This window comes from Propionispira raffinosivorans DSM 20765 (genome assembly GCF_000381065.1).
Classification (GTDB): Bacteria; Bacillota; Negativicutes; order Selenomonadales; family Selenomonadaceae; genus Propionispira; species Propionispira raffinosivorans.
Map to the genome: position 1 here is coordinate 1 of NZ_KB905863.1, position 57671 is coordinate 57671.

Consider the following 57671-nt stretch of genomic DNA (forward strand, 5'->3'; position numbering starts at 1 on the left):
TTCTTTACGGAGTTTGATCATTTCAGCTTCATCGGGAGAACGGTTATCTTTTTCTTTGAAGGAACCTGATGTTTGATTTTGTTTCACCCATTTATCAAAGGTAGAAGGTGTCAATTCGTACTCGCGAATGATGTCCTGTCGGGGTTTATTATTTAAATATAACTGGACAATTTGGTTTTTGAATTCTTCTGTATAAGTTCTGCGTTCACGTTTGCTCATTGTAAATCTCCTCATCTTATATTGAGTTTAAGTGTACTTGACCTTATTTTATCTGTCCAGTTTAGTGTAACCTATCCAAATACTTATCAGCCGTAGCGGTAAGAGACAAGCAAATGGCAAAGAAGTTTGTCCTAAAAGAATGCTATGAAACGGCCAATGGGGCCGGCTGTGGTGATAATACACCACCCATTGCGGCTTCGGGGCTGGATGTGTTAGATGAACCTCAAATGCTTAATGAGGTATTCGATGAATTCCTCAAGCATTGTGAAAGTATGTTTGATCAATTACCTAAAAAAGAAGACTATGATTGGCTGAAAGCTTATATAGAAACGGAAGTCGATACTAATCAGATCATTCTTAATTTTGTCGTGGATGAGTTGGAGACCTCTGAGATTGATTATGGTGAAAGGCTAATTAGAGCAATGGTAAGGTTGGCAATTGCTAGGCCTGATGAAGTAATACCTGAGTTTATTACCAGGCTGGTATCCGCTTCAGGAAGGCTGCTGCATCGTCTAATGACAGTATTTTACTGTCTTGCTATTGTATCTCCCAAACAACTGGCACCACAACAGCTGGTATTTGTCCAATTTCTTGAGAGGGAGAACTTTTTCTGCCGCCAAACCGTTTTGCGAATTCTGCACTGTGTAGGGAAAGTTTCTCCTCTTGAGGCTTCCGTTGTCAATTCAGTCCAGCGTCTTGAGCAGAATTACTCTGCTGATATGTGTTCATTGTTTTCCCTTCCAGCTTGCCCTACCCCGATATTCAGACAATTTTTAAAACGGAATACTCTATTCGATTTCTCTAAGAAATTAGAGGCGTTAGAAAAAATTCTTGGAATATTTCCAGGGAATCTTGTAGCTGCGATTGAAGAACGACTAACTGCTCAGGGGTGGTCTATAGATGATGAACGAGTTCGAGTTAAAGATGATTGGTATGGTCATGTCCATCCGCAGGGATGGCCTGTTGTCTGGATTACAACTGAATTTCAGGAACTTGCTACAGAAGCTCTTTGGAGTATACTTGATGAATTTGCTATAAAGCAGAAGTTGAGTAAAGAACAGATTAATTGGCTTTGGTGGACAATTCAACCTACTGATCCGGAATACATACTTCATGCTGTATTACCGCGTCCACTAGACATTAAGCCGATAAATGTTCATGACAAAGAAAGGTGGTTCAACGAACTTGGGACTGACAAAGATTTGGAAATTAGAAATACAAGAAAGCAAGGTGGAAGTGACGAGTGGATAACTGTATTTGAGAGGCGGATAATGGCCCAGGACGAAGTATATAACGTACCCTATAAACAGGAAATCTCTTTGAAAGGATTTTTAGTGCCACAGCAGGTATATGGTGGTTATCATCGGTTGAATGAACTTGAATTATGGACCGAGCGAATTCTGCCTGACTCAATGGCTATTACCATTAAGCAGGCACAGACGGAACTAACTGGTAGAGGGCGAAGCGTGTTAAACAATCTTGACGAGCCTATTCCGCTTATCGCTGAGCACGAAAATCCTTTGGCTTTTTTTGGATACTGGAGTGTATGCACTTTGGCATCTTTCATCATAAAGGATTTCAATCTGACATTTGAAGGGTTAGACCTTATCAGAAATGGTGAAGTTGTTGCCAGATATGAAGTTTGGCAAGAAGGTTACCAGGATGAGTGCTATACACGAGATAAATTGTCATTTGGCCTTAGATTGCAAGTACGTCAAGACTTCCTAATTGAGATCTGTCGTCGTTATCACAAATTATTGTGTATTAGTATTAATGAAAAGCGAGAGTATTTCAAGTCTATTCACCGTAGAGAGCCTGATGAAAGACGTTATTCAAGGCGCTACGTACTGTATCATTTGAACTAGGTGTCACTGAAGATCATAAAGTCCATCCTTGATATATCTTATCTTCAGCATTTTTTGCCTTGTCTTTGACTTCAGATTCGTCGTTCCAATGTGCGTCCAAATGGATGTCCTTTTCTTTTGAAATAAGCTTTTTAGCAAGGGTGGAAATATGAGATGAAATTATTTGCTTTTGGTGACTGTGGGCAACCTGCAAAATAGGATGAGAATGTCTTGCTAAATTCTTCTGTGAAGCTGCATTTTTTTGCCTTGATTCATGGGGAGTATAGAGTCGTATAATTTCAGGTGTAGAATCATTCTTGATTGGAATAGGAGCACTTTGGATTTTCCAATTATTGTTGTTCATCATCACCTGAATTTCATGTTTTGGAACGGTTCCACGGCTTATATTGTCGCCAAGCTTTACGGCAGTCACTGTATAGCTATTATCTATATTTTTGGCTGGATTTACCGGGGGCGGAAATTGTTTTAAAAGGGCGTAGGAATTACCCTTATAAACCAAAATTTTTAGCTTAGAAATAGGCTGGATGCCGTCGATTTTACATTTGCAACTTAATGTTGCAGGGAGCTTATCCGTGAAAAGTATGGTATCCATATTTTTTGCGCTAAGTTTTTGAGTTGCTTCAGTGTATTTATCAGCCTGTTTCTTGAGTGAAAGATATTCTACATAAAGCTGGTTGCTCTGGCGCTGATTTTCATCATTTTTCTGCTGTAACGTTTTAAAAATATCATCAATCTTTTCTTTGGCGTCGCCAGCAATAGCGCGGTGATAATCATTGAGCTGTTTACCAAGAAGATTTCTTTCTTCGGTAAGCAGCTTTATTTTTTTGCTGCATTCGGCCAGTTCATGCGTTTTATCAGGAACGCCATAAAGGGAAGTTGCCAGTTCTTTTATACGCTGCAATTCCTTGGCAGATTTTGCATAGGCTTTGCGAGTTTTGTCATACTGGTTGTTGAAGGCTTTATCTTGTGCAGCAAGTCGTAATTGTTGGTCGTTAAGAACCTGTGGTTTTAAGGCTTTGTAGGCAGCTAATTTATCATTTGCTAGTTTTTGGTAATCAGAGGCTGTTTCTTCGAGAGAAGAATATACATCAGCAATGGTAATAATGAACGGTTCTTCCATGATTTCTGCTGCTTCAATTTTAGCTCTTTCTACATCCTGTTCTTTTTGTAGACGCAGATGTTCCTGCTGTATTTGACGGGCAACTTGGCGGAGCAAAGCATCATTGGCAAAAATCATAATGCTTTGCTCTTGGGGAGAAAGCGATGTAATATCTATTTCTTCGGTAGTTTCCGGAAAATCTGATTCGTGATCTGTTTGCTTGATTCGATCCATAATTTTTTGCATAGCAACGGGATTTCGGTAAGCACTGCCAAGGTGTGGAGCAGGGGTTCGGTTGAGAAGTTCTGCTTCCTCATTTTCTTCGGATAAAGCCAGTTCTTCACGCTGGGCATTTAAGGTCTTTTCACTGATACAAGTGGAAAGGCCTTTTTCTTGAAATTTTTCATTGACCATCTCAGCCCAGTGTTTACGCAAATGAAGGGTCATTTCTTTCGTGATGAATTCCCTGGATGAGCGATACCCCTGTGTTGGTTCACCGGTCCGATTTGTCGCATAGTGATTGAAAAATTTATCTGAAGAAAGTGGTCGGTCATTTTCGATGATTTTTTCATTGAACATCAAATGACAGTGAATGTTTCTATGGTCTTTATCAAACGTGGCTGCTTTATCATGAATGGCATAGGAATAGGCATGGTGGTCCTTAATGTCGGTTTCTTTTAAAAGCTGTTCAACAAGCTCCATATTTTCAGCAAGTGTGAATTCTTCCTGCAGGGCAAAACGAAGTTCCCGGTAAGCGCGCCCATCGGGTTTATCACGGTGGGCTTCGGCTTCTTCCCAAAACATTCCTGGATTATCGGCCCAGCTTGGCATATTTCCGTAAGCAGTAAAAGCCAGATCCTCTGCGCGATTTTCCATATGGGTGTATTCGCCTTCACGGAAGATATAGTCGTAATGTGTTTTGGTATTTAACTTGGTACCGTTTTTTCGTGTGCCGTGCGGTGTATTTTCAAAATAGTAATGTGCCATATTGTTCACCATTGACAGCTCCGAATCTTTCGGGGCTGTTTTTTCTTTTTAAAATTTGTAAAATTTTTTCGGTTCGTTTATCCGAAGGAAAACGAAGCACGGCAAAGCCGTCTGCCAGAGGCAGTAATCCGGTCCAGCTGGAGGGTGGCGCAACAAAGCTCGTTAGAGTTTTGTGTAAATGCGCATTATGGGTTTTAGTTCTCATCGTTGATTCAGTTTTCTGCTTATATTATACAATTATTATTTATGTTTGTAAAACAAATATTACCTGTATTAAGGTTATTATAATAGTAAAATACCTTTAATATCGATGTATTTATAAAAATATTATTATTTACTTTTTATTAAAATAGTGATAATATTTATCGTAAAGGAGGTGGAATATATATGGAACCGCAAACCAAATTTTTTCCTAAGGGAGAGCCAACCGAGGTTTTTGATCGAAAGGCTGCAGGACCGTTTCAAACTGATTTGTATAATCTGGCATTAGATAAAGATGTAGCGAAAAAAAGAAATTTACTGTATATCGTTCTTTTGATTATCTGTGTGCTTTCTATTATCTTTATTGCGACAACAGCAAATTATAAAACATATGTCGTTCGTGTGGATAATGCCACGGGTCAGGTGGAAACCGGTGGGCAGTTAAAGGCTACAAACTATAAACCACAGGAGGCAGAAATCAAAACCTTTCTGGCACAATTTGTCGCCGATACGCGAACGATTCCCCTCGATCCGGTTCAATATAAAAACAACTGGAATCGGTCCAAACATTTCATGACGCAGGAAGCAGCACAGAAATTAAATGCAATTGTGTTGAAGGAAAACCCCATTGCCCGCCTTGGGCATATGACCGTACAGCCGCAGATCCGTTCGATTCAGCTACAGCCGGGAACAAATTCAACATATCAGGTTCGCTGGGTAGAAGAGGAATATGCCATCAGTGGCAATATGACGGGGAAAAAAGTCAGTTATGTGGCGCTCTTTTCTATTGTTATCGAACCGCAGAGTAAAGAAGAAGAATTGCTCATCAATCCATTGGGTCTTAAAATTAAGGATTTGACCTTTAGCAAAGAAAATGAAAGCAAGGAGTGACAGCTTTGAACCATCGCAAAATTTTTATCGCATTCATGGTAGCGCTTTCGATGTATTCATCTAGTTTGATTGCCCTTGCTGAGCAGAAAGCCTTTTATGCAACAGAGGATGCCTATGTTTCTGCATCGAAACTGCTGTATGACTATAACGAAGGCAGTGTGTATCAAGTGTATTCAGAGCTTGGGCATGTGACGGATATCGTTTTGCATCAAAATGAAAAATTGGTTGGCGTTTTAGCAGGCGACACGGAACGCTGGAGCATTGAGACGGCGGAAGTCGCTAATATCGTACATGTTTATGTAAAACCAAAATTTGCTGATATCAGCACGAATTTTATCATCAATACGGATAAGCGCTCGTATCGGTTATTGGTGTCATCCACGGATACATACAATCCAGTTATTGCATGGGATTATCCGGAGGAGATGTATCGGAAAGTGGCAAGTGCTGCAGTTTATAAAAATCGTGAAGAAAAAACTTTTCTGGATATTTTCACAGAGAAGATCGGGGATCGTTATGTAGCAAAAACAATGAACTATTTCTATGAAACCAAGGGCAGCAAAAAAGCGAACATGGCGCTGTTTCCTTTGAAGGTTTTTGATGATGGAACCCGGACTTACATTCAGATGCCAAAGTCCAATAAATACGATCTTCCGGTACTTTACAATGTTGAGGATATCGACAAAGAAAAATTGACGCTTGTCAATTATCGGATACATGGAGCCTATTTTATTGCAGATCGCGTGTTTATGCATGCCAGACTTCATTACTCCGCTAACGTATATGTAGATATTTATCCGAAAAAAGTAGAATCTGGTCTACCAAAACTTTTTAGAGGTGGTGATGCATAGTGATTTTCGACAAAATAAAAGGGTTGTTTCATAGAAAACAAGATGAGGGTCTTGAGAAAGACGAAAGAGAAGATGCTCATGAACTTGATGCGAACGATGAAACGAATACAGGAGATGGTGGAGAAATCAATTTTTCGGATGATGACGATGATCCGGAAAGCAGGGCAAAGACCTTAAAGAAAAAAGCAATTATGGTCACAGTCGGCGCAGTACTTCTTTTTGCGATTACAGCGGCAGTCAGTAATACGCTTTTTGGAACAAAAGAGAAAGCAGATAAGCCGCTTTCCAATCAAAGTATTTCAAGTGTGGCTACACCGGCAGAGCAATTGCCAGATAAATATTCGGAGATCGGCAAATATGAGAAGAATGCCGGAATGAATAAAAATGGTTCCTCAGCGGGACAAGTGACAACAACTTCGTCAAATGTAGCGCAGACTTCGTATCCTCCATCGAGTACAACAAACAGCCGACCAGCTTCAGTAACGTATATTCCACAAACACCGGCTGTATCTTTAAATAGCGGTTATCGGGATAATGCAACAGCGGAGGCGGAAACGGCAGTAAAAGTACAACAGGCCATTCATAGCAGTGCATTGGCTTTTAAAATTGCAGCGGCTGTTTCGCAGGGACAATCACCAGAGATTACGCCTCTTTCTACTGTAACAGCAACCATACCCAAAGCGACAATGACGCAAACAGCTTACTATTTCGCGGATAGTGGAACTGAAGATACTAATAACTACGTTCTAAATGCCGGTGCGGTTATTCAGGCAACGCTACTTACCGGCGTAACCAGTGATGTTCCAAGTGGTGATGTTGTGGCACAGGTTCGGCAGAATATTTATGACAGCCTTACCGGTACGCATTTGTTGATTCCGCAGGGCAGTCGAATTATTGGTACAACGGGGGCTGCTGGCGGTCTTGGCAATCAGCGACTTAGCGTGATCTTCAAACGTATTATTTTGCCAAATGGTGCTTCACTTACGCTGCCGAATCAACAGGCGATTGACGGTACCGGTTATCCGGGGCTCATGGATAAGTACAATGAGCATCGTGGCAGATTATATCAAACAGCCTTTTTGAGTGCGCTCTTTAGTGCAGCAGCGCAAAGCGCAACAGGCAATACATCTGGCAGTGATAGTCGCAGCCCAGGACAGGAAGCTGTTTCGGGAGCTGCTGCATCGATCCTGCAGACGGGGCAGAAACTCGTCGAAAAAGATGCCAATATTAATCCAACCATTGAGATTGAGCAGGGTTTTCAATTCAGCATTTTCGTCAATCAGGATTTATCTATAGGCGCATACAGTGATTAGGCTGCTATTTTTTATCATGCCAGTATTTACCGGTCTGTGGGTAGCAACACAAAAACTGGCTGTTTTAGTGCAATATGATCCCCTTTTAGGAGTACCGTTTTTAATGAAGGGGCAACCATACTATTATCCATGGAAGTATTTCACATGGTACATGAATTTTCATCCGTATATCCCGGATTTATTCAAACAGACTTATATCTATATTTATGCGGGTTTTGTTGCAGGGTTATTGTTCGTGCTGTTTTTGCAGCCACCACGTCGTTTAGATTCGCATGGCAGTGCGCATTGGGGTGAATATAAAGACATCTTAAGTATGGATTTGATTTCAGCCAGCGGCGTAGTCGTGGGGCTTTATGATAATACACTTACGCGAAGGTTTACGTCACTTCTTCGTTTCGTGGAGCAAATTAAACAGGAAAAAGTTTCTTTTGCTGAGATGAGTTTTGATAAGCATTTGGATAAAAAAATGGAGCGCTTAAACAATCAGTTGAGCCTGGTGCAAAATCAATTAGAGGAACTACCGGAAAATGAAACTGCATCGCGGCAGAAATTAGAAAAACAAATACAGATCTTGCAAAATAAAGTGGAACATCCGGCGAAATATGAACCGCAAAGATATGATTTCTACACCGTTTATCCTTGGGTATGCTTTTACAAAAAACTGTTGTATTTCTACATTGCTTGCCCGCATTTTTATTTGCGGGATAATTCCAATAAGCATTTGGCAGTTATTGCCCCAACGCGTTCAGGGAAAGGTATAGGGTTGATTATCCCGACGCTGCTCGGCAGCTGGAAGTCGAGCGTTATCGTCAATGATATTAAGAGTGAAAATTGGGGAATTACAGCAGGCTACCGAAAAAGGATGGGGCATAAAGTTATCAAATTTGAGCCGACCGCGCTGGATGGCAGTTCTGCCCGGTGGAATCCGCTAGAAGAAATTCCGATTGGAACAGCAGCTGAGGTCCCGGCTGCACAGAATTTAGCGTATATTTTGGCAAATTATGAAGGGAAAGCAAGCCTTGATCATTGGGGCGCGAATGCAGCAACGGTTATTACTGTCGTCATTTTGCACCTTATGTATGCGCATTATAGTGATCCGGAGCATTATCCCAATGTACCGAATCTCTATACGGTGGCAGCCTTTATGAAGGCAAATATCGTTCCGGAATTTGATAAAGATGGCAATCCGGTTATGGAAGATCTGGATGGAGAGTTGGTGCAAAAGGTAAATGCGAAAGGTTTCTTAGATACATTGAAAGCTTTGCAGACTTTTGAGCATGTTCCGGATGAAGGCATTGAACTTGTGGAATGGGACAAAATCAGTGAGGCTTATGTGACAAGAAGGCTTACACCGGAAGATTTGAAGGAAATTTATCCGGATGCCCTGTCACTGGATTATATGCCAAATGTACATCCCATTATTTATCAAAATTTTGTGGAGATCCTGTCAAAACCAGATAACGAGTGCGGCAGTATTGTTTCAACGGCGAATACAGCACTAAAGGAATATCTTGATCCAACACTTGCGAAGAACACGTCTGTCAGTGATTTTTGCATCGATGACCTCATGAACTACAAAAAGCCAGTATCACTTTACCTGGTAACGCCGCCATCCGATCTTTTGCGGCTGGCACCGATCTTTCGTTTATTTTTTGAAATGATGGTAAAGCATCATGCCAAGAGAATCGGTACCTACGAGAATGGACAAGCAAAAACCGTATACAAGCATAAATGCCTGTTTTTGCTAGATGAGTTTTCGTCTTTAGGAAATCTGCAGTCTTTCGCAGCGACACTTTCTTATATCGCTGGTTATGGCATGAAGGCATTTTTGATCAATCAGGGATTGCCGCAAATCAATGGTATTTATGGCAAGGACAATCAGATCCTCATGAACTGCCATTTGCAGATTTTTTATGCGCCAAATGACAACGATACCGGAAAATACACGGAATCACTGCTCGGCAATAAGACGATTACAGTGGAAAGTGTTTCGAGCAGCGGCTGGTTTTCCAACAAGAATTATTCGAAATCGGAAACGGCTAGAGCCCTTATGACGGCAGATGAAATCAAGCGATTAGGAGATCGAGAAATCATTGTGGCGAGCGGCAGTCCGCCAGTGTTAACCGATAAGGTCAAGTATTATGAAAATGGCTTTTTTCTGAAAAAATTGATGGATGCCCCGTCAGCCAGTGATCTTATCCGCAACAATCCGTATCCAGATCGGGATCGTTTATTGGCAGAGGCAGCCGAAGCGAAACGACAAAAGGATAAAGCCAAGGAATTTTCCTATCAGTATCAAGAGCCATGAGCAGGAAGGAGTGAATGTGAAAAATGGCTGGAAGAAAAACAATTCATCGATTAGAGCAAAAATTCAGTGTTCTGCAGCAAAAGCAGGAGCAGACCATGGCGAAGATCAGGCAGGAAATGAAGCGGACCAAAAAGGAAATTGAGGCTCAAAGACTGGATTTCCTTGCCCAAACCATCAAGAAAACAGGGTTTCCTATCGATAAGACCGTGCTTTTGATTGGTGCTGTTTTGGATGGCAAAGGAAAAATAGAGGGTAGTGAAAGTACAGATGCAATCAATCGCTATATTGAGCTGTATAACGATTTTGCAGCAAAGCAGGGAATTCAAGAGTTTGAGGAAGCAGCAGAAGAAAATCCAGAGGCTATAGATAAACAACTTGTGGAAGTGAACAGCTATGGCGGAGAATAAAAATCTTGATGTGATGCTTGGTGCTGCTGTTGTGGATCTGATGAACCGAGCAGATATTACGGAAATTTATAATAACGACGATGGCTTTATCCGCTATCAGTCGCATGAAGAAGGGAAGGTAAAGTCCAAGATCTTTATGGAGCCGGAAAAAATTCAGGCCATTATTGAATTGGTAGCTGGTCAGGTCGGAAAAATCGTCAATGAAGACATTCCGTCGCTTTCTGCAGAGATTGCAGGTTATGGAGCCCGCTTTCAGGGTGAGCTTCCGCCAATCGTGCGCAACCCGCAAATGAATATCCGGAAAAAGGCACTAAAAATATTTTATCTGGAAAATTATGTTGCCCATCAGGAACTATGTCCTAGCTATAAAAGCTATATCGAAAAGGCCATAGCGGCACGAAAAAATATCCTGATTGTTGGTGGTACCGGCACAGGGAAAACGACTTTTCTCAATGCTATCTTAGCGACCATTGCGAAAATATCACCCTATCACCGGATTATCAGTCTGGAAGATTTACCGGAGCTGCAATGCCCGGCAGACGATTATAGTCCGATGTTTACCAAACAAGACCTTGGGCAAGGAGGAGTCAAATACAATATGACACGTCTTTTGGCAGACTGTATGCGCCGATCGCCGGATCGCATTGTTGTCGGAGAGGTTCGCGATGGAGCCGCTTACACCATGCTCAAAGCATGGAATACCGGGCATGAAGGTGGTGTTTGTACAGTGCATGCCAATGGATCGGAGGAAGGGCTCACACGTATAAAATCACTGGCACAGGAAAATCCGGATGCGGCGGGTGATTTAAAAGAGCTTATCGGGGCAGCTATTGATGTGGTTATTTTTATTGCTCATGTGGAGCTTGGGGATGGCAAGAAAAGCCGGGTGGTAAATGACATCATTGAAGTCAATGCCTATGACAGTTTAAAGGGTCAATATATTCTGCATCATGTAGAGAAAAATTGAGAAGGTGATTTCCTATGAAAAATTGTGTGTTTGAAAGAATTCGGAAAAAGACGTTGGAAAAGTCTATCGCATTTACGCTGCTTTTAAGCAGTGCAGCTACAAAGGCTTTTGCCAGCACGGTCAGCGGTGATCGGGTGGACGGCATTACTTGGCCGTGGATGAAATTTTTTAATTCGCTGGCGGATCAATTGACTGGACCGTTGCCGATGACTTTGGGAGCCATGGGGATTGCGGGGGCTGCTATGGCACTCTTTTCCGGCCATGCCGGAGGAGGTACCCAAAAGTTTATTGTGCTCATTTTGGCTGTTTCGATTTGTCTGTTCGCACCGAATTTCATGACCTATATTCAGACTTCTGCGGGTGGACTTACGATTGAGGGGATGGTGCCATGAACCAAACAGAAGAATTGCCGGAAGGTTATGAAGTTCCGATACATCGCTCCTTGGTAAAGCCTTTGTATTGGATGGGGGTGCCGCGTAATCTGTTCATTTCAGAAATAGTATTCGCTATATTAGGCGGTATTTTCATGAAAACATGGACCGTTATTTTTGTGGCAATCGCAGCTCATTACTTGTTCCGCTATTTTGGTCAGCAGGACCCGCAGTTTCATCTGGTGTTTTGGCGGGAAAAAGGGCACAAATCTTATTATTATCGTTAAAGGTGGTGAATTTTATTGTTCTTTTTTAAGAAACGAGTAGCAGCTAAATTTTCACAGCAAGTGGGCGTTTTTCATGAAAAAGCTAGGCTGCCATATCTTTTGCCTTGGGCTTTTGTCGATGAAAATACAGGAATTGTTCATGGAAAAGATCATTCGATGCTGGCGGTTTATGAATTTCGCGGACCGGATATGGACAGCTCTACGCCCATGGAACTCATGCAGTATAACGCTGCCGTAAATAATGTCATCAAAACTTTGCCTACTGGCTATGTCTTGTATTTTGAGGCGCAGCGTCATATTGCAAGCAAATACGATGCAGAAAAGATTTCTATCCCCATCGTTCAGAAAATGGAGGATGAAAGAGCAGGCTATTATGCCGGGCAGAAGCATTTTGAAACCAGTTATTATTTCATTGTCTATTGTGAACCACCACAGCTTTTGAAGTCGCGAATTACGGATGCCTTTATTGCAGATTCCTATAATAAAGGGCAGAGTAAGGCCGATATGCGAGTGTATTGTGAAACCGTCGAAAAGTTCATCAACAACGTAAATCTCATTGGGAATATGCTGCAAAACTGGTTTCCAGAGATAAAACCACTCGATGCCCAAGGTGCGTTGAGCTATCTGCATACCAATATTTCTACAACACGCTTTCCGGTGAAAGTAAATCCCGATAAGTACATTACAGATTACATCTGTGATTCGGATATCCTTGGCGGTCGGGAAATGAAGCTGGGAGAGAAATACATCAAGTTTATTACCATATTGGATTTTCCGCCAGTATCCACGCCGGGCGTTTTTGACGTATTCAACAATATGGATATTGAATATCGCTGGGTATCGCGGTTTATCTGCTTATCCAAAATGGATGCCATGGAAGAACTGAAGAACTTTTTAATGCGCTGGAACCAGCAGATTAAGAGCTTTTGGACGCAGGTTCGCGAGGCGGTTTTAAAGGAAAAACTTGATGATGCCATTGATGAAACCGCCGTACTCAATAAAGATGATGTCAGTGTTGCAATGCAAGAACTTGGACAAGATGCCGTAAGCTATGGCTATTACACCATGACGATGATGGTTTTTGATGAAAATAAGGATCGATGCACGGATAAAGCTAACCGAATCCTCGAAGCCGTTAATTCCTTGGGATATTGTGGCTATATTGAAACGGACAATAGCATGGAAGCGTGGTGGGGGTCGATTCCGGGCTGCTATCGGGCTAATATTCGCCGTCCCATCGTTAACAGCCTAAATTTTTGTCACCTTGCCCCGGTCACATCCATATGGCCTGGAGACAGAAGGAATGAATACTTAAAGGGGCCTGTGCTGCTCTACACGGATACGAATGGATTTACCCCGTTTCGGTTATCCCTGCATGTAGGCGATGTAGGGCACACGATGATTTGTGGACCTTCCGGCAGTGGGAAGTCCGTGCTGCTCAATACATTGGAAGCGCATTTTTTGAAATATCCAGACAGTAATGTTTTTATATTTGATAAAGCGGCTTCCAGTAGAGCTCTAACGCTGGCAGTTGGCGGTAATTTCTATAACATTGCCGCAGAAGGAGCCGGAGAATTATCCTTTCAACCTTTGGCAAGAATCGATGATGAGCAGGAAATTAAATGGGCAAAAGAATGGATTTTGGCATATTTAAAGCAAAAAAATATAGAAATTACCCCGGCCAAGGATAATTTTGTTTGGAAGGCACTTCGCTCGCTGAAAGAATTTCCCGAAGAGCAGCGCTCTATCTCGACGTTCTGTGAAATGGTACAAGATCAGGTAATTCGTCAGGCATTGGTTCCACTTACCGTAAAGGGCAGTTACGGTAAACTTTTTGATAACACGAAGGATGTATCTGGTAGTGGGCGCTGGCAGGTATATGAAATGGAAACGCTCATGAATACACCGGCGATTGTGCCAGCGACACTGGATTATTTGTTTCACCGAATTGAATCGCAGTTAAAAGATGCAGTGGGACCTTCCATGCTTTTATTGGATGAATCCTGGCTATTTTTTGATAATGAAGCTTTTAAGCAAAAGCTTCGAGAGTATTTTAAGGATATGCGCAAAAAAAATACATCCATCATTTTTGCCACGCAAAATCTTTCGGATTTAGCTAATAAACCGGAGCTTTTAAATACGGTTATGGATAACTGCCCGAACCGGATCTATCTACCGAATAAGAATGCCCGAACAGCCCAAAATAAAGAGCTTTATAAGACATTTAATTGCAATGAAAAGCAGATTGACATCATTGCGGGGATGACACCAAAACGAGATTATTACTATTCTTCGGAAAAAGGAAACCGTGTTTTTCAATTAGCACTGCAGCCTGCTGAAATTCCGTTTGTTACAGCTACGGCTAAGCAGGATCAACAGGCAATGAACCGGATTTTAGCAGAGCATGGTCGTGAAAACTTTATCAAAAGATGGTTTGAACATAAAGGATATGCAGAAGAATGGAAGGATTACAAGGAACATTATTTGCAAAACACTTAAAAAGGTGTCCATTATGGACCCCTTGCAAAGGAGAGGCGTGATTTGAATGGTTGATGTTCGAAAACCGTTTACAGTTGGCATTATTGGGATTTTTTTGTTGACTTTATCAATGACGGCGCAAGCATCGATCCCGGTAATTGATACGGAAAATATTCTGCAGCAGATTAAAACTTATACAGAAACGCTTCAGGTTGTGACGAATACAGCCCAGCAAATTACCTTGCAACTGAAAGAATTAGAGGCATTGCCGGAAACGGTTCTGAATAGCTATAAAAATGCTTTGGATAATAGCATGACGGCTGTAACTGGTGCGATGAAAAAATCTAGCTTCTATACGGAGAATACCGAATGGAATAGTTATTGGCAGAGCACATTTCCTAAGATCGCTGTCAATACATATCCGGAAACATTTTTGGCGGAGCAGAATGTGAATACGACGCTGCAAGAAGTCTTATCCATGAGAAATCGCGATGATGTGACGACGTACCATCAGCTCATAACGGAGCTCGATACATCACGGAAGCGCCTGATGGATCTTTTAGAGTTAAATAAATCACCGGAAGGCAGCAAGCAGGCACAACAACTTGCCAATGAGATTGCGGCAGAAAAGACCCATATCGATAGCATTAATACGGCAATTCAGGCACTGACCGCACAGAATCAGGTCATGAAGAATCAAGCTGAGGTGCTGAAAAAACAGAATCATCAAACGGTTGTGGAAGCTGCAATACAAGCGGAAGATGACGCGCTTACGAAAATGCAGCAGGAAGTGACCAAGACGGTGCCTGTCCTTGATGATCCATGGCAAACATATGGCAATGTAAGGTGGTGAGTGTGTGGATTTTGCGAGTAGTGATTTTCTAACAGAATTACTGAAATTTTTTGAGATGCACAGCATTGCAGGGTTTTTGGCTTTGCAACCCTATGCGTGGCAGCTAGTTTCCGTTCTGGCGGTTATTGATGTTTGTACAACATGGACGCTTTATACGGCGGAACTTCGGATGACCGCCGTGATCAGCCGGGTGATGAAGGTGGGGTTTTTTCTTTTTTTGATTTTGCAGTGGGATAAAATCAATTCGGCGATTCTGGTGTCTTTTCAATATGCCGGATTAACGGCTGCCGGAGTTACACCATCCGGCGATTGGATTGCACCGAGTAAGATTTTGGAACAGGGATTTGAAGTAGTTGGCGGTCTTTTAAAAGCATTTAATGAAACTAGCATTATGAGCAATGGCGGGCTTGGAAAATGTTTTATGTATCTACTGTCTACGATAATTACATTAGGTGCCTTTTTCTTTATTACCCTGCAGATTCTTTTAACGAAGATTGAATTCAATGTGTTCGCTTCTATTGGCGTCATTTTGCTGCCGTTTGGAGCCATTCGATATACCGCTTTTTTATTTCAACGAGTGGTATCTGCCGTTTTCAGTTTTGGCATAAAATTGATGGTCTTATATTTTCTGCTTGGATTATTTAATTCTTTAGCGGGGGAGGTAAAGGTAATTCCGACAACGGAATCGTTTGCAACCATGCTTCGAATATCCTTATCCTATGCGGCGATGGCTTTTCTTACGTGGCAACTGCCGAATCTGGCAGCCAGTATGATGAATGGACAACCTTCCGTGGATGCCGGAGCTGCAATCGGCGGGGCGAGAAGCGCGGGTGTGGCAGCAGCAACTGTTGTAAGTGGCGGGGTCGGTGGTGCGGTAGCGAAAGCAGCATCAACCTATGGAAATGCAAAGGCAACGATGAATGCTGCCCGTACCAGTCAGGCAAGTAGTGGTGGCTCTATTGCCAGCAATTTTGCCCAAACGATGATGCGGCAAAAATTTGCCAATAGCACGATTGGTCGATCTTTGATGCATGGTGCCAATAATGCGATTAACCACCATGAGGATTACAAAAACCTTCGATCGGGCAAAGCTTTTGAACAAGCACAGAAAAATCGCAACGACTATGATAATAAATAAGGTGTACTTATGAGGATAAAACAAATTTGTATAGCGGTAGTCATCTTTATATGTTTAAGTATGCCTGCAACTTTTGCAGAGGCACCGTTTTCCGGAGGCGAAGTGACGGCTCCATTTGGCGAAGAAAATCATATGGGGCATATGCATAAAGGAATTGATATTGGAACAGCCTCGGGAACACCAATTCTTGCTCCGTTTGGTGGCAATGTAGAACGTGGAGCTGGAAATGGCTTTATTTATTGGGTGCTTATTACTGGGGAAAACGGCGAATCACTTCTTTTTGGAGATTGTAATCCGGATACCTTGATTTGTCCGGATGGAACAGTAGTAGAAGGTTCTGTGATTGGCTATACCGGTGGAGATGCTTATGATGGAGAGCTAGGAACATCAACAGGCGCGCATTGTCATGTAGAATATTGGCCTTCTGGTTATTATACGGGGTCAGTGATAGATCCATATTCCAGATTAGTAGCGCTGGGGGTTAATCTTAGCGGAGATGGAATCATAAATCCGGGATCTGGACAACGAGGAAGTGACAATATTTCGTTGCCTTGGGGTGTTGAAACGATGTATCAGATGGGAGATTCCTTAAATCAGCTGATGGAACAAATGGTGACGGCTTTATCGAAGGGCTATAGTGGACTGCAGCGGGCAGGACTTGCCTTGTTGTTTGTGTTGGCAATACTTGATCTTACGCTGCCAATTCTTGTTGCCGGGCTGGAGACTTCGTTGAATCAGGTGATTACAAAAATTTTCAAATATGGCTTTTTGTTTCTGATTTTTACGAATTGGCAGCGGATCATCAATGATTTTTTTCTGAGTTTTGTGAGCTCAGTGTCGGGTACCTTTATTCAAGATTCAACGGTGATTGCGGATAATGTATCACAGCCGCAGCTTTTGATGCAAAAATGCGTGTATATGATCACACCAGGACTCAATAAAATCGCGTCATTTGGTTCAATGGATTTTGTCCGAAATTTTAGTATGATCCTGCCGATTTATCTCATTACCTTTTTGACTATGGGCATCTTTTTCTTCTTATCCTGTTACATCATGCTTGTATATATTGAATTTTATCTTTCGTCTTCTGTGGTGCTTTGTACTGGACCGTTTGCCGCCTTGGGCTTTACGAAATTCGTGGCAGAAGGTAGTCTGGGACACCTGGTATCTACGACAATAAAACTCATGATTTTGTCCGTGATGGTTGGGCTTTGCATTTTTTGCATCAAGGACGCCAAGCCGCAGGATGTTTTTACGATGAAAATACCAGCGGTAACACAGACTGGGACCGGTAGTGTTTCCGGACCAGCAAATTTAGTGGATATAGCTACCGGAAAAGCACAAAAATACAACATTCCGGTTACGCTTTTCTTGGCTCAAATTCAAGCAGAAAGCAGTTGGAATTCGCAAGCAGTGAGTGAGGCTGGAGCGGAAGGCTTAGGACAACTTATGCCAGCTACCGCTGTCGGGCTTGGCTGTTACGATCCCTTTAATCCAGAGCAGAATTTGGAAGCTTCGGCAAAATATATGGAAGGATTGTATGAACAATTCGGGGATTGGAACTATGCGTTGGCAGCCTATAACGGCGGACCGAATAGCATTTCCAAGAATGAGCCGCTTCCGGGCTGGGCACAGGCTTATGTGAATCAGGTCAATGCAAATCTGTCGGGATCTTATACCGTAAATAACGGGATTACGGCAGAGGCGATGTCAAAATATATTTTACTATGTTTATCCCTGATTGGTTTAGCGATCCTAACCTTCCGTGTGCCTAAGTCCATTATGAATGCTTTGGGAGGTCGTTATGAACTTTCTTAAAGGTGGGCAGAGAAAGCTCAAGATCTTCATGATGGGAATGTTTTTGGTGATAGGTTTTTTGATTTTTGTAAATATGCTTGTTGGAAAACTCTTTTATGTCAATTCTACAGATTCTGCGCCAAAGGGACTTTATATGGTTTCACTTAACCAGAAATTGCACTATGGAGATTATGTCATTGTGTCACTTCCGGTAGATGTGCCAAAGCTTCATGTGGAAAAAGGCTTTTTGCTGTTAAAACAGGTGCGAGGATTTCCGGGCGATATATATAATGTGTCAGCTGATGCTTTAGAGATTCACGGGGAAAGATATAAGATTTTTCATCAGGATGGTTTGCCAGAGATTAAAGTAGGTGAAAAACAGGTGATAAAGAATGAAATGCTGTTGTTAAACGATAGGGAGCGTTCTTTTGATTCCCGGTATTTAGGACCAATTCCAAAGAATTTGATTGTAAAAAAAGTAGATTTGCTGCTAGTGTATGAACCATTTACAATGCTTAATAAAGAAGGTGATGATGAATGAAAATCCGTAAAACAGCAGGTATTATTTCTATTATCGCAATATTAAGCGGATCTTCTATGATCGCGCAGGCATGGTGGGGCGATTTGTTATATCCGGGAGCACAGGTTTTTGATGCCAAGCGATTTGCCGACAGCGTAAAAGAAACAGAACAGACGATTGCTGCGGTGCAGAATACCTTAGAAAATTTGCACAACAGGATTTTGCTGATTACAGGTATAAATTCTGAGATGAAAAATGTTTTGAAGGTGGTGCAGGGAAGTGGCGATATGTCAAAAGGAAAAAGTGCGGCAGATCTGGATGCAGTTTTTCGAGAAGTGAAAGAAAAAGCGGATAATGATGAAGCGTATGAGATGGTTCTCTATAGCAGCTTTGAAAGTGCAAATCAAGATGCGGTTGATACAACGCAAAAGGTTTTTCAAAATCAGCAGCTTCGTAATGATGCACAGAATGAAATCATGAATACTGAAATAGAAGGTCTTTTGGGCGAGCAGCAAAAAAAGAATGCAATCGCGGTTTTGGTGGCGTTGGAAAACATCGATCAGACACAGATTGAGGGTTCGCATCTTATGAATCAAATAACCCTACAGGAAGCAGAGTATACGGCAAATCGGATAGAACGGGAAAAAGCCAGAAATGGGGAATTTTACGGCTATGATCCCTACAATCCCAACGCATACGATACGCAAAATCGGGTAGTGAAAACGAAAAATCTTGGCTTCATGCAGTATGGGGAATGAAAAAGAGCAGGGCGTTTGCCCTGCTCTAAGCTATAAAATTCATTTTTCTTGGGTAAAGGAAGCTACAAAGAGCTCCAAACATTGGCGGCAAAGTTTAAGCTTATCATGGGAAAATGCATTTAGTAGCTTATTGATGCGAGTCCTTTCCCAATCCGCAGCAGTATCTTCCAAAACTTGCTTTGGGGAAGACGGTTGGTTGTTTTCTCCATAAAGTAGCCATTCAAGGGAAAAGCCCAGTTTACCAAGTTTTTGAATGACTTCCGCAGAAGGGATGGTACCATGCTCAATCGAGGAGAGTGCCGATTGACTAATGGATAAGTCTTTGGCAAATTCTTCTTGCGACTTGTTGTAGTACACACGAATGACCTTGATGCGCTGTGCCAAGGTATCTGCTTCTTTATCCACGGAGGCATCTTTCGCAGGCGTTTTTCCAGTAAGATAATCGGTTGTCACATCAAAAATATCCGCGATTTTTTCAAGCATCTCTGGTGATGGGTCATCCTTGCCCGTTTCATATAAAGAAATTTGTACCTGGGTTGTATTTAAAAGATCAGCTAGTTCTCCTTGCGTCATCTTACCTTTTCGTATGTCCTTCAGCCGATTTGCAAATTCATTCAATAAAATCACCCACTTATATATTTACCATTAAACGAATATTATATATTATATTTTACCACAACGAAAATAAAAAGGAAGTGTTTGTTTTGAGCAAAGTTACTTATATAGCAGAAAAACCGGATATAGGCAAGGCTTTGGCTGCCTATCTATGGCCAGCTGGAAATTGTCATAAAGAAAAAGGATTTATTTGGCTGGGAGATACGACTGTGACTTGGGCATTTGGACATATTCTGGGACTTGCTTCACCAGAAGAATACGGCGAAGAATATAAGGCTTGGGCCAATTACCCGGTTCTTCCGAACGTATGGAAAGTAAAACCGGCAGCAGCTGCTGTCGCACAATTAACTATAATTAAAAAGATTCTAATGGAGACTGATCTTGTTGTTCATGCTGGAGATCCAGATAAGGAGGGGCAGCTGATTATTGATGAGATTTTGAACTATTTGCATTTTAAAGGAAAAGTACAGCGGATTCTCATTCATGCGAAAGACGATGAAAGTTTGAAACGGGCTTTTTCCCAGATTACAGATAATGAAAGATATAAAAATCTATATTATGCAGGATTGGGCAGAGAGCAAGCCGATTGGCTTATAGGGATGAATCTTACACGAGCCTATACCGTAAATGCAAGAAAATATGGTTATGAGAATACTTTTCGCATTGGGCGAGTGAAGGTGCCCACCTTGGCATTGGTCGTTAAACGGGAAAAAGAGATCAAGGGTTTTCAGCCGACGAAATATTATGAACTAAAAGGAATTTTTGATAAAGATGGTATTCCATTTAAGGCAACACTTAAACCATCGGAAAAACTGCCACTCGATGAAGAAAACCGTATTAAGGATAAAAGCATTCTACAGGCTTTTAAGATGAAGGTCGAAAAAGCATTGGTTATCGTCAAGAATGTGCAGGAAAAGGATATGGTGCAGTATCCGCCATTGCCATACTCTTTGGACACTTTGCAGGTAGAAGCAAATCAAAAATATGACTTTTCACCAAAGGAAGTATTGGCTATAGTGCAGGATCTGTATGAAAAGAAATATGTTTCCTATCCGCGCAGTGACTGTAATTATATTCCTGTATCGCAAAAAGAAGATGCTGCAAGAATTTTACCTGCACTTGCGGCACTTAGAATTACTGGTGCGGATGCCGCCGACACGAAACTTATGAGTAAGGCTTTCAACGATCAGAAAATAACAGCGCACCATGCTCTTATTCCAACGGGTGTTCAGCCGGAAAACTTAACGAAAACTGGGCAAAAAATTTATGCACTTATAGCGAAACGTTATGTGCTGCAGTTCTTTCCGGCACATGAGTATAAAAAGATCACGTTCACTTTGGCTATTGCCGACGAGATCTTTGTGGGTAGTGGTAGAGTTATTCTAAAGCAAGGATATAAGTCTTGTGAACCGGAAGAGAAGGAAACGAAATTGGTAGATGAATCCAATTTAAAACTTCCGACGCTTGTTATAGGGGGGGGAATAGAAAAAGCCAATTACTCCATTGTCGATAAGGTAACAACGCCGCCAAAACGTTTCACAGAAGGTACGCTATTGGCAGCAATGGCAAATATTTGGCGCTTTGTGGATGGGGAAAATCCTAATCGGGAAAAACTGAAAGAGGTTAAGGGAATCGGCACTCCGGCAACGCGGGATACGATTATTGCGGAACTTCAAGCAAATGTAATGAATGGAAAACCAGTAGAACCGTGTATGACAAAAATAAAAAAAGAACTGGTGCCTACAGAATTCGGCACCAGCCTGATAGAAAACGTGGATCAATCGCTTACCTTACCGGATGCAACGGCGGAAATGGAATATGCTTTATCTGAAATTTCGGCAGGAAAGAAAAGTTTGTCTGAATATATGGATGAAATGATTACTATGGTACATCAGAACATCCAGTTTGCTGAGAGTCGGAAGTTTTCGTTGCAAAAAGGTAAAGTGCTTGAATCGTGCCCGATTTGCAGTAAAGGTGACCTCCTTCGGCGCTATTCACCAAAAGTTAAAAAGTATTTTCATATTTGCAGTAATCCAGAGTGTGTTTCACCAGTAACCGGCAGAAAACTTTTTTATGAGGATAATCATGGGAAACCTGTTGTTGTAAAATGTCCGGACTGTGGAACAATTCTTGTTCGTATTTTGCAAAATGGGGTGTTTTGGCTCTGCAGCAAATGCAATAAAATTTTTAATGATAAAGCTGGTAAGCCGGATTTTTCATTAAAGAAGAAATAATGGGAGGTCATTATGAGTACGGAAATAGATGAATTACTAGAAGATGAATATGCGGCGCAACAGGAGGGCGCGTCGCATATTCAAACGGTAGAAATAAGTGGAGAAAATGAAAAAAAGCCAGATATAGAAGTATCTACTTTATTAATCGATATTAGTGAAACTCTGCGGCTTTTAAGTGAGCAGATGATGCGCTTAAATGAAGTAACAAAAACTTTGCCGGAAACAGTAGCGGTGTTAAGAACAACAACAGAAACAGTGCAGTGTATTTCTAATGAGTTGCCTGATATGGTGCGGGAACAGTGTTTGGAAGAATACAAAAAAATTTTTGCAAATGCTGTAAAAAACTATAATAGTATGCAAAAAGCAACTGCTAAGTGGCAGAAATCTATAGATAAAAATCGAGGGGTTGTTTTTAAAATGAGCAGGGCTTCTGCGATCTTAACATCTATACTATTACTTTTGAATCTGTTATTTAGGTGACACAAAACTAGGTGCAGTCTCGTGTTGCATCATAATGTTTAAATCGGAGTAGGGGTGCAACAATGCGGGAAATGATGAAAAATTATTTAAAAGATACGGATCTTAGAATTCAGGATGGATCCGATGTCAAAAACATCATGCGCGACATGATGTCCGTTCTTCTGGAAGGTGCTATTGATGGTGAACTCGATGACTCTTTTGGTTATAATAAATATGACTATAAAAATAAGGATACTGGCAATAGTCGTAATGGGTATTCAAATAAAATAATGCATACGAGTTATGGCGACATGGAAATGGAAATACCGCGGGATCGCAAAGGCGAATACGAACTGCAGATTATAAAAAACATCAAAATCCCCTTACTCAGGATATGGAAGAAAAAATTATTTCTATGTATGCAAAAGGAATGACCATGGGTGATATAGAAAATCATATGCAAGAATTATATGGAATAGATATTTCGGACAGTACCATCAGCCGAATTACAGATAAGATAATGCCGTTAGTTAAAGAATGGCAGGAACGACCACTAGCAGAAGTATATGCGGTCGTTTTCATGGATGCCATACATTATCATGTCCGTTGTGAAGGACGTGTTGTAAAACGTGCAGTTTATATTGATATTGGTATAAATATATGGATGGGCACAAGGATGTTTTAGGTATGTATGTAGGGGAAAACAAAAGTGTCAATTACTGATTATCGATCATGAATGGCTTGAAAAACCGTGGTATCTAGGATATTTTAATTGCTTGTGTTTATGGACTCAGCGTTTTTCCACAAACAGAAATTTCAAATCCGCAATTCAATAAAATTTCTATTCTATATAAAAGCATTGGTAGCTGATTTGAAGATGGTATACGCAGCACCAATCGAAGAAATAGCATTGTTTGAGCTTGAGGGATTTAGAGAACCTTGGGATTGTAAATATCCTAAAATCTACAAATACTAGCATGAAAAATGGGCTTTTTAATCGACCTATTTCAAATATTCATTATAAAAATGCTGTATTTAGCGATGATGGATATTACTAAAAAATAAACAGGGTGCCGGCAAGACTGGAGCCAAATAAGAGCTCCGTTAGAAATTTATTTTGAAGAGCGCCTTTCTGACCAGAATATTTAAAAAGCACATCTTAAGAATTTTAAACTGTGCCTCTAGATATTATATGAAATTAAACTGTTACATTAGACTTTGTGATTTACACAAAACTTGCAAATCTCCCTGTCGTAATTTTAGTTTATTGCTTTTTGACTTTTTAATCGTTTCCAAGGTTTTAATACAGAGATGATTACTAAAAAAATATTTATGACAATTGGAATCATCCCCCATGTCATATGCATTTTCTCAGCGTATAAGTAGTTAGGGTTCATCAAAGCCACCGCATGCTCTTTAACTGAAATTTGCGCCATTTCAGAAAGCCATGGGCCTAGAAAAAAGGTTCCAAATAAGATTAGCGTGACAGTGCAAATCCATTTGACAGTAATCCAACGGAACTTAAAAAATCCCCATGGGGTCATCAGCGAGTACACTAGCCCCGTTAACAGACAACCAACAGCTCCGCCTATTACAACATAATCGTCAATTGTATTGATAGACGCTAGTATTCCGTATGTATGTTCAGGTAAAGCCAATTTATATTTTGTAATTTGGAGTAAAGCAAGCGACATTTGTCCACCAATCCAGGCAGCGACAAATAATAGGTGGAATATTTTTAACCAGGCTGTTTCTTTAATTGCTAACTTTCTCACTATTTTACATCCTTTCATTAAAAATAGTTATTATGACAACTATTTTTACAAAAATTCATACTAAATTATTATAAATTTGAGTTAATAATATTTTCAATTCCTTTATTTTGCATTCGTCAATTGATCTCGTTGCTTTTTCGAGTAACGAGATCGCTTTTGGTATCAATCTTACTCTCAAATCCTTGCCTGCACCAGTCAAAAATATCTGGTATGCTCTTCTGTCAGTAGAGTGATGGCTCCGTGTTATCAACCTTTTTTTTTGTAAATTTCCAAGAATTCGGTTGGTATTTGGCTTATCTTTAAACGTAAGATCCGCTAACTCTTTAGGAGTGACACCATCTTCCTCCCATAAAAAATTAAGTATCGCCCATTCCTCTGGTGTTATATTATCTTCTTTTAACTTTTGAAGAAACTCATTCTTTAGCTTCCTATTTGTTTTATTTAAAATAAATCCTAGAGAATCATCTATTTTGAAATCTTTCATTGTCACCTACACATTCTACAATTTAGTTGTCATTATAACTAAATTGTAACTTTTTCATTACCCATTGTCAACTTATTATAAAGTGTGATATAAATCCATGCCATGCTTTGTAAGGTACGGATTTATTAAATCTTTTAATGCATTATGCAATTCTATTCTGGGGATGTTTTTATCGTAATATTGTGTTGTGCTTTGCGTCCATATATGCTCCATGTATACTATGATATAAGCAAGTGTTTCATATTGTTTTATCGAAATATCCGAACGCATTATTTCATGTTCTCTAAGGTTTAAAAAAGATGACAGATAGTAATGATAAACCGTATACAACGATACTAACACCTCATCGTTTTCACACAGTCTGATGTGGCTGAAAAAATAAAAAAACAGATAGAGAATTATATTAGGAATCAGCTAGAACAAGATCAAATAACAGAATAAATGAGCTTAAAGGAGTTTGTAGGCCCGTTTACGGGTAGCAAAAAGCAAAAGGGATAAATAAAAATCCCCTAGGGGTCGCCCAAAAAAGTAAAACGTTGGTTAGACCATTCGGACTCCCCTTAAGGAGCTTATGTTAGCGATATGTCCTCCAATGGTTTGAGCAAGCCTCCAGTTTAACGTAGGTTATGATTATTTTATCCATAAGCTTTCATTATGAAAATGCTGATCAAATTGTTTACTGAACCATCGTCCGTTCAGTATGTTTTTGATGAGTATGGTTTTCTCTTCAGGCAAAAGGGTTTGATCTGCCTCGATTTCTTGGAGAATTTCATCATAGGAAGTGCGATCATAAGACATGAATATTTCTGCATTGTCTTTATTGGCGTCGAAAATCAGTTGGCTGGGACCTTTTTTCGCCGATTTCCAAGCGTTCCAATTTGTGAGTCCTTTGCCGTTCGGATTTCCTGTCCAGAGGAAATTTGCGATATAAGATTGGAATTTTTTTGTGAGTTCGCGGGCTCCGTTATTGTCGAAGGCTTGTGGATAGGTTGAACGGGGACTGATTGGTTCATCTGTCAGGAACGGCAGGAAAATTCCATGTGTTGCACCGACGAGTTCAGCCATTTCATTGCCGACTATGGATTTATTATTTCCCCATTTAATCATACAGGTATAGATGGGGGCATGATAATTTTCGATCATCTTGACGGCCGATTCTTCAGCATTGAAAAGTCCGTAGAATTTGCTGCCATATTTGATGGAAAATACAAGTTCTTTATGCGTCTGCGAATCAGAAAGTAAGGTGTGATTTTTTGGGGCAAGTTTAAAATAGGGATCACTGACAGTAAAGGCGGAAAATTCATTTGAACCGGTAAGCATAATGACGGGAACCTCGTTATAGGAAGTTCCGTCAAAACCTTGTTTCGGCAAGACGGTTCCGTCTTTATAGAGATGGGGGAACCCACTCATGCGTATGCGGGCATTACCGAAGGTGGTAGCCAGGCGGTCTGCGGAAAGTCCGTAGAGGTAATTACGGACATCTGCATTATCCTGCAAGAGCCAGTGGTAACCTTCTTCTTCTGATGGGACGATGCCGTCCTCTACAACTAAGAAAGATAGGGCTTTGGCGATAATTTTACTGCTGTCCTGCGGGTCAGACATAGTCATGCCGCCGCTGAAGGAAATGGCTTTTTGGTATTTTCCTTTGAAGATTGGAGAGGTCAGCATTGCCATGACATCACGCCCGCCAGCGGAAAATCCAGAAATAGTGATATTCTGAGGATTACCGCCGAAGAATGCGGCATTTTCTTTGATCCAGTCCAGTGCTTGGGAAAAGTCAAGTAAGGTGTAATTGCCTGAGTCCTCTAACGGATTTCCGGTTTTTAATGCAGGAAGGCTGTTGAAGCCCAGAAGACCTAATCGATAATTCAGTGTAATGACAATGCTGTTTGTGTTGATTGCTAGTTTCTGAGGCGCAAGTTCTTCACTTGTACCGGTTTGATTGTTTCCACCATGAATATAGAAAAGAATTGGTAGATTAGTTACAGTTGAATCAGGACGAAAAATATTTAGGTTCAGGCAATCTTCACTGCCTTTGATTGCGTCTTTTGTTCCTTGTATGCCGATATTTCCGGTCTTTACTGCAGAGAAGACACCTGACCAGGCATCAGGCTTTTGCGGAGCTTTCCAGCGTAGTTCTCTAACGGGCGGCTTGGCATAAGGGAGTCCTTGCCAGCTGAGGATGCCTTCGGAACGAAGACCGCTGACCATACCATAGGTGGTGTGCTGAAGTACACCTTGATGATAGGCGGTGGAAGCAGCAGTTTCTTGTTGAATTTGTGCTGCAACTGCCTGTGGCGGCATGACAAACGGCAAGAATAGAGCAAACGCCAAACTTGCTGAAAGTAACGCGCGGGATAATTTTTGGTAATTTTGCATAAGAAAACACCTCGATTTTTATTTTACCTGGCAATATCCATATATTACGAATAATCATAATATTTCGTATACCGTGTGAATTTATGATATACTAAAAAAGATAAATTATAAAGAAATTGGTAATTGATGCAGATTTGGCTATTTAATATTGATATTGCTAACAGGTTGCCTATAGTATAGCATGGCGACGGGGAGTCATATTTTGCTATTTGAGCAGAAAAATCGACTTTTTTTAAGTTTTCTTATCGAGGTGAAAATATTGGAAGGCAGATGCAATCAGGAAGATTCTCTTATGGAGTATACAGAGAGGGAATTTCTTTATCGTGAGTACCATCGCTTAGCACAGCAAAATGATAAATACAAAATAAGGCAACTGTTGAACGCATTACCTCCGCAGTATATTGAACGGAATCGTATAATCTTGCCGGAAATTTCTTCGCCGCGCTTTCGGATAGAAGGCGGCACGATCATTCAGAATGAATTGCTGCACTGGGCAGGCTCTCAGCCGGATATCCTCATGGAAAAGCATCCGCGCTATCTGCCGGAGTTCATCCATGGACATGCTTATGTTGAACTCATGTATCTTTATCGAGGGCAGTGCAGGAACAGGTTTTCTCATACGGTAATGTCAATGAAGGAGGGAGATGTCTGTATTATCGCACCACGGGTAAAGCATGGGGTAAGCATTTTTGATGATAGTATTCTAATCAATATACAAATCAAACCGCAGGCAATTGCTGGGCTTTTAACCGATATTTCTGAGGACCAAAATCCATTGCTGCTATTTTTTCAGCGGAGTTTGCAGGGCGAAAAGCAATTCCCGTATTTGTTCGTACGCACGGGAACCGCTCCTGATTTGCGGGAAAAAATTAGCGATGCATTTGGTGAATACTGTAGTGAACAGCCTTATGGGAGAAAGATAGCGGTGATGTATCTGCAGTTGTTTTTTGCGTTGATGATACGAAAGTATAGCAGCGTCATGGTGGTTGCGGCGGAAGAAAAAAGCAATGCGCATAAAATCGGCTTGATTCTCGACTATATCCAAAAACATTTCCGTGAAATTGATCTGCAGAGTTTAGCAGAAAATTTTCATTATACACCGCAGTATATGAGTAAAATTATCCGCGAGTACACGGGGGTGCCGTTTAGCTGCCTAGTTAGGCGTCTGCGCTTGGAACAGGCAACATATCTTTTGCGCTGTAGCGAAAAAGCAATTCCAGTGGTTGCCAGAGAGGTTGGATACAGAGATACGGATCATTTTATTCGCTTATTTAAGGTACAATATCAGTATACACCGCTGAAATACCGGCAGAGTCATCAATAAGGTCGAGCGGGTATGATAATCTGGACATAAAGTTAAGATTTTTGACAATTTCCTAATTCAGTATGAATGAAAATGTTTGGCATCTAAAAAAGAAGAACATAGAACAGCACTTAGGTTTGCCGTCGGCTTGCTTTTTTAAAATGAATTAGTAAACGTAATTTTGAGTCGGTTTAACAATTTTGAACGCGAGAATGACTTTTTTCTGAATTCGTCATCGTTGCCAAAGATGCTGCAGCCCGAGACCAATTACAGGTCAAGCTAAGTAAGTTAATAAATGATGAATTCCCGAATGTACAAGCTCATTGTAAGGTTATTTTCAAGGGGCCGAGCGCAGACTATCCGGTGATGTTGCGGGTGAGAGGTTACGATCATGAAAAAGTCCAGAAAATTGCAAAACAAGTGGAAACAATTATGATGTCTAATCCCAATGTAAAAAATACACGCTTAAACTGGAATGAAAAAAGTAAAGTAGTTCATTTAGAAATCGACCAAGATAAGGCCAGAAAGTTAGGGATCGCTTCTCAATCACTGGCTATGTCGCTTCAAGCCCAATTATCTGGTTCAACTATTTCTGAATTTAGGGAAGAAGACAAAACTGTTAGTATGGTATTTCGTTTTGACGCTGATGACCGTAATGATTCTTCACGTCTAAAAGACCTTAATATCCATATTGGTAATGGCAAATATGTGCCTCTTGATCAAATTGCTAAAATCAGTTTTGGTACAGAAGAAGGGTTAATTTATCGCTATAATCTAAAACCAATGATTAATGTACAGGCAGAAATTAATCATGGTCTAAGCGGTGACGATGTGGCAGAACAAATATATAATAATCTTGCCGATTTGCGTGCTTCTTTACCGTTGGGCTACAGCATTGACTACGATGGTTCTAAGGAATCCAGCATAAAGGCCTCCAATTTTATTTCTGAACCTGTACCGATGATGATTATTGCGATTATGATTCTACTTATGGCTCAACTGCAGAATATACCGAAGATGGTGTTAACGTTGTTGACGGCTCCGCTTGGTATCATTGGGGTAACGATTGGACTGTTATTAACAGGTAAGCCAATGGGGTTTGTTGTCCAATTGGGGATTTTGGCCTTGGCCGGAATTATTATGCGGAACACGGTCATTTTGATGGATCAGATTGATCAACAGTTGGAAGCTGGGGAATCGCTGTGGGATGCCATTATTAATGCCACAGTTATCCGGTTTCGCCCGATCCTGCTAACAGCGGCGGCAGCAATCTTAGGAATGCTTCCTTTAGTGTCCAGCGTTTTCTGGGGCCCGATGGCTGTGGCGATTGCAGCGGGCCTGTTGGGAGCTACAGTTTTAACACTTCTGGTATTGCCAGTTATGTATGCGACATGGTATAAAGTGCAACAGGGTGCTTCTGAACAGGACGATTCAAAAACTACGAATAGTAGTTCTGTTTGATCCGTATTTTGAAATATACAATTCAAAAGATACTTGATTAATCATTTATATTATAAATTAAGTATTGATGGTGCATATGTGTCTGATGAGTTCATTTCTGTAATGAGAAAGATGTAAGTCTACAGTTGGTATATAACCACCTACAGCAAATTCACCTTATAATTATCTAATCTTTCGATAACATGTAGTGTCCCTATTGATAAAAATAGCACCGCAGGCATCAATCTGTCTGCGGTGCTATTTTTGAAATGGCAAATTGAGAACTTGAGCAAAGTTACAAGGAAATTACTTTTTCCTCATTCTCGCTACTACTTTATGCCACAAGCGTTTTTCCAAGAAACTTCCCATTACACTTTCGTTCATGTCTAAGAACATTTTATACGGCACAGAAAACGACAACATATCAGGATCGACCATGGGACGTACTGTAATATCCGTTAAACCTACTACAGCTCTTGGATTTTCCTTTTGAGCTTCAGCGTAGGGAATCAAAAAGACAGATTGACACCCTGAGCTGAATGGTATCATCACATTTTCATTTCCTGGTCTATAACAGTTTGCAAGTACCGTAAGTGCTGATAACTGGTCAGTGTTAACATAAAATACCACTAACTCGGGTATTTCCTTAGTGGTATCAATTTGTGATAAAGGCTTAAATATGACGTACTGATAGGGGATATCAGTTATTGGTAAGCACTCAACATATTCTACTCCTAGCTCTGGATTTTTTATATATCCTTCCCCTTCAAATAGGCCGTTTTTACCAACTGACAAAAAATATTCAATTCCACCTGGATAATTGGGAAATTGACCAAATCCTAATCCTGTTTTACCGCCAGGACATACTGTTGTTTTACGTTCAAAAACTGATGTTTTCCCCTTTGCTGCCGCAATAAATAACGGAATTGTACAACTCCAATGACCTTCTTTACTCTGAAGTGCTCCTTCAGGTTTTTCATTGCTAAGTAAAATAGCTACAGGTTCATAGCTTAAGTTCAATTCTCTGACCAAACGACTTTCCATCTTCTCTACCTCACTTTACTTTTATAATGGATCTGCAGATATTAGTTGCCCGAATATATTTGTATTCGCATAATGATGCTCCCGTTTTGAGTAATTAACAACAATCCTTACATAGTGACTAAAGCAACGTGATGATGACAAGAGTATAGCTCATTTTTTTGCCATTTTAGTTGTCACGACAACCTAAACAACAAAAAATAATTATGTAAGGTTATCATATATTTGAGTTAACATTTTTTTCAATTCTGCCACTTTATAGTTTTCCATTCCTATTGTCGCTTTCTCTAATAGATGTATAGCTTTTGGAATTAATTGTTCCTGCAATGCCCACCCACTGTCAGTTAAAAATATTTGAAATCCTCTCTTATCTACTGGGTGGTTTTTTCGGACAATTAAACCTTTTATTTTCAACCTCTCAAGAATGCGATTAGTATTCGGTTTATCTTTAAAGGTCACATCTGCCAGCTCTTTAGGGGTAATTCCTTCTTGTTCCCATAAACAGTTAAGTATAGCCCATTGCTCTGGAGTAATATCATTTTCTTTTAATCGCTGGAATAATTCATTTTTAAGTTTTGTATTGACCTTATTTAAAATAAACCCTAATGAATCATCTAATTTAAATTTCATTTACATCACCTATATTCGAGTTGTCTTGACAACTTCATTATATCACATAGTAATTATCAGTCAATATCATACTAAACCAAAAGCCCTCTATAATGTTACTTTTATAGACATGGCCCACTGCCAAAAAAATGTTTACAGCTCTTACAAAGGCAGAGAATCTAGGCGATTCAAGGATTTGTCGTCTGTTCCATTATACCATTCTAAAAGATAAAGCACTCCCCGTTCAAAGGTGTGGATCCTAAAGCTTTCACAAATATGTTTCAAGCGGAACTTGGTAAACCCTACTCCTTATTCATAGGAGGTATCCAACCGTAAGACAAAGAAACGATAACATTCAAGGAGCCACACTTTTCCGATAAAGAGGTTTTTATGCCAGCGGAAAAGTCCTTGAATATCAGAAGTAAATCAAAAGTACATTGCCCTTGGATTTGCAGGAAACTTTGGAACAACTTGATGATGAATATAATTGTATGATGCTGAGCGGCATGGACGTATATTATCAACAAGGTTTTTCCGATGCAGTCCGGTTGATTATGGAGACAATGAATTGGTTACCAACGCGGAGTTAGAAGGATCGGCGCACCCTAGTGATTTGAAAAAATTGTTGGGGTGTTTCTTTTTGCGTACCGTTTTGCAGTCAAAGAAAAAGTCGCATACTCTATAAAAATAATTATTAGGTTAAATTATTGGTGGAGTGAATAATAGCTGAACGGTATGCTATTGGCGAATAACCATTCCAACGTTTAAATTGGCGACTAAAACTAGAAATATTTTGATATCCTAAAGCAAATGCAATGTCACTAATAGAAAATTGTGGATTTAACATCATTTGTTGTGCTTTTTTTAATTTTAAGCGAGATAAGTATTGTCTAGGTGAAAGACCATATATTTTCTTGAAAATACGGAAACCATATCCCGTACTTATTCCAATTTCATTCATAGTCTTTGCTATATTAAATTCATCGTTACTGTTATAATATTTAGTTTTTATGTAATTTGAAACATTATTTAATAAATTAGTCTTTAATATTTCTGCAATAAGTCTTGCATAATATAATTGATTAGCCCCAGTATAGTTTTCATCAAATACAGTTTGTTGATCTAGTATCATTAAAATTTCCGATAGAATAATTTGTATTTTCATTTTAATACTAAATAAATATATATTTGAACTAATTAACATAATGAATTTTTTAAAGTAAGGTGTTAAAGTTTGAGCTTCAGGCGATGAATTTGAATAATGTATAGATGAATTTTGAATAAGTTGTAATTCAAAGATTGGTTCATCTATTCCAAAATGAAAGCAAAAATAAGTTAAATTTTCTACAGCTTTTACACTATGTTTAAACCCAGGAGGAATGAGTGCAAGATCTCCCGAGCATAAGATAATTTCATTATTATTAAATGAAATTTTTTCTGTCCCATCAATAACGTATATGAATTCAAAGGCTTGATGCTGTTCCTCTGGAACATGCCAATCCTCATTCACGCTTTGCATATGTGCCCCAAAAAAATTTAAATTCCAGTCAATTGCTGGTAAACGTTTTGCATTTTTTAAAAAATCCATTTTATCTCCTTTAGATCAGATTTGATCAATTATAGAGCCGAAAAAGCAATATACTATATAAAAAAAATACTATATACTCTTATATAAATCAATAAAAAGTAATAAAAAATAATACTGATTTTTGTGATGTTTTTTATTATTTAAGAATTTTTTTTAGGAGAGATGTAGCCATGAAGCAAATTTTGTATGGGGCAGCATATTATTATGAATATTTACCGTATGATCGTCTTCAAGAAGATATAAACATGATGAAGGATGCCAATATTAATCTTGTCAGAATAGGTGAAAGTACTTGGAGTACATATGAACCACAAGAGGGTGTTTTTGATTTTTCAACGGTTCATAAAGTTTTAAATGCAATGTATGAGGCAAAGATAAATGTTATTATTGGTACGCCAACGTATGCAATTCCTACTTGGTTAGCTAAAAAATATCCTGAGGTAATGATTACGGATAAAGAGGGAAAACGTTCTTATGGAGCAAGGCAAATATTTGATATTACACATCCAACTTATCGTTATCTTTCTGAAAAAATTATTCGAAAAATGCTTCAAGAAACAGCTTCTCATCCTGCTGTAATAGGTTTTCAAGTAGACAATGAAACGAAACATTTTGATACTAGCAGCCAGAACGTTTATATAGGTTTTCAAAAATACTTAAAAGAAAAATTTCATAATGACATAGAAAAATTTAATGCTACTTATGGGCTTGACTACTGGAGTAATCGGATAAATGCATGGGAAGATTTTCCTCCCATAAATACAACGATAAATGGAAGTTTGGGAGCAGCATTTGAGGAATATAAACGTGGACTTGTTACAGAATTTCTAAATTGGCAAGTTAACATTGTAAATGAGTATAAACAAAAAGATCAGTTTGTAACGAATAATTTTGATTTTGAATGGCGAGGGCAATCTTATGGTATTCAACCAAATGTCAATCATTTTCAAACATCAAAATTATTTGATGTGACGTCGATAGATGTTTATCATCCGAGTCAAGATGACTTAACAGGTATTGAAATTGCATTTTGTGGAGATGTTGCAAGGTCTACTAAAGAAAAAAATTATATTGTTATGGAGACTGAAGCACAAGCGTTTAAACATTGGACACCATATCCAGGACAATTAAGACTACAAGCTTATAGTCATATTGCTTCTGGTGCCAATGCAATAGAATACTGGCATTGGCATTCTATTCATAATAGTTTCGAAACTTATTGGAAAGGGTTATTAAGCCACGATTTTAGACCTAATCCTGTATACAATGAGGCCAAACAAATCGGGAAAGAGTTGCAAGCATATGGTTCTCACTTTCTTAACACTAGTAAAAAAAATAAAGTTGCATTCATTGTAAGTAATAATAGTTTAACGGCGGTGGATTTCTTTCCGTACAAGGAGGCATTGGTTGATAATAAAAGATCGGACCATCAATATAATGATATCCTACGTTCATATTACGATGCCTTATATAAATTAAATATTGAAGCTGATATTCTACAAATTGGGGATTGTCGTATTGACAATTATGATTTATTAATAGTTCCTTCACTCTATTCAGTTGGAGAAGCTGATTTAAAAATTCTAAATCAGTTTGTAAAAAATGGTGGTAATATATTATATTCTTTCAGATCTGGTTTTACAAATGAAAATGTTAAAGTCTATACTCATGTACAACCTAGTATTATTTCTGAAGCTTGCGGTATTGAATATGAACTTTTTGTTGAACCGAATAATATAACAATTTCTGGAACATCTAAACTTCCATCTATCAATCAAGATAATATACTTTATTGGATGGAATTGCTGACACCAACGACTGGTAATGTTTTGGCGTACTATAATCATCCATATTGGGGAAAATATGCGGCCATCACTGAAAATTCATATGGAAAAGGTCATGCTTATTACGTAGGTACGTACTTAAATGAGCATGCTATTACTGAATTATATAAATATATTTTGAAATCTGCAAATCTTTGGACGTCTCGTCAAAATACGTCGTTTCCTATAATAAATAAAACGCTTTACACTTTAAATGGTGAAATGTTAGATTTCTATTTTAACTATTCGAATAATTCAAAAAAGGTGATATTTAATTCTTCTACAGGAACATCTTTATTTAATAAAAAGCAATTGTCGCAAGACGATGATTTTGAACTAGATCCATGGGACTTGCAAATATTTATTGTTAATGCTGTTCAAAATGATTCTGAATGAAAAAAATATTTTTAGATATGAAAGGATTTTAAATATGGAAATAATTAAAAACATAAAAATGGAAGGTAAACATTTTTGGGGCTTTGCTTTTATTAATTTAACATATTTTTCTATTTGGTGCATTGTTGCTTGGTATTTAACTCTCTGGATGAGTGAAGTTGCTAATTTGGATAGTGGATTTTCAGGAATAGTATTTTCAACAATGGCAGCAGCCTCATTAATTTTTCAACCGTTTTTAGGTATGATTTCAGATAAATTGCTATTTAGAAAAACTTTAATTCTAACGATTTCTATTTCAGCAATTTTTATTGGTCCATATTTCCAATGGGCATTTATTCCACTGTTAGGTATTAATAAATTTTTAGTGACCATATTTACAGGAATTTTTCTTGGTTTTGTTTTAAATGGTGGTTCTTCTGTTGTGGAGCAATATGTACAGCGATCTGCATTAGCTAATAAATTTGAATATGGTCATGCCAGAATGGGTGGTTCTGTTGCGGCAATGCTTTCTACATTAATAGCTGGTCGTTTATTTATTTGGCAACCATATGCTATATTTTGGGCAGGTTCATTTTTTGGTGTTATTATGACACTTATTCTTATATTTAGTGCAAAAGTTAATTTGAAAAATGCTTCTCTAGTAGGAGATACTTCTAATTCTATTGAAATTAAACAAGTTTTACAAGTTTTTAAATTAAAAAATTTTTGGGCGCTATCTTTATTTTTTATGGGAAGTGCCGCTATTTATGATGTAGTTGATCAACAGTTTATTGTTTTTTTTAGAACTTTTTTTGATACAACGGATCAAGCTACTTTAGTTTATAGTTATGTTGGTTCATTTAATAGTATACTCGAATTTATATTAATGATTCCTATGCCATATATTATTAACAAAATTGGAGCAAAAAATGGTTTGATTCTTGCCGGCTTTGTAGCTGCTGCTAGAACTATTGGGAGTGCGTTTGCACCAAATTGGTGGATTGTTATTTTATTCCGCTTATTGGCAGGATTAGAGATGCCCCTAATTCTTGTTTCAATTACAAAATATATTGCCGGAACATTTGACATGCGTTTATATGCAACAATATACGTACTTTCTGCTAATTTTGCAAAACAAATATCAGTCTTTATTCTGTCTGCAATTGCTGGTAATTTGTATGATATAATTGGATTTCAAAGAGCATATCTATTCATGGGAGTAGCTATATTAGCGATAACTTTCATTACGATGTTTACTCTAAAAAATGAAAAAGATTATACTGATAATACAGTTATTTTAAAAAATGAGTATGATAATTAATAGCGATAATAAATATGATTACAAGGGGCTGCCACATGTTGATTATAGTGATTTCCTTGTCAAGAGATAAAAATGAGCTTTTTATAATGAATCTGATGATTCATGCAGACCATTCAGCATAAGCTAGCTATATTTTCGGATAGTAAGCTTTGGCTGGTGGAATGTGACTAAAAAGCCTGTTTTAAAAAGTATATATTGATAAATGCCCGAAATTAGGTTAAAATTGCGTTTTTAAAAGTTTTATTATGAATTTATAAATGTTTGTAAACACTCCTACTATACTAGAAATAGGTATCATAGGAGTGTTTTTCTGTTTTTAGCGTCAAACTCATTCGAATGATGGTAAAAGTTTGACGTGTGCCTCATTTTGGAAAATGAAGTGTATCAGGATGAATTATCAGGAAATTCAGGATAATTCATAACGTGAGCAAATGATTAAGTTCTCAAATGAATAGAACATTATAGGCTGAGATGATTTTTGTAGTTGCCTAATATCTCCAAGAGCCCCGTGGAGAACCAAACAGCGTAGTGGAGGCTTTTATGAGTAAGATTGCATATATTCGCGTAAGTAGTAAAAATCAAAATGTCGGTCGTCGGCATCAGGCACTATCATCTTATAAAATAGATTGTTTCTTTGAGGAGAAAATCAGTGGAAAAGATATGAACCGACCGGAGCTCAAGGGGATGATGGATTGGGTACGTGAAGGTGATACGGTTTATGTTGAAAGTTTCAGTCGGCTTGCTAGGGTATGCTGTATCTGTTAAAAATTATCGATGTGTTGTTGAAAAAAAGGTCGGGTTTATTAGCTTGAAAGAATCCATTGGCAGAAGGACGGGCGTATGGACGACCCAGAATTGATATCGATGAGATATTCATACGTGTATAAGCAGTGGCGAGAAAAAGAAATAACGGCTGTTGAAGCTATGAGGGTGGTTGGAATGAAGAAAAATACATGGTACAACCGGGTGAAAGAATACGAGGCAGATATTACTTTAAAGAAATAATCAGGATATTAAATGTTCTCTATCGAAAGGCTTGATCGAAACAAGTGGCTTACTTTTTCGTTAAGGCGCAAATAAGGCGCATCTCCTTAATTTTGGACAAAAAAAAGCCTCCGAAAACCTCGGAGGCTTTGATAACACTGGAGCTGATGATAGGAATTGAACCTACGACCTACTCATTACGAATAGTACTTATAAATATTTTAATGCTTTTAAAAGTGTTTGAATCTTTCTTTTTCTTTCTTTGGAGTAAGAATCCCTTCCATATAATTCAGAATAGTCATGATATAGTCATTCACATCTACTATGGGGTGTATGTGATGCTATTAAGTTTAAAAACAATATTAAAATTTTTCAAACTGTATTGTAACTATACTTTTTGTTTTATAGTAGAATTATGATAAAGATACATATTGTATACCTTAATACGGGGGAAGGGGATCCAGCGTGGAATTTTTAATTTCAATTAGTGAAATGGCTAAGTTACATGGATTAACACGGCAAGCTCTAATTTATTATGATGAAATCAATTTATTTAAACCAGTAAAAGTTGATGAGAATGGTTATCGCTATTATAGTAAACGTCAGATTCCTTATTTGCGCGAAATTTGTTTTTTAAAATCTTTGGGAATTAGTTTAAAAGAAATTGTGAACCATTTTCATGATCGTTCCCCTGAAAAGGAAATTGTGTTGTTGCACAAACAAAAGGAAGACGTTTTACATGAGATTGCTAGGTTAAATAAAATTCGGGAATCTATAAATCAAAGGCTCAACATTTATGAGGAGGCAGTAGATGCTGATGCCATGCAGATGCAAGAACCGTTTATCCGTTCTATTGTGGCAAGACAGGCAGTTTTTAAAGAATATGTTCAGCCTATTAATAAAGAAAACCTTCATATAACTTTGATGGGGTTGTGGCGAGAAATTTTTAAAAAAGAAATGGTACCGTCTAGTGGTTTTGGTTCAATAATAAAAAAAGAAGCAATTTTATCAAGGAATCATTTAAAAGGAGCTGGTAGTTGTATTTTTTTGTCGCAATGGAGTACAGAGCATTTGAATACAATAGCGCTTCCAACGGCTGATTACGCTTGTATGTACAAATATGGTATGCCATATGATGTGATACATGTAGAAAACCTTCTGGACTGGATTGGAAAAAATGGGTATAGACTTGTGGGAGATATCGTTGATGTTTGCCTGTTGGACACAACTTTTTATAAGGAGCAGAAAGCTCTTGATTTCTGTATGTTACAGGCGCCTGTGAAATTGCGATAAAGTTTTTCAGAAAAATATAAAAATCTCTTGACTGTATGCTTGCTTTATAGATTAGTATTCAAGTTGTTAAGTGTGTTTGAGTAATTTACAGTAAATTATTTAAAACTATTAGGAGGTTTTTATTATGGCAAATGAAGTTATTGATTTAAGATCTGCTCTGGAATTATTAAAAACTATACCGGGACAATTGGTTTCTACAGATGTAGAAGTTGATCCGGCAGCCGAATTGGCAGGCGTTTACCGTTATGTTGGGGCAGGCGGAACTGTGGCTCGTCCAACCAAGCTCGGACCTGCTATGGTTTTCAACAAGGTAAAGGGTCATCCTGGTGCAAGGGTAGTTATTGGTGTGCTTGCTGATCGTAAACGTGTAGCAACGCTCTTAAATACTAAGCATGAAGAATTAGGTTTAATGCTTCGTAATGCTGTTAAAAATGCTATTCAACCGATTGTTGTTGGCCCTGAAAAAGCTAAATGTCAAGAAGTGGTTTATAAAGCAACCGATCCTGATTTTGATATTCGTAAAATACTTCCGGCTCCGACCAATACTCCAGAAGATGCTGGTCCGTATGTAACGCTTGGTATGTGCTATGCTTCAGACGTAGAAACTGGTGAATCCGATGTCACCATTCATCGTCTTTGCCTCCAATCTAAAGATGAAATTTCCATGTTCTTTACTCCGGGGGCTCGTCACTTGGGAGCTTTCCGTGAAAAAGCTGAAGCTTTGGGTAAACCGTTGCCTATTTCCATCAGCATCGGTGTCGATCCTGCAATTGAAATTGCTTCTTGCTTTGAGCCTCCTACGACACCGCTTGGTTTCAATGAATTGTCTATTGCTGGCGCTATTCGTGGCAAAGCAGTAGAACTTGTTCCTTGTCTGTCAATCAAGGAAAACTGCATCGCAAATGCAGAATATGTAATTGAAGGCGAACTGCTTGTTGATAGACGCATTCGTGAAGACGTTAACTCAAATACAGGCAAGGCTATGCCCGAATTCCCAGGCTATACCGGTCCTGCTAATCCGGCAATACCGGTAATTAAGGTTAAAACAATTACTACCAGAAAAAAGCCTATTATGCAAACCTGTATCGGTCCTTCTGAAGAACACGTGAATATGGCGGGTATTCCTACAGAAGCTTCTATTATTGATATGGTGGAACGTGCTATGCCTGGACGCTTACTGAATGTTTATGCTGCATCTCCAGGTGGCGGTAAATTTCTTGCAGTTCTCCAATTTAAGAAAGGTATTCCTTCGGATGAAGGTCGTCAGCGCCAGGCTGCGCTTCTTGCTTTCTCTGCTTTTTCTGAATTAAAAGAAGTAATTTTAGTTGATGAAGATGTTGATATTTTCGATATGAATGACGTTATGTGGGCTATGACGACCCGTATGCAAGGCGATGTTGATATCATTAACATTCCTGGCGTACGCTGTCATCCGCTTGATCCTTCCAACGATGCAAGTTGCAGTTGGACGATTCGTGATCATGGTATTGCCTGCAAGACCATTTATGACGCAACTGTTCCAATGAAGGAGAAACATCGTTTTGAGCGTGCTAAATTTATGGAAGTCGATCCTAAAAAATGGTTGCCCGATTTTGAAGCATAATTACAAATAATCACAGAAGGGGCGGTTATTCCTTAGCGAAGTATATAGTGTCATCACTAAGGGATAGCGCGCCTTATTTCTTGTAAGGAGGAAACAACAATGGGAAAAAATAAAGGAATCATCGGCTTCATTCTAGGTATTATTGTAGCGATTGCGATTTACTTTACTAATATTCAGGGATTGAGCAACGAGGGACATTTGTGCCTGGTCTTTTCTTTAATGACAGTAATTTTTTGGGCTTTTGGTATTGCTCAGCCAGGCTATACATCAGGGCTTTATTTACTCCTTTTAGCTGTATTTAAAGTAGCTCAACCTACTTTGATTTTTTCTACGTGGACCACTTCCATGATGTACCTCATCATTGGCGCCTATTTAATTGCGACTGCAGTTAAGGAATCTGGGCTTGGCGAAAGAATCGCTTACTGGTACATATCTAAATATGTTACCAATTTTAAGAGTATTATCATTTCTATTTTCGCCCTAACTTTCATTTTATCTTTACTTATCCCCCATCCTTGGCCACGTGCTTTTCTAATTATGTCTGTTATGGCCGTAGTTGTTAAAAGTGCCAATATTCCTCATGAAGATGCGGTAAAAATCGGGTTCACCGTATTTGCTGCTTCCATTCCAGTTTCCATGATTTTCTTAACCGGCGATGCGTCCATTAATCCTTTGGCTGCGGCAAGTTGTGCGCCTGAAGCAGTAGGATGGTTGGATTGGTTTAAAATTATGGGTTTGCCTATGATCATAACTAGTCTCATTACTATGTTCATGATTATGTACATGTTCAAACCTACTAAAGAAGTTGAAGTGAACAAAGATGAAATCGCACGGCAACGTGCTGAACTTGGTCCTATGACCGGTAAAGAAAAACGCACTGCATTCTGGGTTGTTCTAGCCATCATTCTTTGGATGACCGATACGATTCATGGTGTTGATATCGGTTGGGTTACCCTTTTCATTGCAGTTATGATGGCAATGCCAAAAGTTGGTGGCATTCTCACGCCCGGCAGTTGGAATGGTGTGCCTGTACAAACATTGCTCTTCTTAACTGCCGCTGTTGCTATAGGGCGTGTTGGCGCTGCTACCGGCATGAATGCATGGATTGCTCAAACTTTGTTGCCTAGCACGATTCCGGAAAACATGTTCGTTTTAGCAGCTTTCATTACTTTAGTTTCCATTGTTGTTCATCTGTGTTTTGGCAGCGTTATCGCTGTTATGGGTATTGTTATTCCGGCGATGCTAGCTTTTACACAGTCAATGGGTTTATCGACTATTATTCCGGTTATGATCGCTTATACTGCCATCAATGCCCACTTTATCCTGCCGTTCCATAATTTGGCTATGCTGGTAGGTACCGGTGAGGAGAACGGTATGTACTCAGAAAAAGAAACCATTAAATTCGGTGTTCCTTTTACGTTGGTGCTTTTTATTATTACTTGCGTTGTAGAAATACCATGGTGGAAAGTTATCGGTTTGTGGTAATAGGAAAAAGTAAGTCGTAAAACTTCTTTTTAAAACTTTTAAAGTTTCATTGATTTGAAGGGAGCTAAGTCATGCGATTAATCGTAGGTATCTCCGGTGCAAGCGGAGTAATTATGGGATATTATATGTTAAAAGCTTTAAAGCAGATCCCCGAAATCGAAGTACACTTAGTGATTACTGAAGGTGCTACAAAAAACTTCGAGTGCGAAACCGATTTGACTATAAACGAAGTGACAGTTTTGGCAGATGTGGTACATAGTAATATAAATATGGCAGCCAATATTTCTAGCGGTTCCTTCAAAACAGCTGGTATGATAATTATTCCTTGCAGTATGAAGACTGTATCTGGCATTGCTTCCGGTTTTGCGACGAATCTTCTTTTGCGAGTGGCAGACGTATGTATTAAGGAATGCCGTAAGGTAGTCATTGTGCCCCGTGAAATGCCCATGAGTAGAATTCATCTTCGCAATATTAAAGAAGCTGCTGATTGTGGCTGTATAGTAATCCCCCCCCTGTTAACGTTCTATAATGGCTCAAACTCTGTTGAAAAACAAATCCACCATATTATTGGAAAAATTTTAATGCAGTTTGACATTGATTATAAAGAATTTGTAGCGTGGGAAGGAGTTGAATAAGGTGTTTTCTACAAAAATTACTGTTGGTAGCAAGCCCTATGAAATTATGGCTGTGCTTACTTTGTGTGGAAAAGATGTCATAGTAACAATTGGAGGGGGAGATACACCACATATAGGAGCTGCGGCTTTAGCTTCATCTAGACCAAGTTTGAAAGATGATGGAGGGATTTCAGCAACGGCCTCAGTATTGTGCGCCATAGGACATAAGGAAGATGTAATTTCTAGAGAGACAGCACTACGCTTAGCCAGTAAACTGAATACTACGGTTTTGGTGTCCGTGGGGTTGCATCTCGATAATCCAGTGTCAAACGATATTGAGTTGATGAAAATGAATTTTCAAGAGTTGATAGACAAAACTGAAGATTGGCTGATAGAAAATAAACGTTAATTTTCACAAAAACAAAAATGGGCTGTCGCATGAAGTGGTTTTTCATTTCTACGGCGGCTCCTTTTTTCAGAACAAAACAGTTTTAAATCATTTTTAATATTGAAGGATAAAAAAAGACGTACGAAAAAAGCCCACATACTAATGGGTTTTTCGTACGTCTTTGAATGATTGAGCCAACGATAATAAGCAGAGTGCCTAATTTTAAGATATTCACATAATTTTTTTATTGGATAGCCTTTGGTTGAAGATAATTCCTTGATAGCTATTATAGGCTGTAAGATATTGTACTAAAGATAGCGATCCCTCCTCTCTAGTTCCCTTACTTTTTTAAATAGGTCATTCTCCATTTGTAGATCTGTGTTCATTCGTTCCAACTCTACAATTTTAGCCCTGCTGCTAGAATATAAACAGATCAATTTGAAATGAGAAATCTGAAAAATATAGTATAATTGTGACTAGCGTGAATGGTAACGTTTGGGTTAGAAAGCTCACAAGACAATGTGGAAATCCAAATAGCCTAAGCTTGGACAACTGCTAGGGTAAGAAAGCTACGGAGAACGTAAAGTGAATCACTGTAAGAATCGTTACGCTGGAGAAAGCGAAATAGGCTGAAAAACGCTTCGACCAAAATGGTGAGAAGTCAAGCACCGGCCAACTGGCAAACCAATGCGAATGGATGAAGAACTCCCGGCTTAAAGGTGGCTACTAATGCATCTGCATGATAAACTATATCCTATGATCTATTCGTTTTTTCTACCCTGTTTTGTGTTTACAAAACAGAAAAAGGTGCAATAGTGATTAGGTAAGAAAATGATTGACAGTTTCAGTAAATGGCTATAAAATTAATTTAGAGTTATTGTTGTCTATGACAACTAAATGGGGATGATGATAATAAATATACTCGATACAATTAGTTCCTTTATTAGTAGGACCCAGTCTGAACTGTAAAAACAAATTTTTTTTATTTAAAACCGTAGGGGGTTATGCCTAAACAAGTTTAACAATTCTTTTGACAGCCTCTGTACCTCGGTTTTCAAGTTCTTAGTAAGACTTTAATTTTCACCCCAGAATCCATGTAAATTACTTAATCAGGAGGAATCAGCTATGTCAACCAATTTTGAATCAAAAATTATCTATCGATTAGGGGCATCTCTTGATGCGCCGCAGTCTCGGTACCCTGGCTTTGCGCCGGGACGTAGTATTATCAAGGCAGGAAGCGTCATTAAGAAAGGTGCAGCTTCTATCGTCCAAGATTTAGTTTTTGACCGAGATGTCGCTGTTACATTGCGCGATGGTGTTCGGATCTATGCTGATATCTATCGCCCTGCCAATATTGAGGAGCCTATTCCAGCCATCATCGCCTGGAGCCCTTATGGTAAACACGATGGCTACATCAACTTCGAAGATTTTCCATATCGCGCCGGAGTTCCGCAACGAAAACTATCCGGTCTTGAAAAATTTGAAGCTCCCGATCCGAACTGGTGGTGTCCACGCGGTTACGCAATTGTAAATCCGGATATCCGTGGCGCATACAAATCCGAAGGGAAAATGGCGATTTGGGATCGTCAAGAAGGTGAGGACGGGGCCGATCTGATCGAATGGATTGCCTCACAAGAGTGGTGTAACGGCAAGATAGGAACAGCTGGAACATCATGGCTTGGAGTCGGGCAATGGTTCATTGCTGCCGAGCGCCCGCCACACCTCGCAGCCATTGCTCCGTGGGAAGGTATGGGAGATGTATATCGTTTCTGCTTTGGTGATGGCGGTATTCCCGATGCGGCCTTCATTTCGTGGCTAATGAAAAACACGCCTTCAGAAACCTGTATTGAGGACATCGTCGCAATGGTTGATCTTCATCCGGATTTCAACGCCTATTGGGCACGCAAACGTGCTGCTGTTGAGCAAATTGACGTACCTGTCTATGCTAACATGAGTTGGGGCGGCAAACTTCATGGCATGGGCTTCTTCGATGCATGGCATCGGCTGACTACGAAGGATAGCTGGTTACGCCTTGCCTGCGATCTCGAATGGCCGGGCTTCTACGACAATAAGCATCAAGAAGATCTGCGTCGTTTCTTCGATTATTTTCTGAAAGGACAAGAGAATGGATGGCGTGCAACACCGCCCGTTCGTTTGACTGTAGTCGACTTCGCCAACAATGATATCATTGACAGACCCGAGCGGGAGTTCCCTATTGCTCGCGCAATGCCGATAGATTTCTTCCTGAATGCAGAGAACCTTTCGTTGCAGGAAACCTGTCCGGAAACAGCTACCGTCAAGTATGATGCTGAAACAGGGGAGAGCCATTTTGATTTCACATTTGCCAAAGTTGTTGAGCTCAACGGCTATCCGGAATTGCATCTCTTCGTGGAAGCAGAAGGCTCTGACGATGCAGATATTTTCGTTAGACTTACCAAGTTATCGTCAAAAGGTGAGCCTCAGGGTCGTATCTTAATTCCAAAAGAAGAACCGGAGTACAATGCGATCTGGGATGAAGTCGAAGTCTTTACTACCGGCGTTGGTCGCAGTCTCTACTGTTATGATGGTCCTTGGGGTCGCATTCGCGCTTCACGTCGCGGTTTTATAACCAATCCACGTGAGATACCGAAATACAACAGTGCCGAGGAGCGACTTTCGCCCGGTGAGGTTGCCGAAATTAAGCTGACGCTTGCTCCGACCGCCATGATGATTCATCCTGGGGAAACACTGCGATTGACGATCTCTGGCAAAAATCTTGTTGCTTGGCAGCTCCCAGGAGGAGCAAACCCCGTTGCACTACGTAACCAAGGTAAGCATGTGCTTCATACCGGTGGTGCTCGACCAAGCAGGGTGATCCTCCCGATAATAGCCGATCATTTTTCAAAAATATTGGGTAAATAATTTATCGAGGCGGCTGGTGAACAGCCAACATTGACGGCGTTTTGTTAAGATATTTAGCCGTGTGGTTGCCAAATGGCTTTTACATACTTTGGGCGAAAGCCATGATAAAATCTTACCAAGAACTTGAAAACTGAGGTGCAGAAGATGTCAAAAAGCTTGCTTAAATGGAAATATTTCGTGAAAAAATTATAGTGTTGTACGTTTACTGGTATCTTAAGTATCCCCTCATCAATGGAAGAATCAGAAACCAATTTGTGGCCTTGAAATTATGTATATGATCAAGAAAGGGCAGATTGAAGAAATTTAATCTGTCCTTTCTGAGGTTGCTTTGATAAACTGCACCTTTCTCTGTTTTGTGAACACAAAATAGGGTAGAAAAAACGAATAGATCATAGGATAGCTTAGTTTATAGTGATATTCTTAGTTATAACAGCCACTGTGAACACCTCTGTATGATTTGGTTTGGTTATCATACACGAGTTCTCACATTGGTTGTTTATTTTTATTTACTTTTGCTGTTGCATTTCATTTTACAATGGATCAAAACATTATGCTGATGAAATATGGAAATGGGGCGCTGCGAAAGATCTTTGAAATAAATAAGTATATGTACTAATTTTCGGCCAATTGTATGTGATATTACTAAAATACAAGATATTAAGAAATTAAATCAAATACTACAGATGGAAAAACCAGAAATTAAAATTCTCATTAATTCTGCAGGGATAGGTAAATTTGGCTTATGGAAAGACATTTCCTTGCAAGATAGTATAAATATGATTGATCTTAATTGTAGAGGGACTGTAGTGCTTACCCAAATCAGCATTCCGTTTATAATGAAAGGTGGAAATATTTTAGAAATTTGTTCTACCGCTGCCTTTCAGCCATTGCCATATTTTAATATTTATGCTGCAACAAAAAATTTTTTATATAGTTATAGTTGTGCTTTGCATAAAGAGTTGTCTTGTGATAATATATCGGTCACCGCAGTATGTCCATATTATAAGTGATACTAATTTCATTAATGAAGCAAAAAAGAATGGAGATAAAAATTGCATAAAAAATTTTCAGTTTGCCTTAAATACAAAAGCGGTAGCATCAAAAGCATTAAGAGATGCAATGCTTTTGAAAAGTGTTTCGACTCCAGGCGCTATAAGCAGTTGGCAATATATTTTAACTAGGGGCGTTCCAGACAAAATAATTATGAAATTTTGGAATTGGTTTCGTAAATTATCAATAAAATAGTAATTATTATAAAACCAGAAGTTGACAAATATATTAAATAAATATAAAATTAGTTTGTCAATGACAATAAAATTAAGTCTACCTATTAAAAGTAAAGTTAGTTTGAGAGTTATTATAATAAATATATGGAGATTTTATAATGTTATATGAAATAGATACAGTTGGGTTTTTTATTAGTAGAGCGCAAGCAAATTTGAGAAAAAGATTTCTTAAAAATTTACGGTCTTACGATATTACCCCTGAAGAATGGGTTTTATTTGTAAGGCTTTCAGAAGAAGAGGGGATTTCGTTAACGGATTTATCTAAAACGTCATTAAGAGATAAACCATATACAAGTCGGCTTGTTGATAAAATGGAAAAAAAAGGTCTTATAAGAAAAGAAGAAAGTCAAAATGATAAACGTTCGTCTTCAATTTATCTAACTGAAAAAGGAACTACAAGTAGAGAGGAAATTAATTTAGTTATTATAGAATTGAATCGTTGGGAAATGGAAGTGTTTAGTAAAAAAGAAATTGAAGAGCTGAAATTTTTATTAAATAAATTATATAAACATGTAAAATTTTAAGTTATAAAACTTAAAATTTTTTGCTTATATAGTTGTCATAGACAATTATATAAGCAAGACATTTTTTATTTTTAGTGAGGTGTTTTGAATTGAACAATGTGCTTAAAGTGGGGCTGGATATTGGATCGACTACTATAAAGTTGGTAATACTTAATGAACAAAATGAAATTATTTTTAAAGACTATAGAAGGCATTTTTCTAATATTATTTCTACATTAAAGTCGTTAGTTGATATGGTTCATATAAAATTTCCCAAAAGAATGCTTGTTGTAACGGCTACAGGATCTGCGGCTATGAAATTAGCAGAAATTATGCAGATATCATATATTCAGGAGGTTATAGCGTGTACCAAAGCAGTAAAAACATTTATTCCAGAAACGGATACTGTTATTGAATTAGGCGGGGAAGATGCTAAAATAACGTATTTGAAAGACTCTTTGGAGCAACGAATGAATGGTGTATGCGCTGGAGGAACCGGTGCCTTTATTGATCAAATGGCCATTTTATTGAATACGGATGCCACTGGTTTAAATGACTTAGCTAAGGAATATAAAAACATTTATTCAATTGCATCTAGATGTGGTGTTTTTGCAAAAACAGATATTCAGGCTTTGATGAATGAAGGTGTGGCAAAAGAGAATATTGCTGTGTCTATATTGCAAGCTGTGGTAAATCAGACAATTGGAAGTTTAGCACAGGGAAGGCCAATATCAGGTAATGTTGCATTTTTAGGTGGACCGTTGTATTTTTTATCAGCATTAAGACAGAGATTTATAGAAACGTTACAGTTAAATAACGAACAAGTTATAACTCCGAGAGACTCACAATATTTTGTTGCAATAGGTGCAGCGTTAGCTTCTAATCAAAAAACGATATATTCGAATGATTTATATCAATCAATGTCTAATGTATATAATATGAAAGTTAATAACACCAATAAGCTTCCGGCTTTATTTGCAGATAAGGAGGAAATACTTAAGTTTCAGCATCGCCATCAACAGTATTTTATTCCTGAAGAAGATATAAAACAATATAAGGGAAAGGCTTATTTGGGCATAGATGCTGGATCAACAACAACGAAAATCATATTAATAAGTGAAGACAACAAGATCTTATATTCGTTTTATTGCAGTAACAAAGGAAATCCATTAGATTCTATAGTTACTATGTTAAAAAAAATGTATTTTATTTTACCCCAAGAAGTGAACATTATTGGTTCCGTAGTTATAGGCTATGGGGAGCGTTTAATTCAAAAAGCGCTACAAGTAGATCTTGGTGAAGTTGAAACAATAGCACATTTTAAGGCAGCTAATTCTTTTTTACCTGGAGTAGATTTTGTTTTAGATATTGGCGGACAAGATATGAAAAGCTTTTTTGTTCACGATGGCGTAATAGATTCTATTATGTTAAATGAAGCATGTTCAGCTGGTTGTGGATCTTTTTTAGAAACTTTTGCAAACTCAATAGGCATGGAGATTCATGAATTTGTATCATTAGCAATACAGGCATCTAATCCTACAGATTTGGGAACACGGTGTACCGTATTTATGAACTCAAAAGTTAAGCAGGCACAAAAAGAGGGGGTGAGTATCGGTGATATTTCAGCGGGTTTAGCGATATCTATAATAAAAAATGCATTGTTTAAAGTAATCCGTTTAAAAAATGTAACAGATTTAGGTGAAAAGATAGTTGTTCAAGGTGGAACTTTTAAAAATGATGCTGTTTTACGAGCGCTAGAAAAAATACTCGGAAAACACGTTGTACGACCTAATATACCTGGGCTTATGGGAGCTTATGGTGCAGCCCTTATAGCAAAGGAAAAACTTCAACATCAAAAATGCTCTAATTTGCTTAATTTAGAAAACTTAAATAAATTTTCTTTTCAAACAAGAAATCGACGTTGCAGTTTGTGTGGGAACCATTGCTTGATAAAAGAACAATGGTTTTCAAATGGAGCAGTATATTATACGGGAAATCGCTGCGAGCGAGGTACAGGTATTATAGAATCCCGAGGAGAAGAAGCTCCTAGCATTTATAAATTCAAGTATCAAAGACTCTTTCAATATAAATCACTAGAGAAAAACGTGGCAATTCGGGGGGCAATCGGTATTCCGAGAGTTTTAAATATGTATGAAGATTATCCCTTTTGGTTTACTTTCTTTACATCGTTGAAATATCGTGTTGTTTTATCTGCAAAGTCATCTGCACAAATACATCAAATGGGTTTAGAAACAATACCTTCTGAAACTGTCTGTTATCCAGCAAAATTAGCACATGGGCATATTGTAGATCTTGTAAAAAAAGGTGTAAAAAAAATATTTTACCCATGCATTTTTCATAGTCAAGAAGAACACGGTGAAAAGGACAAACTTTATAATTGTCCAGTAGTGACGTCATATCCAGAAAATATAAATGCAAATATGGAAATATTAGAAAAAGAAAATGTTAAATTTATGCATCCATTTTTACCAATGAATAATCGAAGAAGATTAATTAAGAGATTGCAGCAGGAATTGTTTGATGAAAATATATCATATAGTGAATTGGTTATTGCTGTAGATAATGCATACGCAGAAAAAAATGCATATAGAAAAGCTGTCAACGAAAAAGGAAGAGAAATCTTAGAGTATATCGCTATGCATGGTGGTAAAGGTGTAGTATTGGCTGGACGGCCATATCATATTGATCCAGAAATAAACCACGGATTACCCGAATTAATACAATCATTTGGAATACCTATATTGTCAGAGGATTCTGTTGAGGCTCTATGGGAAGATGAAGAATCTTTACGTGTAATTGATCAATGGGGATATCATTCAAGACTTTATAAAGCTGCTATCTTAGTTAGTGAATATCAATATCCAGAGTTGGAGATTATTCAGCTGAATTCATTTGGATGTGGTTTAGATGCGATAACAATGGATCAAGTAAAAGAAATATTGAATAAATATGGGAAAATATATACATCCATTAAATTAGATGAAATCAATAATTTAGGTGCAGCACGCATTAGGCTGAGGTCATTATTTGCATCATTACAAGAAAGAAAACAAGGATTTTATGTGGAGCCAAAAAGTTTATATTTTGAAAAGCCTATATTCACAAAAGATAAGAAAAATTATACGGTTTTGGCTCCTCAAATGTCTCCGATGCATTTTCAGTTTTTACAAGTTTGTTTAAAAAAAGCTGGGTACCATATAATTATTCCTAAAGTGAAAAAATCTTCAGCCATAGAAGAAGGGTTAAAATATGTGCATAATGATGCCTGCTATCCAGCTGTTTTAGTGATTGGACAAATGATAAGTGCTTTAAAATCAGGGGAATTTGACTTAAAAAAAACAGCTATTATAATGACGCATACAGGAGGGGGATGTAGAGCAAGTAATTATATTGCTTTATTAAGGAAAGCGTTAATGGATTCTGGCATGCCGGGAATTCCAGTGATATCTTTGAACGGTGAAAAATCACCAGGATTTTCGATGACATTGCCATTACTTCGTGATTTAGTTATGGCGATATTGTACGGAGATCTATTGATGAATGTCACTTATAGGCTTCATCCATATGAAAAGGTAAAAGGGTCAGTTGAGCGAGTATATTCAAAATGGGTAAATATATGTAAAAAATCATTACTCATTGGAAGTAAAAAAATATTTACGAATAATATATATGAAATTGTAAAAGATTTCGATTCGCTACCTATCCATAATGATAAAGCTAAAATCAAAATAGGCATTGTTGGAGAAATATTGGTTAAATATCATCCTTGGGCTAATAATCAACTTGTAAATTTATTGGAAAAAGAGAATATGGAGATTATACTGCCAGATTTATTGAGCTTTTTTCAGTACTCAATATACGATAAGATAGTAGAATATGATTTATTGGCGGGTTCATTAAGAGCAAAAATAAAAGCAAAAATTTTTATTAAGATATTAGATTTTTATCATAAAAATATACAAAAAGCTCTTTTGAATAGTGACAGGTTTAAGCCTTCGCATACAATAGAAGAATTAGCTGATTTATCCAAGAAGTATTTATCATTAGCAAATATGACAGGAGAAGGTTGGTTATTAACAGCAGAAATTGTAGCATTGTTGGAAGAGGGAGTAAATAATATTATTTGTGTACAACCATTCGGTTGTTTACCGAACCATATTGTTGCAAAAGGAATGCTAAAAAAGTTGCGTAAAGACTATCCCAAGGCAAATATTCTTGCTTTAGATTATGATTCAGCTATAAGTGAAGTGAATCAAGTAAACCGTATAAAGCTTATGATTGCTATAGCAGATAGAAATTTGAGCTTAGAATAATATGTTTTAAGGAGAAAATTTTTAGATATATTTAAATAATATTAAATATAATAAGTTTGTATAGAATGAATTTGTCAATGACAATAATAATCATATGATATTTCATGGATTTTTAAAGAAGTACTATAAAATAGTTATTGTTGATAATTATTTTAGCACATTTACAAAATTATTTGGTTGATCTATAAGGAAAATGATGAAAATTATGGCGTTTATAAGTAGTTCACATGAAAATGGAAATACCGAAAAATTAGTAGATACTATTTGTAAAGAGGCTGGATTCAATGGGCATAAGATCGAAATATATAATTTATCAACTATTAGCAATAACGGCTGTATAGCAGATAATGAGTGTCAGTTGAACATGGTGAAGGGAGATGCTATTGATGATATTATATTTCATATCTTTTTGAAAATGGAGATCGCAGATTTGATCATTTTAGGAACACCTATTTATTTTGAACAAGTTAGTGGATTGACAAAAAATTTGATAGATAGAATGCATCTGCTTTTTTGATTGTAAAGCAAGAACCTCAATGCTAGCAAAGAAAAAGTAGAGATGTTTTTTTGAGATAATGGTTGTCATTGACAAACATTATCTCAAATATGAAGATAAAATTATTTTTAATGAAGTATATATTTAAGATTTATCGGAATGTGTAGATTTTAGGAGGATGAAGTGATGGAAGTTAGCCAAAAGACAAAGAGAACTTGTATAATTTTTCTTGGTTTATTAATAGTAGGTATTTTGGGACTCATTTTGGAAGGACAAGACGCAATAACGATTGCTGCAGCAAAAAAAGCAGGAATTCTTACATCAGAACAAGTGAATGTTGCCTTTCAAAGAGTTGGTGGGCGAATAGTAAAAAAAGGCGTTGAGGAATCACAGCTTGTTAAAAAGGGAGATATTTTAATGGAGCTGGATTCGAAAGACACAGATTTGGCAATACAACAATTAGAAACACAAATTGCAGAAATTGATGCGAAAATTAAACAAAACAGTAATGGAGTAGATATTAACTATAAAAAGACAGATACGAAACAGCAACAAATGTATCATGAAATCGAACAACAAAAAAACGCATTAAATGCAGCAGAAGCTTCATTTACAGAAAAAAGTCTTAATAATGATCGTATGAAGAACTTGTTAGCATCGGGGGCAATATCGGAATCGGAATATGATGTAGCATTGATGAACTATAATGTTGCAAAAGCGAGTGTAGGACAACAACGCAGTGCGTTGGGAAAAATGGTTACGGGTAGCTCAGACGAAGAAAAGTCGGTGCTATTATCAAATGGTAGCGCTAATGGAATGAATTTGGATGTAATTGACAATGATAGAAGGGATATTGATAATCAGCATAATGTTGTTGCTCAACTGATACATCAAAAAGAAAATTTAATAGTTCAGTTAGAAATGAAAAAGGTAGAAAAAGAGCGGTTAACATTGAGAGCTCCTGAAGACGGAAAAATTTTGAAAGTGATTGTAAAGGAAGGCGAGCAAATAGCAGCAGGAAGCCCCGTAGTATTGTTAGAAAGCAATCGTTGGTATTATGATATTTATCTTAGTGAAGATACAATACACAAACTTTCTGAAGGTAGTGAAGTGATTGGAACTGTTAAATCACTTAAAGAACCTGTTATAGGAAATATCCGTTATATTATGGCTGCACCGGGATTTGCTGACTTAAAAATGAGTCGAGAAAAAGGTCAAGCTGATTTAACTAGTTTTCAAGTAAGAATATATGTTACGCCAATGGAAAACTTACTTCCGGGGATGACAATTGAGGTGAATGAAAATGAACTCCATTCGTGATGAATTAGAATTTATTCTTTCTGGCAGAACCATACCATACCATAAAGTAGCAATTATCCTGATGTTAGTCGTTACATTGATTTTAGGTGCAATGATTAGTAATAATACTATTTTAGAAGGGAAAATTGCTATTATTGACATGGATAATTCTAAATATAGTAGAGACCTTATCGCAAAAATAAACGCCTCTGAATATATAAAAGTGACAGAAGTCATTCATTCTCCGGTGTCTGCTGATAAACTTCTTTATCATGGCAAAAATTTGGGCGTAATATATTTGCCGCAAGGCTTAGAAGAAGCACGATGGAAAGGCGATAATTCTATACATATAGGAGCTTTATATGATCGAACGAACTCGGCACAATGTGCTGAGTTGACAATGGCTATAAATGGAATTATTCAAGGCGAAAATGGAGAAATTGGTGGTCCGCGTATTGGAAAAATGGGACTGAGTTCAGAGCAAAATGAAGCGATTATAGCGGGAATCGGAATTAGCGATAGGCAGTTGTTTAATCCAACAGGGTCTATGGCAGATGGAATTGTGGTAGGCTTGTTATATTTTCTTTCTACCATTATATATACTCTTGTTGTTTTGCAAATTGCTGCACATTTAAAAATTAGAAATAAGTGGGAGGAAGAAATTCTTTCAGGAAATCCATTTCGTTTACTGGGAAGGTTAATTCCATATGCTGTAATGTTGATTACTGTATTAATTTTTGGAATGGCAATACTTAGATGGGTTCAAGATTTTAGATTTGCAGGGAATCTTTTGGCATATATGTTTAGTTTAATTATTTTCTCCATGTCTATGGGAATGGTTGGATTAATATTTGGGTGGTCCGCCAATGATCCTAGTACTGGATCTAGTAAAATGATTCTGTTAGTTCCTCCTGGATTTATTTTTGGTGGGATGACATTAGCAAGAGCTTATTTGTCTGATTGGGTTGCAATTGTTTCTAAACTTTGGCCTCTTACGTGGCAATTTGATTTTTTGAGAGATTTTGCTATTCGTGGAGCTGTGCTGAGTGATATGTATATTCCTTATTGTGAATATATTTTATATATGTTAGTGATTGCAGCAATTTTTTTTGCAAAATTTTTTAAAGAGTATAATCGCTTGATGGAAAATAAAAAATGTGAAAATTCAACTCTATAAAAATTGGTGCCAGTTTAGTTTTTATTAAAGCGTTTATGAGAAAAGTTACATTAAGAAAAAATGAATGCAGGTGAATTTATGTTAAAGAAAAAAATTACTACAATTTGTTTGTTTGGATTGTTTATGGGTTGCTCCATACACGGATTTGCTGCTGAACATGAAAATACTTTAAATTTAAATGAATGTATAGATAAAGCATTGAAGCAGAATCAACAAATAAATATGGCTGCGCATGGATTGGAAGCGGCGAAATGGCAATTAGCAGAGATGAAAGGGGCTCGAGAATTCAGCTTAAACTTTTCACATACAAGTTCGAAAATAGGAGGGGAATATTGGAGTGTGTATCATATTGAAAATGTTCCATCAAGCTACTTTACCAATAGTTTTTCAGCATCTATGCCGATTTATACAGGTGGACGTATAGAAGGTGGGATTGATCAAGCGAAACTTGGTGTTGAAATTAGTGATTTGGGTTTGCAAAATACAAGACAACAGATTAAGTATCAAGTAACTCAGTCTTATTACATGATTTTGGCTTGTCAAAATTATGAGGACGCAAAAGCAGAAGCAGTAAAACAATTGCAGGAGCATTTAAAGAATGTAAATGAACAATTTGCAGTAGGGGTTGTTGCAAGAGCAGATATTCTTCGTTCAGAAGTTGCATTAGCAAATGCACAACAAGAATTTGTAACGGCTAAAAATAATACAAAGATAGCGAAATCTTCGTTTAATAAATTGCTTGGAAATCCTGTGCAAAATGATGTATCAATTACAAATGATATGCAGTATATACAATGTGATTATGTTTTGGACGATTGTATAGCATACGCCTTTGAACATAGACCAGATTATTGTGCGGCACAAAAAGAGATTTTACAGGCAAAAGATGAAATGAAAATTGTGGCTGCAGGAGATAAACCGAATGTTGCACTTATAGGGACTTATGGAACTTATGATACGAAATTTAACGAATTTGATACGAAAGAATGGCAAGCTGGTATTAATATTAGCCTGAATATATTTGATGGAAATGTTACAAAAGCAAAGACAAAAGAAGCAAGTGCTAAGTTAGCACAGGCAGAGGCGGGAGTAAAAGATGAGACAGCTTCGGTAGAATTTGAAGTGCAACAAGCATATCTTAATATGCGAAAGGCAGAAAGTAATATTACTACAAATAAGGCTGCCGTAGCAAAAGCCCAAGAAGACTTTGTACTTGCAGGAGCAAGATATAGTGTTAATTTAGGAACTAACTTAGATGTTGTTGACGCACAAGTTGCCTTGACAAACGCTAAAAACTTATACATAGGGTCACTTTATGACTATAATGTTAGTAAAGCAGCGCTCGAACGTGCTATGGGGAAATTTTAATGATGATAGAGTATAGTAAATCGCTTGAAAAATAAAGTCCAGCGGTAATATGCCAATCACAAAAAAGAAAAAACATCTTATTAAACTTTGTAAATGTAATTTTTTTATAGAGTGCAATTTCGAAAGAAATTAATATTTTTCCAGTGTAATATATAGTCGATTGTCTTTGCGCAGAGCAAAGACTAACCGCACCAATTTACGGGCAGTTAATGCGAATGCACGTTTGAATTGACACTTATTAACCTCTTTGAATTTGAGATTGTAGAAATGCTTAAACTCTGAGTCGCATCTCACAAGCGAAAAAGCAACTTCAGACAAGTAATACTTCAAATAACGATTGACAGAACGTATGAGTCTTGTGTTTTCAGCTTCAAAAGATCCAGATTGATTGAGTCCAAGCAAGACCAGCATATTTAGCAAGCGAAGCTTGTCCATTAATAGAAGTAAGGGTATTCGGAATAATTGCCAATTGTTCAGCGATGACAAAATCCAAAGATTTAATTTGCTTTTCTATAGCTTTCATAGAAGAAATAGAAAGAGACAATACTTGGTTCACAGAGTTATTTACCGTTTTGGGTAAGCGGTAAGAACCTCTGGCAGCTGCTTGGATGGATTTAGCCAAACCTTCAGGATCAGGAAAATGATTCTTACCTTTCTCTTGGATAAAGGCAGTAAGATCATTTAAATCCATATAAGCAAATTCATCAGGAGAAGAAAAATCTTCATAAACAGACAAAGCCGTTGCATCAAAGGTATTGGAAAACACTTTTTCCTGAACTAAAGAAGAACACTTCATAAAGAGATAATTCATGAAACGCTGCTTCTCTTTAGTAAGATTCTGAACTGCAAAAAAGCGGGAACGAGTAAGAGTTTGCAAAGCTTTATAGTGATAGTCGTCGAGATAAACTTCGTTTTTAATACGACCAAAGCGCAAAGCATCTGCAATAATATACGCGTCAACAGAATCGTTTTTAGGAAGATCGGGATAGGCTTCCTTGAATTTCTTGACTTGTTTAGGATTTAAAACATGAATTTTAGGATGAAAAGGAGCAAGGAAGCCATCTTCCAGAAGAAAGCAAACAAAATTATCTCCGTAAATAGAAGTAGATTCAAGACCAATGACAACATCGGTTAGAGATTCTTTAGTAAGGGTAGAGACGATGCGATTAGATAAAGACTTGGCA

Annotated in this window: 50 protein-coding genes and 2 pseudogenes (1 of these 52 running past the window's edge); 40 read left to right on the forward strand and 12 right to left on the reverse strand. The window is 38.2% G+C overall.

What is annotated here, in order from left to right; all coding sequences use genetic code 11:
- Positions 1-219, reverse strand: a 219-nt coding sequence (locus F606_RS0116160) for a transposase (protein WP_019553831.1), incomplete at its 3' end; no start/stop codon positions are given.
- A 113-nt stretch (positions 220-332) separates the two neighbouring features.
- On the opposite strand from F606_RS0116160, the gene F606_RS0116165 reads away from it, so the two are divergent.
- Positions 333-2084 carry a hypothetical protein gene (locus tag F606_RS0116165; RefSeq protein WP_019554934.1) on the forward strand — a complete coding sequence of 584 codons (1752 nt, stop codon included), beginning with the start codon at positions 333-335 and terminating at the stop codon, positions 2082-2084.
- 13 nt (positions 2085-2097) lie between these two features.
- Here the strand turns inward: F606_RS0116165 and F606_RS0116170 are convergent, their stop codons facing one another.
- Positions 2098-4182, reverse strand: a complete 2085-nt coding sequence (locus F606_RS0116170) for a MobA/MobL family protein (RefSeq protein ID WP_026329447.1) — start codon at positions 4180-4182, stop codon at positions 2098-2100.
- Complete coding sequence (locus F606_RS23530; protein ID WP_033368535.1) at positions 4151-4375, reverse strand: hypothetical protein; 225 nt, start codon at positions 4373-4375, stop codon at positions 4151-4153. The genes F606_RS0116170 and F606_RS23530 overlap by 32 nt, the downstream gene beginning before the upstream one ends.
- Positions 4376-4557: 182 nt before the next feature.
- Here F606_RS23530 and F606_RS0116180 point away from each other — a divergent pair, with 182 nt between their 5' ends.
- From F606_RS0116180 to F606_RS0116245, 14 genes are read left to right on the forward strand one after another with little or no spacing between them, the layout of a single operon-like run.
- Positions 4558-5262, forward strand: a complete 705-nt coding sequence (locus tag F606_RS0116180; RefSeq protein WP_019554937.1) for a VirB8 family type IV secretion system protein — start codon at positions 4558-4560, stop codon at positions 5260-5262.
- A gap of 5 nt (positions 5263-5267) precedes the next feature.
- Positions 5268-6113 (forward strand): TrbG/VirB9 family P-type conjugative transfer protein, encoded by an 846-nt coding sequence (locus F606_RS21405; protein ID WP_019554938.1) that lies wholly within the window; start codon positions 5268-5270, stop codon positions 6111-6113.
- Positions 6113-7426, forward strand: coding sequence for a TraB/TrbI/VirB10 family type IV secretion system protein (locus tag F606_RS21410; RefSeq protein ID WP_019554939.1), 1314 nt, complete (start codon positions 6113-6115; stop codon positions 7424-7426). Before F606_RS21405 ends, F606_RS21410 begins: the two co-directional genes overlap by 1 nt.
- 16 nt (positions 7427-7442) lie before the next feature.
- Complete coding sequence (locus F606_RS0116195) at positions 7443-9734, forward strand: type IV secretory system conjugative DNA transfer family protein (RefSeq protein ID WP_033368539.1); 2292 nt, start codon at positions 7443-7445, stop codon at positions 9732-9734.
- A gap of 23 nt (positions 9735-9757) precedes the next feature.
- Positions 9758-10141: a hypothetical protein gene (locus tag F606_RS22410; RefSeq protein WP_019554941.1), complete on the forward strand. Its 384-nt coding sequence runs from the start codon at positions 9758-9760 to the stop codon at positions 10139-10141.
- Positions 10128-11108, forward strand: a complete 981-nt coding sequence (locus F606_RS0116205; protein ID WP_019554942.1) for an ATPase, T2SS/T4P/T4SS family — start codon at positions 10128-10130, stop codon at positions 11106-11108. Before F606_RS22410 ends, F606_RS0116205 begins: the two co-directional genes overlap by 14 nt.
- A 26-nt stretch (positions 11109-11134) precedes the next feature.
- Positions 11135-11500, forward strand: a complete 366-nt coding sequence (locus F606_RS0116210; RefSeq protein ID WP_245542133.1) for a TrbC/VirB2 family protein — start codon at positions 11135-11137, stop codon at positions 11498-11500.
- Positions 11497-11766 (forward strand): VirB3 family type IV secretion system protein, encoded by a 270-nt coding sequence (locus tag F606_RS0116215; RefSeq protein WP_019554944.1) that lies wholly within the window; start codon positions 11497-11499, stop codon positions 11764-11766. Before F606_RS0116210 ends, F606_RS0116215 begins: the two co-directional genes overlap by 4 nt.
- Before the next feature lie 15 nt (positions 11767-11781).
- Complete coding sequence (locus F606_RS0116220; protein ID WP_019554945.1) at positions 11782-14265, forward strand: VirB4 family type IV secretion/conjugal transfer ATPase; 2484 nt, start codon at positions 11782-11784, stop codon at positions 14263-14265.
- 46 nt (positions 14266-14311) lie between these two features.
- Entirely contained in the window at positions 14312-15097 is a 786-nt protein-coding gene (locus tag F606_RS0116225; protein WP_019554946.1) for a TrbJ/VirB5 family protein, read from the forward strand.
- Positions 15098-15101: 4 nt separating this feature from the next.
- Positions 15102-16235 (forward strand): P-type conjugative transfer protein TrbL, encoded by a 1134-nt coding sequence (gene trbL, locus F606_RS0116230; protein WP_019554947.1) that lies wholly within the window; start codon positions 15102-15104, stop codon positions 16233-16235.
- Between the two features lie 9 nt (positions 16236-16244).
- Positions 16245-18053: a transglycosylase SLT domain-containing protein gene (locus F606_RS0116235; RefSeq protein ID WP_019554948.1), complete on the forward strand. Its 1809-nt coding sequence runs from the start codon at positions 16245-16247 to the stop codon at positions 18051-18053.
- Positions 18040-18573 carry a S26 family signal peptidase gene (locus F606_RS0116240; protein WP_019554949.1) on the forward strand — a complete coding sequence of 178 codons (534 nt, stop codon included), beginning with the start codon at positions 18040-18042 and terminating at the stop codon, positions 18571-18573. Before F606_RS0116235 ends, F606_RS0116240 begins: the two co-directional genes overlap by 14 nt.
- Entirely contained in the window at positions 18570-19310 is a 741-nt protein-coding gene (locus tag F606_RS0116245) for a hypothetical protein (RefSeq protein ID WP_019554950.1), read from the forward strand. Before F606_RS0116240 ends, F606_RS0116245 begins: the two co-directional genes overlap by 4 nt.
- 39 nt (positions 19311-19349) lie before the next feature.
- Here the strand turns inward: F606_RS0116245 and F606_RS21420 are convergent, their stop codons facing one another.
- Entirely contained in the window at positions 19350-19928 is a 579-nt protein-coding gene (locus tag F606_RS21420) for a helix-turn-helix domain-containing protein (RefSeq protein WP_019554951.1), read from the reverse strand.
- A 77-nt stretch (positions 19929-20005) separates the two neighbouring features.
- Between F606_RS21420 and F606_RS0116255 the strand changes: the two genes are divergently transcribed.
- From F606_RS0116255 to F606_RS23860, 4 genes are all read left to right on the forward strand, one after another.
- Positions 20006-22159 (forward strand): DNA topoisomerase 3, encoded by a 2154-nt coding sequence (locus tag F606_RS0116255; protein WP_245542134.1) that lies wholly within the window; start codon positions 20006-20008, stop codon positions 22157-22159.
- Between the two features lie 12 nt (positions 22160-22171).
- Positions 22172-22639 carry a hypothetical protein gene (locus F606_RS0116260; RefSeq protein ID WP_019554953.1) on the forward strand — a complete coding sequence of 156 codons (468 nt, stop codon included), beginning with the start codon at positions 22172-22174 and terminating at the stop codon, positions 22637-22639.
- Between the two features lie 62 nt (positions 22640-22701).
- Positions 22702-23052 (forward strand): transposase, encoded by a 351-nt coding sequence (locus tag F606_RS23855; protein ID WP_026329449.1) that lies wholly within the window; start codon positions 22702-22704, stop codon positions 23050-23052.
- Between the two features lie 2 nt (positions 23053-23054).
- Positions 23055-23303 (forward strand): transposase, encoded by a 249-nt coding sequence (locus F606_RS23860; protein ID WP_281166778.1) that lies wholly within the window; start codon positions 23055-23057, stop codon positions 23301-23303.
- 574 nt (positions 23304-23877) lie between these two features.
- Here F606_RS23860 and F606_RS0116280 read toward each other — a convergent pair.
- The 3 genes from F606_RS0116280 to F606_RS0116290 form a co-directional block, all read right to left on the reverse strand.
- A complete protein-coding gene (locus tag F606_RS0116280) occupies positions 23878-24393 on the reverse strand; it encodes a hypothetical protein (protein ID WP_019554954.1) in 516 nt (171 codons plus the stop codon).
- Between the two features lie 55 nt (positions 24394-24448).
- Positions 24449-24877: a MarR family winged helix-turn-helix transcriptional regulator gene (locus F606_RS0116285; protein ID WP_019554955.1), complete on the reverse strand. Its 429-nt coding sequence runs from the start codon at positions 24875-24877 to the stop codon at positions 24449-24451.
- 630 nt (positions 24878-25507) lie between these two features.
- Positions 25508-27256, reverse strand: coding sequence for a carboxylesterase family protein (locus tag F606_RS0116290; protein WP_019554956.1), 1749 nt, complete (start codon positions 27254-27256; stop codon positions 25508-25510).
- Positions 27257-27548: 292 nt separating this feature from the next.
- Between F606_RS0116290 and F606_RS0116295 the strand changes: the two genes are divergently transcribed.
- Both F606_RS0116295 and F606_RS21995 read left to right on the forward strand, forming a co-directional pair.
- Positions 27549-28580 carry an AraC family transcriptional regulator gene (locus F606_RS0116295; protein WP_169558433.1) on the forward strand — a complete coding sequence of 344 codons (1032 nt, stop codon included), beginning with the start codon at positions 27549-27551 and terminating at the stop codon, positions 28578-28580.
- A gap of 198 nt (positions 28581-28778) precedes the next feature.
- Positions 28779-30020 (forward strand): annotated as a pseudogene (locus tag F606_RS21995) (efflux RND transporter permease subunit); the annotation flags it as partial.
- Positions 30021-30305: 285 nt separating this feature from the next.
- Here the strand turns inward: F606_RS21995 and F606_RS0116305 are convergent.
- Positions 30306-31043 carry a DUF169 domain-containing protein gene (locus F606_RS0116305; protein ID WP_019554959.1) on the reverse strand — a complete coding sequence of 246 codons (738 nt, stop codon included), beginning with the start codon at positions 31041-31043 and terminating at the stop codon, positions 30306-30308.
- Between the two features lie 201 nt (positions 31044-31244).
- Entirely contained in the window at positions 31245-31670 is a 426-nt protein-coding gene (locus F606_RS0116310; protein ID WP_019554960.1) for a MarR family winged helix-turn-helix transcriptional regulator, read from the reverse strand.
- Positions 31671-32092: 422 nt separating this feature from the next.
- Between F606_RS0116310 and F606_RS22000 the strand changes: the two genes are divergently transcribed.
- Positions 32093-32239: a hypothetical protein gene (locus tag F606_RS22000; protein ID WP_245542135.1), complete on the forward strand. Its 147-nt coding sequence runs from the start codon at positions 32093-32095 to the stop codon at positions 32237-32239.
- A gap of 104 nt (positions 32240-32343) precedes the next feature.
- Here the strand turns inward: F606_RS22000 and F606_RS0116320 are convergent, their stop codons facing one another.
- On the reverse strand, positions 32344-33237 hold the full coding sequence (locus F606_RS0116320; RefSeq protein WP_019554962.1) for an AraC family transcriptional regulator: 894 nt from the start codon (positions 33235-33237) through the stop codon (positions 32344-32346).
- A gap of 170 nt (positions 33238-33407) precedes the next feature.
- Here F606_RS0116320 and F606_RS0116325 point away from each other — a divergent pair, with 170 nt between their 5' ends.
- The 18 genes and pseudogenes from F606_RS0116325 to F606_RS21455 all read left to right on the forward strand — a co-directional run bounded on the left by F606_RS0116325 (position 33408) and on the right by F606_RS21455 (position 56487).
- Positions 33408-35456: a beta-galactosidase gene (locus tag F606_RS0116325; RefSeq protein ID WP_019554963.1), complete on the forward strand. Its 2049-nt coding sequence runs from the start codon at positions 33408-33410 to the stop codon at positions 35454-35456.
- 34 nt (positions 35457-35490) lie between these two features.
- Positions 35491-36756 (forward strand): oligosaccharide MFS transporter, encoded by a 1266-nt coding sequence (locus F606_RS21435; RefSeq protein ID WP_051083363.1) that lies wholly within the window; start codon positions 35491-35493, stop codon positions 36754-36756.
- 540 nt (positions 36757-37296) lie between these two features.
- Positions 37297-37521, forward strand: a complete 225-nt coding sequence (locus tag F606_RS22005; RefSeq protein ID WP_019554965.1) for a recombinase family protein — start codon at positions 37297-37299, stop codon at positions 37519-37521.
- A gap of 75 nt (positions 37522-37596) precedes the next feature.
- Positions 37597-37761, forward strand: a complete 165-nt coding sequence (locus F606_RS23270) for a hypothetical protein (protein WP_154651196.1) — start codon at positions 37597-37599, stop codon at positions 37759-37761.
- 444 nt (positions 37762-38205) lie between these two features.
- Complete coding sequence (locus F606_RS0116345) at positions 38206-39033, forward strand: MerR family transcriptional regulator (protein WP_019554966.1); 828 nt, start codon at positions 38206-38208, stop codon at positions 39031-39033.
- A 187-nt stretch (positions 39034-39220) separates the two neighbouring features.
- Positions 39221-40636, forward strand: coding sequence for a UbiD family decarboxylase (locus tag F606_RS0116350; protein WP_245542136.1), 1416 nt, complete (start codon positions 39221-39223; stop codon positions 40634-40636).
- A gap of 99 nt (positions 40637-40735) precedes the next feature.
- Complete coding sequence (locus F606_RS0116355) at positions 40736-42121, forward strand: SLC13 family permease (RefSeq protein WP_019554968.1); 1386 nt, start codon at positions 40736-40738, stop codon at positions 42119-42121.
- A gap of 71 nt (positions 42122-42192) precedes the next feature.
- On the forward strand, positions 42193-42756 hold the full coding sequence (locus F606_RS0116360; protein WP_019554969.1) for a UbiX family flavin prenyltransferase: 564 nt from the start codon (positions 42193-42195) through the stop codon (positions 42754-42756).
- Position 42757: 1 nt separating this feature from the next.
- Positions 42758-43144 (forward strand): prenylated flavin chaperone LpdD, encoded by a 387-nt coding sequence (lpdD, locus tag F606_RS21440; RefSeq protein WP_019554970.1) that lies wholly within the window; start codon positions 42758-42760, stop codon positions 43142-43144.
- Positions 43145-44248: 1104 nt separating this feature from the next.
- Positions 44249-46024, forward strand: coding sequence for a CocE/NonD family hydrolase (locus F606_RS0116370; RefSeq protein ID WP_019554971.1), 1776 nt, complete (start codon positions 44249-44251; stop codon positions 46022-46024).
- A 626-nt stretch (positions 46025-46650) separates the two neighbouring features.
- Entirely contained in the window at positions 46651-47034 is a 384-nt protein-coding gene (locus F606_RS22415) for an SDR family NAD(P)-dependent oxidoreductase (RefSeq protein ID WP_281166779.1), read from the forward strand.
- A 374-nt stretch (positions 47035-47408) separates the two neighbouring features.
- Positions 47409-47834 carry a MarR family winged helix-turn-helix transcriptional regulator gene (locus tag F606_RS0116380; RefSeq protein ID WP_019554974.1) on the forward strand — a complete coding sequence of 142 codons (426 nt, stop codon included), beginning with the start codon at positions 47409-47411 and terminating at the stop codon, positions 47832-47834.
- A 107-nt stretch (positions 47835-47941) separates the two neighbouring features.
- Positions 47942-50581, forward strand: a pseudogene (locus tag F606_RS24015) (acyl-CoA dehydratase activase-related protein); the annotation flags it as partial.
- Positions 50582-51931: 1350 nt separating this feature from the next.
- Positions 51932-52147 (forward strand): hypothetical protein, encoded by a 216-nt coding sequence (locus F606_RS24020; protein ID WP_407635983.1) that lies wholly within the window; start codon positions 51932-51934, stop codon positions 52145-52147.
- 193 nt (positions 52148-52340) lie between these two features.
- A complete protein-coding gene (locus F606_RS21450) occupies positions 52341-52664 on the forward strand; it encodes a flavodoxin family protein (RefSeq protein ID WP_083924074.1) in 324 nt (107 codons plus the stop codon).
- Between the two features lie 165 nt (positions 52665-52829).
- Positions 52830-53963 (forward strand): HlyD family secretion protein, encoded by a 1134-nt coding sequence (locus F606_RS0116395; RefSeq protein ID WP_019554977.1) that lies wholly within the window; start codon positions 52830-52832, stop codon positions 53961-53963.
- Positions 53947-55119: an ABC transporter permease gene (locus F606_RS0116400; RefSeq protein ID WP_019554978.1), complete on the forward strand. Its 1173-nt coding sequence runs from the start codon at positions 53947-53949 to the stop codon at positions 55117-55119. Before F606_RS0116395 ends, F606_RS0116400 begins: the two co-directional genes overlap by 17 nt.
- A gap of 78 nt (positions 55120-55197) precedes the next feature.
- A complete protein-coding gene (locus F606_RS21455; protein ID WP_019554979.1) occupies positions 55198-56487 on the forward strand; it encodes a TolC family protein in 1290 nt (429 codons plus the stop codon).
- 129 nt (positions 56488-56616) lie between these two features.
- Here the strand turns inward: F606_RS21455 and F606_RS23735 are convergent, their stop codons facing one another.
- Positions 56617-56922 carry a transposase gene (locus F606_RS23735; protein ID WP_322786220.1) on the reverse strand — a complete coding sequence of 102 codons (306 nt, stop codon included), beginning with the start codon at positions 56920-56922 and terminating at the stop codon, positions 56617-56619.
- Positions 56858-57671: the 3' portion of an IS110 family transposase gene (locus tag F606_RS22015; protein WP_245542137.1), read on the reverse strand. It continues 56 nt past the right edge of the window; 814 of the gene's 870 nt are visible here — the last part of the coding sequence; its start codon lies off the right edge, out of view — the gene reads right to left on this strand; it ends in the stop codon at positions 56858-56860. The genes F606_RS23735 and F606_RS22015 overlap by 65 nt, the downstream gene beginning before the upstream one ends.

Bases quoted from the DNA above. Each gene is read 5' to 3' on its own strand.
- F606_RS0116165 (WP_019554934.1), top strand. From the start codon at position 333: ATGGCAAAGAAGTTTGTCCTAAAAGAATGCTATGAAACGGCCAATGGG.
- F606_RS0116170 (WP_026329447.1), bottom strand. From the start codon at position 4,182: ATGGTGAACAATATGGCACATTACTATTTTGAAAATACACCGCACGGC.
- F606_RS23530 (WP_033368535.1), bottom strand. From the start codon at position 4,375: ATGAGAACTAAAACCCATAATGCGCATTTACACAAAACTCTAACGAGC.
- F606_RS0116180 (WP_019554937.1), top strand. From the start codon at position 4,558: ATGGAACCGCAAACCAAATTTTTTCCTAAGGGAGAGCCAACCGAGGTT.
- F606_RS0116195 (WP_033368539.1), top strand. From the start codon at position 7,443: ATGCCAGTATTTACCGGTCTGTGGGTAGCAACACAAAAACTGGCTGTT.
- F606_RS22410 (WP_019554941.1), top strand. From the start codon at position 9,758: ATGGCTGGAAGAAAAACAATTCATCGATTAGAGCAAAAATTCAGTGTT.
- F606_RS0116205 (WP_019554942.1), top strand. From the start codon at position 10,128: ATGGCGGAGAATAAAAATCTTGATGTGATGCTTGGTGCTGCTGTTGTG.
- F606_RS0116215 (WP_019554944.1), top strand. From the start codon at position 11,497: ATGAACCAAACAGAAGAATTGCCGGAAGGTTATGAAGTTCCGATACAT.
- F606_RS0116225 (WP_019554946.1), top strand. From the start codon at position 14,312: ATGGTTGATGTTCGAAAACCGTTTACAGTTGGCATTATTGGGATTTTT.
- F606_RS0116235 (WP_019554948.1), top strand. From the start codon at position 16,245: ATGAGGATAAAACAAATTTGTATAGCGGTAGTCATCTTTATATGTTTA.
- F606_RS0116240 (WP_019554949.1), top strand. From the start codon at position 18,040: ATGAACTTTCTTAAAGGTGGGCAGAGAAAGCTCAAGATCTTCATGATG.
- F606_RS0116245 (WP_019554950.1), top strand. From the start codon at position 18,570: ATGAAAATCCGTAAAACAGCAGGTATTATTTCTATTATCGCAATATTA.
- F606_RS0116260 (WP_019554953.1), top strand. From the start codon at position 22,172: ATGAGTACGGAAATAGATGAATTACTAGAAGATGAATATGCGGCGCAA.
- F606_RS23855 (WP_026329449.1), top strand. From the start codon at position 22,702: ATGCGGGAAATGATGAAAAATTATTTAAAAGATACGGATCTTAGAATT.
- F606_RS23860 (WP_281166778.1), top strand. From the start codon at position 23,055: ATGGGTGATATAGAAAATCATATGCAAGAATTATATGGAATAGATATT.
- F606_RS0116285 (WP_019554955.1), bottom strand. From the start codon at position 24,877: ATGAAAGATTTCAAAATAGATGATTCTCTAGGATTTATTTTAAATAAA.
- F606_RS0116290 (WP_019554956.1), bottom strand. From the start codon at position 27,256: ATGCAAAATTACCAAAAATTATCCCGCGCGTTACTTTCAGCAAGTTTG.
- F606_RS0116295 (WP_169558433.1), top strand. From the start codon at position 27,549: ATGGAGTATACAGAGAGGGAATTTCTTTATCGTGAGTACCATCGCTTA.
- F606_RS0116305 (WP_019554959.1), bottom strand. From the start codon at position 31,043: ATGGAAAGTCGTTTGGTCAGAGAATTGAACTTAAGCTATGAACCTGTA.
- F606_RS0116310 (WP_019554960.1), bottom strand. From the start codon at position 31,670: ATGAAATTTAAATTAGATGATTCATTAGGGTTTATTTTAAATAAGGTC.
- F606_RS0116320 (WP_019554962.1), bottom strand. From the start codon at position 33,237: ATGGATTTTTTAAAAAATGCAAAACGTTTACCAGCAATTGACTGGAAT.
- F606_RS0116325 (WP_019554963.1), top strand. From the start codon at position 33,408: ATGAAGCAAATTTTGTATGGGGCAGCATATTATTATGAATATTTACCG.
- F606_RS21435 (WP_051083363.1), top strand. From the start codon at position 35,491: ATGGAAATAATTAAAAACATAAAAATGGAAGGTAAACATTTTTGGGGC.
- F606_RS22005 (WP_019554965.1), top strand. From the start codon at position 37,297: ATGAGTAAGATTGCATATATTCGCGTAAGTAGTAAAAATCAAAATGTC.
- F606_RS23270 (WP_154651196.1), top strand. From the start codon at position 37,597: ATGGACGACCCAGAATTGATATCGATGAGATATTCATACGTGTATAAG.
- F606_RS0116355 (WP_019554968.1), top strand. From the start codon at position 40,736: ATGGGAAAAAATAAAGGAATCATCGGCTTCATTCTAGGTATTATTGTA.
- F606_RS0116360 (WP_019554969.1), top strand. From the start codon at position 42,193: ATGCGATTAATCGTAGGTATCTCCGGTGCAAGCGGAGTAATTATGGGA.
- F606_RS0116370 (WP_019554971.1), top strand. From the start codon at position 44,249: ATGTCAACCAATTTTGAATCAAAAATTATCTATCGATTAGGGGCATCT.
- F606_RS0116380 (WP_019554974.1), top strand. From the start codon at position 47,409: ATGTTATATGAAATAGATACAGTTGGGTTTTTTATTAGTAGAGCGCAA.
- F606_RS21450 (WP_083924074.1), top strand. From the start codon at position 52,341: ATGATGAAAATTATGGCGTTTATAAGTAGTTCACATGAAAATGGAAAT.
- F606_RS0116395 (WP_019554977.1), top strand. From the start codon at position 52,830: ATGGAAGTTAGCCAAAAGACAAAGAGAACTTGTATAATTTTTCTTGGT.
- F606_RS0116400 (WP_019554978.1), top strand. From the start codon at position 53,947: ATGAACTCCATTCGTGATGAATTAGAATTTATTCTTTCTGGCAGAACC.
- F606_RS21455 (WP_019554979.1), top strand. From the start codon at position 55,198: ATGTTAAAGAAAAAAATTACTACAATTTGTTTGTTTGGATTGTTTATG.
- F606_RS23735 (WP_322786220.1), bottom strand. From the start codon at position 56,922: ATGGACAAGCTTCGCTTGCTAAATATGCTGGTCTTGCTTGGACTCAAT.